Here is a 57671-nt window from a genome sequence, read left to right as displayed (position 1 = left end):
TAAGCTCGAAGAGATCCGAACGCTGTGTGACCACGCTACGATCCTGCGTCTGGGCAAGAATGTGGGCGAGTGTATTCCGGCCGAAACATCAGCACGCGACATGGCCGAGATGATGGTGGGATCAACACTGCAGACACCCGAACGCTCGGGCCGTGAGTTCGGTGAGGTTGCGTTGGATGTCAGCGGTCTATCGGTGCCATCACCTTCGGAATTCGGAACGGCGCTGAAGAACGTCCATATGACGGTCCGCAAGGGTGAGGTTCTCGGCATCGGCGGTGTCGCTGGCAACGGTCAGGATGAGTTGCTGGGCGTGCTTTCCGGTGAGATTCAAACCCCTGCCGATGCGATCAAGTTCAATGGTCAGCAGATCGGCAAACTCGGCCCCACTGCCCGCCGGAAACTGGGTGTGCTGACCGCGCCGGAGGAACGCTTAGGCCATGCCGCTGCGCCGGATATGAGCCTGACCGAGAACGCCCTCCTGACCGGGTCGGTGCGCGAAGGTTTGGAAAACAAAGGTTTCCTCAAATGGTCCGAGACCAAAAGCTTCGCCGAAAAGATTATTAGCGCGTTTGACGTCAGAACGCCCGGCCCTGAAAACGCGGCACGGTCGCTGTCAGGCGGGAACCTGCAGAAATTCGTGATTGGTCGAGAAGTCTTGCAGAGCCCTGAGGTGCTGGTGGTGAACCAACCGACCTGGGGTGTGGATGCGGCAGCGGCTGCGTCGATCCGGCAGGCCATTCTGGATCTGGCTGCTAAAGGAACGGCAGTGATCTGCATCAGTCAGGATTTGGACGAGTTGATGGAGATCTCAGACAGTTTTGCGGCCCTGAACGAAGGGCGGCTGAGCGCGCCTCGGGAAACAACAGGCCTGACCGTTGACGAGATCGGCCTGATGATGGGCGGCGCCCATGGCATGGAGGTGGCGCATGTGTGATCTGTCGCGTCGCCTTTGGCGAGAATACTTAAAAAAGATGAAGACGGGCGGAGAATAAGTACATGATTGTGTTGGAGAAACGACCGCAACCGTCGAAAGCGTGGTCCTATGCGACCCCCGTTGTGGCGGTGATTGCCACGATGGTCTTTGGCGGCATCCTGTTCGCCATTCTCGGCAAGAACCCGGTTGAGGCCATCGGCACCATCTTTTGGGAGCCCCTGTTCGGCGAGTTCGCATTTTATTACCGCCCGCAACTGCTGGTGAAAGGCGCACCATTGGTGCTGATTGCGATCGGCCTGGCGTTGGGTTTCCGTGCCGGTATTTGGAATATCGGGGCCGAAGGGCAGTACATCATGGGTGCCATCTTCGGGGCCGGGGCCGGGTTGGCCTTTTACCCTCTAGACGCGTTCTACATCTTTCCGATCATGGTGATCGCGGGCGCGTTTGGTGGTTGGCTTTGGGCAATGATCCCGGCCTTTCTGAAAGTCCGGTTTGGTACCAACGAAATCCTTGTCTCGCTGATGCTGGTTTATGTGGCCGAGCAGATGCTGGCCTCGGTGTCGCTTGGCTTGCTCAAGAACCCTGAAGGGTTTGGCTTTCCTGGGTCGCGCAACCTGCAATCCTATGACAGCGCGCATAATGCCGAGTTGATCGCGGGATCTGGCATGCACTGGGGTGTCGTGACGGCCCTGATCGCAGTGATCTTTTCCTATATCCTTCTGAACCGTCACATGCTGGGCTTTCACATCCGTCTGACGGGTGAAGCTCCGCGTGCTGCAAAGTTTGCCGGTGTGAACCCGGCCCGTCTGATCCTGTTCTGTCTGGGCCTGTCCGGTGCTCTGGCCGGTCTGGCGGGGATGTTCGAAGTCTCCGGTCCTTCGGGTGTGGTCAGCATCGACTTTAACGTGGGCTATGGCTTCACCGCGATCATTGTGGCCTTCCTTGGCCGTCTGCACCCGGTGGGTATCCTGCTGGCCGGTGGCTTGATGGCGCTGACCTATATCGGCGGTGAAATCGCGCAGTCTCAGCTCGGGCTGCCTGCCGCTGCCATTCAGGTGTTCCAGGGGATGCTCCTGTTTTTCCTGCTGGCATTCGATCTTCTGACAAACTACCGCATCCGTGCGGCACGTAGCGAGGTAGCGTAATGGACCTTGGTGAAATCAATCCCGTCCTTCTGGTCGCCTCGCTCATGGTTGCCGCGACCCCCTTGCTGCTGGCCGCGATCGGAGAACTGGTCGTCGAAAAAGCAGGCGTTCTGAACCTCGGTGTCGAGGGTATGATGATCGTCGGCGCAATCAGCGGCTTTGCGATCTCGGTCGAGACCGGTTCGCCCTGGTTGGGCTTTATCGCATCAGCGATCGGCGGGGCTGTGCTGTCACTACTGTTCGTGTTGCTGACACAGGTCGCTCTAGCCAATCAGGTGGCCAGCGGCCTTGCGCTGACATTGTTCGGCCTCGGGTTCAGTGCCCTTCTGGGCCAAAGCTATGTGGGGATCAAACCCCCCAGCATGGAGGATATTCATATCCCCCTGATCAGCGATATCCCCGTCATCGGGCCGATCTTTTTCCAGCATGACCCGATCCTCTATGTCGGCATCTCTTTGACTGCGGGTGTTTGGGCGACGCTGAAATATACGCGTGTTGGTCTGATCCTGCGCGCGGTGGGTGAAAACCACGATGCAGCGCACGCGTTGGGCTACAAAGTCATCAAGATCCGCATCATGGCGATCCTGTTCGGTGGGGCCTGCGCGGGTCTGGGCGGCGCCTATATCAGCCTGATCCGGGTCCCTCAGTGGACCGAGGGCATGACCGCCGGTGTCGGCTGGATTGCTCTGGCGCTGGTGGTGTTCGCCAGCTGGAAGCCGTGGCGTGCCTTGCTGGGTGCCTATTTGTTTGGCGGCATCACCGTGCTGCAGCTTAATTTGCAGGCAGCGGGCGTTGCCATTCCCGTCGAGTATCTGGCAATGTCGCCCTACATCATCACGATCCTTGTGCTTGTGATCCTTTCGGCCGACAAGAGCAGCGCACCTGCCTCACTGGGCCGGATTTTCCACGCCTCGCACTAGGGGCCAACTGAACCAACTTGGGGAGTAACACATGAAATTCACGACACTTCTGGCAAGCGCCGCCATGGCGCTGGGTCTGGCCTCGGGGGCCATGGCCGCCGACGACAAGACCAAGGTCGGCTTCGTCTACGTAGGACCTGTGGGCGACGGTGGCTGGACCTATGAACACAACAAAGGCCGCCTGGCCGTTGAGGAAGAGTTCGGAGACAAGGTTGAAACCGTCTTCGTCGAATCCGTTCCTGAAGGCCCGGATGCCGAGCGGGTCATGACGCAAATGGCGCTGGAAGGCGCTGACCTGATCTTCACCACCTCGTTCGGCTATATGGATCCGACCATCAACGTGGCGAAAAAATTCCCGAATGTGAAATTCGAACACGCCACCGGCTACAAAACCGCCGACAACGTCGCTGTCTATTCGGCCCGTTTCTATGAAGGTCGTGCCGTTCAGGGCCACATCGCGGGTAAGATGACCAAGTCGAACATCATCGGCTATATCGGGTCCTACCCGATCCCTGAGGTGATCCGCGGCATCAACTCGGCATATCTGCACGCCAAGAAGGTGAACCCGGATGTCGAGTTCAAGATCGTCTGGGCCTACACTTGGTTCGACCCTGCAAAAGAAGCTGACGCCGCCACCGTTCTGATCGAACAGGGCGCGGACGTGATCCTGCAGCACACCGACTCGACCGCGCCTCAGGCGGCTGCGCAAGAGGCGGGCAACGTTGTCACCTTCGGTCAGGCCTCAGACATGAGCGAATACGCCCCGTTCCCGCGCGTATCCTCGATCATCGATGATTGGGCGCCCTACTACATCGCACGGACCAAGGCTGTCATGGATGGCACCTGGGAAAGCGCCAACACATGGGACGGTATCCGTGAGGGCATGGTTGCAATCGGCGAGATCTCGGACGCGGTTCCCGCAGATGTCAAAGAAGAGGCTCTGGCGCTGAAAGCGGCCATGGCTGCAGGTGAATACCACCCCTTCACCGGCCCGATCAAAAAGCAGGATGGCAGCGACTGGCTGGCCGAAGGTGAGGTCGCAGATGACGGAACGCTGGCAGGTATGAACTTCTACATCGAAGGCCTGGAAGGCGAGATCCCGCAGTAAGCTGCAGGGCGTATCGAAAAACCAAAGGCCCGCATTTAGCGGGCCTTTTTTTTGGGGCTACATTGCCCAGATCAAGGTTTGAAACCTCAGTGCCCAGTCAGCACCAAAGTATTCACCGGCATCAAGATCAAGCGCAACCGCAGGCCGGCCGCATGAACGACACCAATCGTGTCGACCACATGCAGGAACGCCTTGTTCCAAAAGCCGAGGCTTTCATCCTCTAGCTTGTGGTGGTTGTCGGTATAGACATTGGCCAGACAGTTACTGCCCGGAGGGATATCGTCCGCCATGCCCTTATACAGCGGCTCCATATACACCAGAATTGAGCCGGGCACTTTGTTGTGCTGGACGTCCCGCAGTTCGTCCGTGGGTCGGATCTGGCCCGAGGGGATGACGTCCTGCACCTCGACCACAACCATCGGGATCACGGTGAAGGGTTTGGTCATGCAACCCAGTTCTCCGATCATTCCAGGTTTGATGACCTGAGCAGACATCTGGTTGAACGCAGCCTGAAACCGGTCATGGCCCGAGTGCGAAGGCACCAGAATACCCGCCGGGCGCAAAAGCGGGCTGACATAGTCACCGACCTGCAGGCCGAACTGTTCGATCCGACCTGTAACGCCTGCGCTGATAACCGTCTTGTCCAGCTCGGTCAGGGCCGCATCCAGCTGCGCATTGGCACTGGCCAGTTGGGCCGGGATCAGTTCTTCGATCTGCTGCACCACGGCGGCGCGTTGTGACTGGGCGGCAGTGACCTGCGCTTCGCGCTCAGCCACCAGATTCTCCAACCGCTCGATCTCGGCCAGACGCACCGCGCTGGAGCCTTCGTCGCGCAGCGTGGTGTTGCGCTCTAGGTCTTCGACAGATTGTGCCAAGGCGGCGCGCGCACCGGCAATCCCGGCATCCGCCTGCGCCAGATCCGTCTCGGCCACTTTCAATGAAGCCTGAACCTGCGCGATTTGTGCGTGGGCGGCCTGAACCTGCGCTTGCTGGGTAAAATCCTCGATCCGGAAAATCGGCTGGCCCGCTGTCACCGTATCGTTGTTGCTGACATAAACCTCAGACACCCGCCCACCCAGTTGCGGCAGGATCGTGACCGTCCGGAAATACGAGGCCGCCGTGCTGGAGGCCGGATGAAAGTAGAACAGTGTGGTGATCACGGACAGCGCCAGAATAGCGCAGGTGGTCAGGCCCCAGCGTAGCTCGTACCACACGGTGAAAAGGGTTATCTCATGCCCGATCCGCTTGCCTTGGACAAAGCGTCGGAACAGGAAATCCGGCAGCACCGTAATCAGGGCGCAGAGCATCGTTTCGATCATTGCTTACTGCTCCGGCGTGGTGGTGTTTTGTGGTGCCGGAGGGGCCGGTTCAGCAGGTGCCTGAGGTGCAAGAGACTGTCCGAGTGAGCGAATGGCATCCGCTATATTTCGCATCGGGGTCGCAAAATCGGGGAATTGGAACCCGGCAACCAGAACGGCGGCAACCCAGAAAATGCCGTTATGAGTAAACAGCGCCAACAGCGCCAAAATGCCCACCAACTGGAACTGAGGGTGATTGTTCTCATGCGCCATTTTCTCGGGCACCGAATGCAGCGTCAGATATCCGACACCAATCAATACAACCAGAACGACAAAAAACACGACCATTGCCGAAAAGAGGTAGTCGCTCCCATCGGCTGCAACGACATATTTTGGGATATGTCCCGTGGCCATAGGATGGAGGTCCGCTGCAGTCACCTTAATCTCCTTCTTTTCTATGATGCGTCTTTGGCCGGGTTGATCGCCAAATTCAAGCCTGCTTATAGTCTCCCGAAATCCAAGCATATTCTTGTAACAAGCACCAAGAGCCTTATGACATCTGCTTCATCACAATCCTTCCCGGTCACCCTGCGATGATCGACTTTTTAATCATCGGCGGCGGCATCGCTGGCCTCAGCGCGGGCGCGCGTTTGTCTGCTCACGGCTCTGTTACTGTTCTAGAGGCCGAGGACGCTCTGGGCTATCACTCATCGGGTCGCTCGGCCGCGATGTTCGAGGAAAACTACGGCCCACCCTCGGTGGTTGCGCTCAATCAGGCCGGGGTCGATTACCTGCGATCCGCGAACGGAGGCTACCTGACCCCCCGAGGCCTCATGCTGGTTGCAGGCCACGATCAGGCTGACCTGTTTGCCAAAGACGTCGAAGAATTGAACGTACGCCCCATTTCGCCGCAGCAAGCCATCGACAAAGTCCCGATCCTGAACCCGGACGTTCTGTCCCACGCCGCCATCAGCGTGGACGCCTTCGACATCGATACCGACCGCCTGATGCAGGACTTCGCGCGCGTGATCCGAGGCAATGGCGGCGCGGTCCTGACCCGCCAGGCCGTCACCGATATCCGCAAATCCGGCCATTGGGTGGTACAGGCGGGCGACGTGTTCGAGGCTAGAAACTTGGTCAACGCAGCCGGCGCCTGGGTGGACGAGGTCGCCGCGATGGCTGGCCTGCCGCCTATCGGCATCGTGCCGAAGCGCCGCTCCATGGCGCGTATTCCCGCACCTGGAGGTCATGACGTATCCAACTGGCCCATGCTGATGGGGCCGGGAGAAGGTTGGTATGCCAAGCCTGATGCGGGGAAGTATCTGGTTTCACCCTCCGAAGCCGAGCCGACAACGCCTCATGACGCCTATGCCGACGATATGGTTCTTGCAGAAGGTCTGGCGCGTTATGAGGCGATGGTGACGACACCTGTCACACGGCTCGAGGCGAACTGGGCCGGGCTGCGTAGTTTCGTGGCGGACGGCACGTTGGTGCTGGGGCCGGACCCACAAGACCGCTCATTCATCTGGTGCGCGGGTCAAGGTGGGTACGGGTTCCAGACATCGCCGGCTGCCTCGTCCCATCTGGCCAGCCTTGTGACGGGCACGCCGTCTGAACTACCTCGGGACATCGCCGTTCAGTTGCATGTGGAAAGGTTACGCTCATGACTAAACGCGTTCTGCCTTCGAATGCCAGCGTCGCGACGCAAGGCGATGGGGCCCGTATGATCGCCCCAGCCGCCAGCCGCAACTCGGACGCGCTATGCGCCTTGCTGGCAAAGATGGCACCTGCCTCGGGTCGCGCACTGGAAATAGCTAGCGGCACTGGGCAACATGTTGCCGCCTTTGCGCAGACACTGCCCAACTTGGTATGGCAACCCACAGAAATCGACCCTGAACGCCGCGCCAGCATCAACGCCTATGCGACGGAAGTCTCCAATATCCGTCCCGCCACCGATTTGGATGCAACCAGTGCAGGCTGGCATGAGACATTCCAAGAGCAGGACCTGATTGTTCTGATCAACCTGCTGCATCTAATCTCATGGCCCGAAACTGACGCGTTTCTCAGCGAGGCCTCAAAGGCTCTGAGTCCGGCAGGCCGCCTCATCATCTACGGCCCCTTCATGCGAGACGGTGCCTTGACCAGCCCAGGGGATGAAAAGTTTCACGAAGCCCTGGTCTCACAGGATCCAGAGATCGGGTACAAGAACGACAATGAGATCAAAGCGCGTTTGGAGTACTACGGTTTGCAGCTGATCCAACTGGTGGAAATGCCTGCCAATAATCTGGCATTTGTTGCTCAAAGGCCGAAAACCTGATCAGTTGTTGGGCCGATCAAAGCCTGCTGGCGCAGGCTTGCCTCCGGCGGAGGTATTTTTGAACAGAAGAAGTAACGGACGGTTAACTCTGATTTGAGACTGTGGATCTGCGGCACAGGCGGAGGCGCCGATGACCGCAACAGGAGAAGGCCCCCCTTGCCAAAAGCAGGGGGGCTGGATTTTTTACCAGCCCCCGCTTCTTCTGTTTGAAAATACCTCCGCCGGAGGCATGTGTCGCCGCAGGCGGCGCATTCTCTCGCGCCGCCGGAGTTCCCCAAGATGTCAGCCGTCCTTGCGGATGGTTTCGTTTTTCGGGTCGTAGGGGCTGTCGCAGGTGACGACAGCATCCCACAACTTGTCCTGAATCTTGACCTTCAGCTTGGTGCCTTCAACCGCGAGATCAGGCGTCACGTAGCCCATGCCTATGGATTTCTCAAACGCCACCGAGTAACCGCCCGAGGTGAGACGACCCACGCGTGTTCCTTCCGGCGTGTAGAGCGCCTCGCGGCCCCACGGGTCGGCATCGGCTGGTCCTTCAATCAACAAGGTGCAGCACTTGAAGCGCACACCGGTCTCTTCCAGCTTGGCCTTGCCGTAAAAGTCTTTCGACAGGTCGACAAAGCGCGGCAGGTCGGCTTCCAGCGGGGTCGCGTCGCGGCCCAGTTCGGTGCCGAAGGCGCGATAGGATTTCTCCTGGCGCAGCCAGTTCTGAGCGCGCGCACCGACCAGCTTCATACCGTGCTTCTCACCCGCCTTTTCCAGCAGGTCGAACAGGTAGTTCTGCATTTCGATCGGGTGGTGCAATTCCCAACCCAACTCACCGGTATAGGCCACGCGGATCGCGTTGACCGGGCACATTCCCAGTTCGATCTGGCGGGCCGACAGCCACGGGAAGCGCTTGTTGGACAGCGCGGTTTCCGGATCGGCGTCCTTGATGACTTCTTTCAGCACGTCACGCGACTTGGGTCCGGCAATAGCAAAGACGCCCCACTGAGTGGTCACGTCCTGGATTTCGATGTAGCCGAACTCCTCCATCTTGTCCTCGGCCGCCTTGCGCAGATAGTCGGCGTCGTACTCGGTCCAGGCACCGGCAGAGACGATGTAGTAGTTGTTCTCGCCGTTGCGGACGATGGTGTATTCGGTGCGGGTGGTGCCATGCGCGGTCAGCGCATAGGTCAGGTTGATACGACCGACCTTGGGCAGTTTGTTGCAGGTGAACCAGTCCAGAAACTGGCTCGCACCGGGGCCTTTGACGACATGTTTTGTGAAGGCCGATGCGTCGATCAGGCCCACGCCTTCGCGGATCGCCTTGGCCTCTTCGACGGCATACTGCCACCAGCCACCACGGCGGAACGAGCGGCTTTCCTTGTCGAAATTATCCGGCGCATCGACAGGGCCGAAATAGTTCGGACGTTCCCAACCGTTGACCCACCCGAACTGCGCGCCGCGGGCTTTCTGGCGATCATAGGCCGGAGCAGTCCGCAGCGGACGGCAGGCTTCACGCTCTTCATCCGGGTGGTGCAGGATGTAGACGTGCTCATAGCACTCTTCGTTCTTGCGCGCTGCAAACTCGGTGGTCATCCAGTTGGATGAATACCGCTTGGGGTCCAGCGAGGCCATGTCGATCTCGGCTTCGCCATCGACCATCATCTGCGCCAGATAGTAGCCGGTGCCGCCTGCAGCGGTGATCCCGAAGCTGAAGCCCTCGGCCAGCCACATGTTGCGCAGACCCGGAGCCGGACCAACCAGAGGGTTGCCATCGGGGGTATAGCAGATCGGGCCGTTGAAATCGTCTTTCAGGCCGGATTCAGCGCAGGAGGGCACGCGCTCAGCCATCGCCATGTACTGGTCTGCGATCCGGTCAATATCCAGCGGGAACAGGTCAGCCCGGAAGCTGTCCGGCACGCCGTGTTCAAAGCGCGCAGGCGCACCGTGTTCATAGATACCCAAAATCCAGCCACCGCGTTCTTCGCGCGCATACGACTCGTTGTCGGCGTCACGCACAACGGGGTGCTCGGGGTTACCCGCTTCACGCCATTTGACTAGCTCAGGGTCTTTGTCCATGACAATGAACGTGTGCTCGACCGGGATCGCGGGCATCTTGATTCCCAGCATCTTGGCGGTGCGCTGCGCGTGGTTGCCCGATGCGGTCACGACATGCTCGGCGGTGATCACAACCTGCTCATCGGAGGGAACAAGGTTGCCGCCCTGCTCGATCATCTTGGTGCAGGTGACTTCCCAATGAGTGCCGTTCCAGTGGAAGGCATCCGCCTGCATCTTGCGAACGATGTCGACCCCGCGCTGACGGGCACCTTTGGCCATCGCTTGGGTCACGTCAGCAGGGTTAATATAGCCATCTTCGGTGTGATAGATCGCACCCTTCAGGTCGCCGGTTTCGATCAGCGGCCAGCGTTCCTTGATCTGCTCGGGTGTCAGCCATTCGTAAGCCACATCGCAGGTCTCAGCTGTTGAAGCATAGAGCATGTATTCGTCCATGCGCTCTTGCGTCTGCGCCATGCGCAGGTTGCCGACCACGGCGAAGCCCGCGTTGAGGCCGGTCTCTTCTTCGAGCTGCTTGTAGAAGTCGACCGAGTACTTGTGGATGTGGGTTGTCGCGTAAGACATGTTGAACAGCGGCAGCAGGCCAGCCGCGTGCCAGGTCGAGCCCGAGGTCAGCTCGTCCCGCTCGATCAACATCACATCATCCCAGCCCGCTTTGGCCAGGTGATAGGCAATCGAGGTTCCGACGGCGCCGCCGCCAACGACCAGTGCTTTGACTTGGGTTTTCATAACCGGGTGTCTCCCCTTGGAATCTGTTGCCACCATATGGCTTGATTCCGAAATCAATCGCGGAAGCCATCCGACCAGTGATATAAGAAAAACGACCCGCACGGGAGATGCAGGTCGTTAAATGGCGACTTACAATCCAGCCATCAGCCTTCGGAGCGACACCGTTTGGTGTTTCCAACGGTCTTGCACACCAGTTTGCCAGGCGGCTCGGCGGTTTCGGATTCCTGAACTTCCGACGTGCTGTCAACGCTTGCGGGTTCAACCTCGGACCCGCCAGTGAAGGCTGCGATGTAGTCGCTTGCGCTGAGCCCGTCACCCGAGGCTTTGGCTTTCTGGTAGTAGTCCAGCCCCGCGACCGCCAAACCGGCCACCGCGACAAAGCCAACCAGATATTTTGCACTCATGTCGATCACCTGTTCGTCTTTCGCCGTAAGACACCACATCACCTAGACGTTTTGTGGGCACAAAGCGGACAAGATCGCGGAAACCGTTATGGCTGATCGGCCAGTATCTTTCCTGGATTCATGATGTTGTCGGGGTCCAGTGCCGCCTTGATCGCGGCCATGTAGTGTGTTGCCTGCCCCAGTTCTTTCTCAAGATAGGGGCGCTTGCCCTGCCCGATGCCATGCTCGCCCGTGCAGGTGCCCTCCATCGAGATGGCAAGATCGTTGAGCCAGCCAACGAACTCGTCGGCCCGGCGGACTTCTTCGGCGTCTTCCATGTCGATCAGGGGCAAAGTGTGAAAGTTCCCGTCGCCGACATGCCCAACAATAGGCGCAAGCAAATCAAGCTCGGCCGCTTTATCCTGAGCGGCCCCTACGGCCTCGGCCAGACGGGAAATCGGCACGCAAACATCGGTCGAGATCCCCTTGGCACCCGGTCGCAGCTGAAGGCTGGCCCAGTACATGTCGTGACGCGCCTGCCAGAGCTTGTTGCGTTCCTCGGTGGTTGAGGTTGCCGCAAAGTCAGTACCGCCAAACTCTTCGGCAATCTGGCCGAAAATCTCGGCCTGTTCGGCGGCGCTGGCATCCGAGCCGTGGAACTCTAACAGCAGCAGAGGCGTTTCGGGCAGGGTCAAGCCGGAATAGGCATTGGCGGCTTTGACGGATAGTTCATCCAACAATTCAATCCGCGCGACAGGTACGCCGTATTGGATCGTCATCATTACTGCCCGGCAGGCAGCATCGACGGTTGGGAAAGAGCAGCGGGCGGAACTGATCGCCTCGGGGATGCCGTGCAGGCGTAGGGTCAATTCGGTAATGATACCTAGCGTGCCTTCGGCCCCGATAAGCAGCCGCGCCAAATCATACCCCGCCGAAGATTTCTTGGCGCGATTGCCGGTCCGGATGATCTGCCCATCCGGCATCACCGCCTCAAGACTCAGCACATTGTCCCGCATTGTGCCATAGCGCACCGCATTGGTCCCGGACGCGCGGGTCGCAGCCATCCCGCCAAGCGAGGCGTTGGCACCGGGATCAATCGGAAAGAACAGGCCCTGATCGCGCAGATGGGTGTTCAGATCTTCACGCGTCACACCGGGTTGCACGACGCAATCCAGATCCTCGGCATGCACGGCCAGCACTTTGTTCATCTGGCTCAGATCGACCGACACCCCACCGGCAGGCGCGTTCACATGCCCTTCAAGCGACGTGCCCGTGCCAAATGCAATCACCGGCACCTTATGCGAAGCGCAGGTTTTGACGATCTCGGAGACCTCCTGCGTGGTGTGGGGAAACACCACCGCGTCGGGGCTTTGATTGGTGATCCAGGTCGTGGTGTGGCCATGCTGTTCGCGGATGGCCGCACCGGTTTGGAGACGATCCCCAAACTGTTGCTTCAAGATGCCGAGCGCCGTTCCAATCCCAGCCTCATTTCTCGGCAAAGCCGTCGCCTGAACCATGCTAACCCTTTCCTGCCCGCCAGTTGCACGGGCCCTTCCCAATGTGTCGAAAAGGCCCGCCCGAGCCGGGCAAGACCCAGATTTTATTCGCCCAGCGCGATCCCTTCACGCCGATGGTCCGCTCCACCGCTGAGAGTTTCGCCAATCTCAATCGCATGCAGGCCCGAGGTCAGATCGCGGGGATTCACCTCGAACCCGATTTCGATCAGCGCATCTGCATAGCCTTCGGCGGCAGTGTCCACCTCGACATCATAGGTCCCGAACCGGTTGACCAGATGCGGCAGCGAGATCGCCTGCTGCACATCCATATCCCAATCCGCCCAGGCGATGATCGACTTGGCAACGTAGCCAATGATACGACTGCCTCCCGGAGACCCGATGGCCAGAACCGGCGCGCCGTCCTGCATGACGATGGTCGGGCTCATGGACGAACGCGGGCGCTTGCCGGGTTCCAGACGGTTCGCTATGGGCACTCCGTCGCGATGGGTGCGGAACGAGAAATCGGTCAGTTCGTTGTTCAACAAAAACCCGTTCGTCATCAGACGCGAACCAAAGCCGTTTTCAATCGTCGTCGTCATTGACAAGACATTGCCGTAACTGTCGACGATCGAGATATGCGACGTCGAAGGCAGCTCCAATGACTCGTCATCAGCCCAGTTCATCGCATGATCAAACTCGGGATTGCCCGGAGCGACCTCGGTCAGTGCGCCCTCGGCGTTCAAAAGCTCCGCACGCTGCGCCAGATAGTCCGGGTCGACCAGCCCGGTGGTCGGCATCGGCACGAAATCACTATCGGCCATGTACCGCCCCCGATCCGCAAAGGCGAGGCGTGACGCTTCGCCGATCAGGCGCCATGCCTCCATGCTCTCAGGTCCCATCGCGGCCAGATCATAGCTGTTCAGCATACCCAAAATCTGCCCAACGGTCAGCGCCCCGGACGAGGGCGGCCCCATCCCGCAGACCTCAAAGGCGCGGTAGGCGGCGCAAACCGGATCACGTTCAATGACCTGATACAAGGCCAGATCGGTGCCTGACAATACGCCGGGATTACCCGGCGCGGTGCGGACGGTCCGAACGATATCTGACGCGATTTGCCCGCCGTAGAACCCGGCGGCACCGTCCTCGGCCAGTGCCCTCAAGGAGTCCGCATAGGCGGGGTTCATCAGGCGTTGACCCTGTTGCAGTGGCTCACCTTCAGGCAGGAAATATTCAGCCGTTGCAGGGAATCGCGACAGGCGCTCGGCGTCGTTGGCGACCAAACTGGCCAGACGAGGAGAGACCAGGAACCCGTCATCCGCCAGCCGGATACCATCGGTGAACAGCCCGGGCCACGGCGAACGGCCCCAACGGCGGTGCGCTTCCTCCAGCAAGGCAGGCGTTCCGGGCGTGCCAACGGACAACCCTCCGACGACGGCATCAAAGAACTGCAAAGGTTCGCCGTTTTCATCCTGAAACAGGATCGGCGTGGCGTCCAATGGGGCCGTTTCGCGCCCATCCAGTGTCGTGAGCTGTCCGGTGGCGGCATCGTACCAGACCAAAAACGCCCCGCCCCCAAGGCCCGAGGATTGCGGCTCGACCAAGCCCAGAACAACCTGCACGGCGACCATGGCGTCCGCAGCGGACCCACCCGCCCGAAGGATCTTCGCCCCGGCCTCAACTGCCAAGGGGTTGGCCGCAGCGACCATCCAATTCTCGGACTGTACGGGCACGCCATTTGTTTTGGCCTCAAGCGCCGCGATTAACTCATCGGTCAGAGCCTGCACCTGACCTTCGCTCGCGCCTTCGGGGGCCACGGAGTCCGCTGTTTCCTGGGCAAAACCCGGAACAGTAAAGGCCATGACAGACAGAAGTAGTCCTGAAACCCGGTTGATACGCATAATGTGCTCCTGGAAAAGGTTACAGCATGGATGGGACCACCTGATCCGGCGGTCTGTGCCCATCCTCGAAGGTCTTGATATTGATAATAACTTTCTCACCCATCTCGATCCGCCCCTCCAGTGTGGCCGATCCCATATGCGGAAGCAGCACCACGTTTGGCAGCTTGCGAAGGCGTGGGTTCACCTGCGTGCCGTGTTCATACACATCCAGCCCGGCACCCGCGATATCCCCGGACCGGATCAGCCGCGTCAGCGCGTTTTCGTCGATCACTTCACCACGCGACGTGTTGACGACCACAGCCGAGGGCTTCAGCAGCTTCAATCGCCGCGCGTTCAGCAGGTGGAACGTTGAAGGGGTCGATGGGCAGTGGACCGAGATCACATCCATCCGCGCCACCATCTGATCGAGGCTTTCCCAGTAGGTGGCCTCCAGATCCTGTTCAATCTCGGGGCGCAACCGGCGGCGGTTGTTATAGTGAACCTGCATCCCGAACGCGCTGGCACGGCGCGCGACAGCCTGACCGATCCGGCCCATGCCCAGAATACCCAGACGGCGCCCTCCGATCCGGCCACCAAGCAAAGCGGTCGGAGCCCAGCCGGACCAATCGCCCTGCTGCATCAGCGCAACGCCCTCAGGGAAACGACGTGTCACCGCCAGGATCAGCGCCATGGTCATGTCGGCCGTATCATCGGTTAGAACACCCGGAGTGTTTGAGACCAGAATGCCACGCTGACGCGCGGTTGAGACGTCGATATTGTCGACCCCTGCACCGTAATTGGCGATCAAGCGCAGCTTTTCACCAGCTTGCCCCAACAGACCACCGTCGATTGTGTCGGTCACCGTCGGCACCAGCACGTCGGCCTCTTGCACCGCAGCGACCAGTTCCTCACGAGTCATGGGGGTGTCATCGTCGCGCAGGCGAACATCAAACAGCTCGCTCAGTCGCGTTTCCACTACTTCTGGCAACCGTCGCGTAACAACAACACTCAGACGTTCTCTTGGCACTTCCGCCCTCCCACTGCTTTGCAAACGCGCTTGCGTCATGGCATCGTGGCGCAGGATAAGGCGGGGCACAAGAACCCCAAAGGCATTGAGTCGACCTTTTTTCGAAAGCAGATCAACAGGCACAAGAGCAGGCAGTCAGTGAGTGGTCTTCTACCGGTGAAACGCCTTTGTTTGGCGATCCTATCCGCGTATCTTATTGCGTTCGGCTCTGCGCCGGTCGCAGCCCAAGACGTGCGCGGCCCGGTCACCAACCTGCCCCTTCCGCGCTATGTCTCGATGAAGGCTGCCGAAGGCAATGTGCGCCGCGGTCCGTCCCTGACCCACCGAATCGATTGGGTCTTCAAGCGGCGCGGTATGCCGCTGCAAATCACTGCGGAATACGGCAACTGGCGCAAGGTACAGGATCGCGACGGGGCCGGAGGTTGGGTTCACTACGCCCTGCTGTCCGGCGTGCGCACGGTGCTGATCGAATCCGAGATGCTGCCCGTTTATGCCCGACCCGATCCGAACTCGACCGTCAACGCGCATTTCGAAACCGGAGTGGTCGCCCGTCTTGGCGCGTGTTCGCTGGATTGGTGTCGCATTTCGGCGGGGGGCTACAAGGGGTGGACGCTGAAAGCCAACCTCTGGGGCGTCGATCCGTCAGAAATCCGGGAATAGCCTCTTTTTCCAGTCCCTGCCCTAGTCGGATTGCAAAGCAGTTATTTCGTCAAGCGCGCTGATGATGTCTTCGGCGTGGTCCGGATCGGCAAACAAGGTTCGAAACAGCGCCGCTAAAGGGTAGCCGGGCCAGGCTTCGTCCAACAACAGGATTGTGGCCCGCGCGCGCTCATCGTCCCCTAGCCGCTGATAGCTTGCCGCAAGATAACCGATCGAGATTGCGCTGACCGGATCACCCAGCCTGACCGCCTCGTTGAACTGGTCTACGGACGCCTGATAGTCCCCCAAGTGATAGCTGGATGAAGCCAACACGCTACGATAAGGAAATCTTCCGTTGGTCGTATTGGCGCCCTGCGCCCGCTTGGCGGACGCTATTGCGCGCTGAAAATCCCCACCAAACAACGCGAACAGGGCATCAAAATTCGTGACGTGGATATCATCAGGGGCAAGCCGCGTTGCGCGCGCGGATCGCGCAAGCGCGGCCTCATGCTCGCGCGAGCAAAATGAAGCCAGGGCAAGAGCAGAATGGCTCCACCCTTCGTCTGGCGCCAGCTCCAACGCTCGCTGCGCTCGGTTTTTGGCGAGGGTCAGAAGCGCCTGTTTTTCAGCTCCGGGCGGGGTTGTTAAAGCAAGGATGCTGATCGCCTGCGCCGAACCGGCGTAGCCGCCGAAATACGTCTCATCCAGCGCCATGGCGCGCTCGAACATACCGCGCACGGCTTGCAGCCTGTCACGGTCTAGAACCGGAAACATCAGCAGGCGCGCCTCACTCGCCAGATTAACGGCTTGTAGCTTGGTCGGGTTTGTCGAGAACAGCGCCTCTCTGACAGCTTGTTCCTGGTTGGCATTTGCAGAGACCGTGACCGGGCTTGGCGGTGACTGGGGCGTACGAGAAAAGAGCATCACGCCACCCGCAACCGCCAACGCGGTCAAAACCGCCACTGAGACCCAGACCATCCTTGAGGGACGAGCCCGGTCCGACGGTATGTCTAGGTCCAAAACCTCAAACCGGGGGACATAGCCGCCCGGATCTACATGGATGCGCAGCCTCTGATCCTTGCCGGAGTTCGAATAGAAGCTCGCCAATCGCCGACGCATGCGCCCCGCATCGACCCGAACCACGGCCATTGGGTCGCTCCCGGAATCCAGCGCCCTTCCGTAGACATCCTCGGCGATCGACTTGGCGCGGATATCCTCGGACTGGCCTGCCAGAAGCTTGTCGACAACGTAACTGAGGAAAGACTGCAGTCGCTCGGCCCCATCGAATTCCGGGCTGTCCAGGACCGCCTTTAGTGCCCGCTGAATGTCTTCATCCGAGAGCGTTTTTTGGGCCGGATCTGACTTTACACTGGCGTCTGACATCGCTTTCGTTAACCGCTGGCTGGTTTCAAGCCTTTGAAAAATAACATGTTACCCCGTAACATACGTTAAGATACCTGAATATGTAAATGACTTTCAGGCAGAATGACTAGCGAAGGAGGGGAACGGACCTCATCGCGGGGGCTCAACTGGGTTCAGACACCGTGAGGCTTATGATGGCTTGCTTGTCGATACACTTTCCTGATCAGGCGAATGACATCCGACGCCTGCGCAGCGCGGACACGGTCTTTGCGCAAATCTGCGCTGACTTTGAAAGCCTGGCCGCTCTTCTACCCTGCGATGCAAGTGACCCAAGAAATTCTGATCTTATCAACAGCCTCCGAGGGCTTGAGGACGAAATCAAAACCTACCTTTCGTCCCATTCGAACCCGCCCGAGGGCTAATCAAGACGCAAAAAGGCGATTCAAATGTTGGCCAATCTTCTATTCTACGTCGGGCTTATCGTGTCGTTGACCATCGGGTTCATGTATTTCCGGGATCTCGGTGACGTCAGCCAGATGGTGCTGAAGGTCAAGCGCAATAACATGATCCGCTTTATCCGGAATGAGAACACCTATCTTGCAGCCGGATTCGCCGGGCTTGCGCTGATGCTTGCCGGGCATTTTCTTGGTGGCGGTCCCGGCTGGCTGTTTTTCCTCGGCGTGCCTGCAGTGACTCTGGTGATCGTGTTCCTATTCGTGTTTCCATGGGTTTGGGTCCATATCGGCCTGCGCAACCAGCAAAACACCGCCCGCTACTATCCAATTTCTGAGGCGCAGCGATACATCAACCCATCCGCCAGTGTTCTGGTGATTGAAAACAACGGCCACGCGCGGGCGCATTCGGACGCCCAGCTGATGCGCCCTCATCTGGCCGGCAACGATAAGGGGTTGGGCGGCGATGACATCGTCATGACCTATTGTGCCATGGCCAATCTGGGGCAGGCCTACAAACCCGAGATCCACGGCAAACGTCTGGACCTTGAGGTGATGGCCCAGCACGGCAACAACCTGATCCTGCGCGACAACACCACAGGAGAGCCGATCCAACAGATCTATGGCCGCTTCGACAGCGACGCCTCGAAAACCGCTGCGATGCAGCCGTGGCCCACCTTTCGGATGAGCTTTCGGGGATTTCAAAAGGCCTATCCAGACGGTGAGGTCTTTCTGAACAAGCCCTCCTCGAACCCGCTTCTCAGGTTGTTCGACACCTTTACTGAAACGGTTTTCTCCTCGGGCATCGCCAAGCAGCACCAAGAAGAAGCGCCGGTCATGGATAACATGAGCCACAGCGATAACCGCCTGCCCAACAAAACCTATGTCTGGGGCATCACGATCGGTGACGATGCAGTTTGCTGGACCGATGATTTCCTGGCCGAAAATAAAGGGTTGATCAACGCCACGGTTGGCGGGCGTGACGTCGTGGTGTCTTACGACCCAATCTATGAAAGCGTTGGCGTCTGGTACAATGACACCGGCGCACCCATCACCCATGTCAATTTCTTCGGACACGCGGATTGCGGCCAACTGACCCGCGTTGAAACCCTTCGATCGGGCATGTTCTGGCATGTCTGGGTCGAGTTCTTCCCCGGCACGGATATCAACCGCTCCGGCCCGCCCCACATCACACCTGACCCCCGCCAGACCCCCGCCCAAAGCGAATGAGGATTGCTGAAATGAAAACCCTATCCAGCCTGTCGGTGCTGCTCTGTCTATCGGCCACGATCTCAACTGCTCAGGACGCGCCGATCATCCATGATGCCGAGTACTACATCCTCGAAGCGCAGAATGCCGAACAATGGGCTGCGGACAATGCAGAGGTTGATCAGTTGCTCGAAGACTTCCGAAACTCGAACGACGGCAAGCCACCCAACATCATCAATATCCTGATTGACGATATCGGCTTTGGCGATCTTGGTATCCCTGAACTCAACGCGGTGCGCGGGTATTCCACGCCCCATATCAACGCTTTCTCAGACGAAGCGATGCGCATGGTGCGCATGTATACCGAACCCTCCTGTACGCCCACGCGCGTTGCGATGATGACCGGGCGGCTTCCGGTTCGGATGGGCATGGGCGACACCACCGTGGATATCGCCGGGTTCGGCCTGCCCGCCGACGAAGTCACGCTGGCCGAGATCCTGTCAGATGCGGGCTATGCGACTGTGCATGTGGGCAAGTGGCACATGGGCGATATCCCCGAGGCCTGGCCCCATAACCAAGGCTTCGATTGGGCGGGGTTCCCGGTTCACCAGCAGGGTCAGCTGACCATCTACAACGACGATGCGATTAAGGAACAGGTCTCGGTCGGGATCGCAGACTTCGATGACCGTTTCGTACTCGACGACTTCTTTCGCCCCGATCCCGCCGCGATGGTTACAGGCCTTGAAGCCGAGCGTGGTGGTCTTGCGCGCGAAGTTGACATGACGGCAGGCGAGCGCTGGACCGCCGAAAAATATGACGAAATGAACCAGCGCTACCAGGACCAGACGCTTGAAAAAATGCGCGAGCTGGCTGGCGGGGAAGCGCCGTTCTTCCTGCAATATTGGCCACTCATTCCGCTGGACAACACGCGCGCAGGTCGTTCGGGGCCGCAATCGCCGAACGGAGGGCTCTATGTCGACAAGATGCAGCAGCTCGACAGCTGGCTCGGCGATATCTTCAACGAGATGGAGGCGCTTGGCCTGGCCGACAACACCATTGTCATCGTGATGGGCGACAACGGCCATTTCACCAAGTATTCGCCGCAATCAGGGTTCACCCCGATGGTTTTCGCCGGTGGCAAAGGTGATGTGTCCGAGGGCGGCATTCGGGTCGACAGTTTCATCCGCTGGCCCGGTATGATAGAGGCCGACGGCATCGTCGGAGATATCGTCCACGTCTCGGATCTCTATACCACACTCGCCCGGTTCGCCGGAGCCGAAAGCGGCATTCCTCGGGATCGGCTGGTGGACGGGGTCGACCAATCCTCGCTGCTGCTGTTGGGCGAGACAAAAGGACGGCGCGACCACCTGATCGTCTATTCCGTCCACACCCCCCGCGCGGTCATCAAAGATCAACTAAAGCTGCGCATTCCCGGAGCCGGGGAGAGCGCGATTCTAGCCGATTTCTTCGATGTCTACCGCGACACGCATGAGAAATACCCGGTTTCAACCGAGGTTGGGGCTTGGGGCGGGCAAGAATTTGTCCGTATTCTGGGGCGCCATCTGAAACGCAAGGAAAAATACCCAGACATCGAACCTGCCCGTGGCGTGCCTTACGAAGGCATCGAAAATCTTCGCCCCGAAACTGAAGCCGCTGTCGAGGCCTTTCTGCTCAAACAGTCTTCGGTTGGCAGATGATCGTATATCCGGACACTGACGCCTTGCAGCAAGGTCGTCGCGCAATTTGAAAGTAAGGAGATTCACCAATGGCAATCAGATCCACTGCTGCGATCGCAGGCGTCACGACCCTGTCCTGTTTACTGTCGAGCGCAGCATACGCTCAGTCCCTGCCTGCACCGGGTCAGACCGAAGAGGGCTGGCGACACACTCTTGGCTTTTACCTGTTCACCCCGCTCCGTACACATGGAACGTCAACCGTCTCGGGCGTTTCAGCCGATATCGACCTCGATCTTGGCGACGTGCTGGATGTTCTCGATTTCGCAGCGGCCGGGCGCTATGAGGCCTGGAACGGAGACTTTGGGATCATCGTTGACGCCAACTATGTAGGCATCGGAGAGGACACCACTCTCCCCGGCCCCGCCGCCACTGCAGTGGATGTAGATGTGCGCCAAAAATGGTTTGCGGTCATGGGTGCCTATCGCGTGGCTGATGGAACTTATGGCGCCAACAACCAGCGCTATACCATCGATCTGCAGGGCGGCATTCGCTACAACTCGATCCGGCAGGAAATCAGGTTCACGACTCCGGGGCCGACCAATCCGCCCACTCAAGGCGGTGACGAAGGATGGATTGAGCCTGTCGTGGGTGCCCGGGGCATGTGGCGTCTCAACGACCGGTGGACCACCATCGCATCGCTGGAACTTGGCGGGTTCGGGGCCGGAGGCAACGATCTACAGGTCGGCGCAAATATCGGCTTTGACTACCAGCCGTGGGATCGGACCGCGATCACCTTTGGCTACAGATATTTCAGCGTCGACTACAGTGATTCAACGTCAACCGGCCCTTTCGCCTATGATGTCACGCAGCAAGGGCCCTATGTGGGGCTAAAGGTCTTTTTCAACTAGATCCAACCGCCTTGCCGTGCCTCGTTCTTGCCAGGCTCGATCACTCTATGCTTAGAACCAGTTTGCCGGTGGTTTCACCGGCTTCCAAACGACGGTGCGCCTCGGCGGCTTGGGCAATGGGTTGGATGGTCACTTGCGGGCGCAGAACATCCGCTTGCAACAATTCAAACACCCTGGCCATGTCTGCGCTGAACAGATCGGGGCGGTTGACGAAATAGGTGTATATGTCGCTTACCCGGACCGAGATCGACTTCTGGAAATGCTTCGCCAAATCCTCGGCAAAATTACCTGCGGGCGGACCGTCAAGGAAACCAAACAGAACTGCAGTGCCCAAAGGCGCCAGAGCGTCGAGGTCTGACTTGAGGGTTTCACCCGAGATCGGGTTGAGCGTCAGATCCACGCCGCGCCCTTCGGTGAGGTCCATCACCCGCTCGGTGACATCCTCGGTGCGATAGTCGATGACGTGATCGGCACCTTGATCCTTCGCATACCCAACCTTGTCGGTGCTGGTCGAAGCGATCACTGTCATGCCCAGATGCTTAGCAATGTGTAGCGCCATGGTGCCAACACCCCCGGCCGCGGCGTGAACCAGTACAGATTTGCCAGCTGCCGCGCCGCCCAGATTGACTAGCATGTGGTAGGCAGTCATCCCATTGACGGGGATCGCGGCTGCGGTTTCGAACTCGACAGTATCGGCCAACCGGGAGACATAGGGCGCAGCGATCACCGAATGGGTGCCATATCCACCGACACCAATCGGCCCCATCCACGCCACGCGGTCCCCGACAGAGAATCCTTCGACCCCCTCGCCCAGCGCCTCAACCACTCCGGCCCCCTCAACCCCGGGTACATGAGGTAGCTCGGGCATCATCCCCTCGGGCATTCCACCGCGACGGATGATCGTGTCGATGAAATTGACTGCCGCGGCTTTGTTGCGGATCAGAATTTCCTCGGCATTGGGGGTCGGGGTCGCACGGTTGGTTTCGCGCAAAACATCTGGTTTGCCGGTCTGGGTGATTTCAATAGCGAAAGGCATGAGCTGTCTCCTTCTGTTGCGCAGAAGGTAGAGGCCATGTCGTTGGATGATAATAGTTGATACCAGGAGAAATAATCCCAAAAATAGAATAATGATCTACAACGACCTTGCCCTGTTTACTGTCGTCGCAAACCATCTCAGCTTTTCCAAAGCTGCGGAGCGGCTGGGCATACCTCTCAGCCGGGTCAGTCGAAGGATTGCAGAGTTGGAAGACCATCTGGGGACCAAACTGTTCGAGCGGACAACCCGCCAGGTTCGCCTGACGGAAGAAGGCCGCCGCCTTTTGGACCGATGTCAGGACCCGATTGAGGCGTTGCAAGGTGTCGCGGGTTTTACCGACGACACGAGACGCCAGAGCATCCGCATCACGGCGCCTCCGCTGGCCGCGCGCACGACCATTGGACCTCGGTTGTTGGATTTCGCGAAACAGAATCCGGATGTTGCGTTTGAGATGACCACAACCAACGTCATGCTGGACTTCTTTCGCGACAATATCGATCTGGCCTTCCGCCTCGGCCCCTTGACGGATTCCAGCCTTGTCGCGAAACGGCTTTGGTCCGTTCCCTAATGCTTTTGCGCAGGACAGGGCTTCATTCGAGCGCGCGGGTTGGACGGGTCGATTTCCAGACCAGACTTTCTTGCTTTGCCCGCCCTGAATGCTGGCCAACCCTGGGCGCTTGAGAGCGGGGAAACACTGCACCCGAAGCACATCGCCCACAGTTTGACCGACCTTGATGTCATTGCGCAGGCCGCCCGTCGCAACCTGGGTGTCGCGATGCTGCCTTCAGATATGGTAAACGGCGAACTGCAACGGCTTGAGGTCACGGATGCCCAACCAATGACGCGGGACATGTTCGCCGTCTATCCCAGCCGCCGCCTGTTGCCCGCGCGGGTCAGGAAGCTGATTGATTTCATGACGCCCGGCTGAACCTACCAATCAATTGCGACGCCATCGCGAAAGAACCCTCCGGTCGGGCCACCTTTCGGTAAGGTCGCTGCCCAGACAACGCCCCTGGCACCCTCGGAAATCGGACGCCCCCCGCCCCCCATATCCGTCGCAACCCAGCCGGGACACACGGCGTTGACGAGAATGCCCTGCGGTTTCAATGCGGCAGCGGTCTTGAGCGTCAGCGCGTTCAGAGCAGCTTTGGATACGCCATAGCCAGGCGTTCCGGCGGACATGCTGGTCAGCGACCCCGCCCCAGAGGACACGTTGACGATCCGGGCATCCGTGCCTCGTTTTAACAGTGGCACCGCCGCAATCGTGGTCTCCCAAGGGCCGAAAAGGTTCGTATCAAACGCGCGACGCACCCGGTCCAAATCGGCGAGGTGGACCTGTTGGTCGGTGTCGTAGTCCACACCCGCGTTATTCACCAAAACATCAAGGCGGCCATAGGCCGATTCAACCATCAAGAAGAAGGCCGCCGCGACAGAATCCGGACTAGAAACATCCAGTTGCAACGCTTCAGCCCCATATCCGATCTCATCCGCAGCAGCCTGCCCTTTTGCCAGATCGCGCGCACCCATCAGAACCTTCATCCCATAGTCTCGGGCCAATTGGTGGGACACTTCTTTGCCAATACCTCGGTTGGCTCCGGTCACGAGTGCGATACGCTGACTGGTCATGATCCCTCCTTCAATTCGCCTCGGCAGCGCGCTGGCCGGCAAGAGCCACAAGCCCACGGTCACCGGATTCCCAGATTGCCGTCATGGTCATTGATGTGACAAGCCAGCGATCGTCTGATTTCTCAAGCTCATAGTCATAGCGGCCACCAAGCACCCACAGGCCATCATCAAGACGATGGGTTGCTGTGAAATCAGCCTGTGCCGTGGCGGATGTTTCGGAAAGAGAGGTGATGGTGTGATTGGTCACCATATGGTGTGTCGCGTCGAAACCGGGAAGAAAGGCGGACCATCCAGCCACGAGCTCGTCGGCGGATTGTGTGACCGGGTCTCCACCCCAGAGGCTGGTGTAGTCCGTTGTGACAGTATCGGAAAACGCGCCGCGCACGCGGGTCCAGTCTTGGCGGTCAGCACCGGCCGCGATATCGGTGATTGCGGTCGAGATATCGGCCTGTTGTTCAGCAAAAGCTGCGGATCCGATCATAGAGACGGCCGCAAGGGTCGATGTGAGTTTTCTACGCATGTGGATACTCCGAATAGATGAGGGGGGAGGCCGAACGATTGCTCGGCGTCCAAACAGGGCTTAGTTGCTCGAACCGGCGCGGAAGTGGTCAGCGACGGTATCGGCCGCGCGGGTGACATCCTCGGGGTTGTCGTAGAAGTCGAACTGCGTGACATCCTCCAGCCATTGCGCGGTCGCCTCGCCTGCGAAACCGGCAAGGAAGGTCTGCACGCCCTGTGGGATCGCTGCGCTTTCCGAGTGCACAATTGCCAGTGGCTTATCCAAACGCTGCGGATTGTCGGCGGGATGATAGGTCAGCCAGCCTTCCCAGCCCGCATTGTTCCACTTGTCGTCATATTCCGGGATACCGCCACGGTCGGCCTCATAGTAGTATCCACCGATTGGCATCAGAACGCCCTCGGCACCCTCGGGTCCTGCCGCAGGAATGATCTGGCCACCAGCGGCCTCGGCAGCGTGGGACACCTCAATCAGCCCGGCGACACCTTCTGCGCCGCCATAGACCGCCTCGACGATCTCTTCGTTCTGCAACCACGGTGCAACCAGACCCAGCCGCTGAACCAGCGGATTGCCAGAGACCGCATCGACCATGTACCCGGCCGAGGCGCAGATCCCCAGACCGTTGATGTGGTCGGCATCTACTTCGGGTAGGGTCGCAACGAATGCGATGGCCGCTTTGATGTCCGATGTCTTGGCCTCGGGGCTTTCAACGAAGCGCACGTTGTTCGGCAGATCGCCCGATTTGCCCCAACCGCGGAAATCAAAGGTGAAGGCGGCAAAGCCGCGCTCGGCCATTTCTCGGGCATAGTTTGCGGGCATCTGTTCCTGAACAGAGGTCCAGGCCCCGGTCACGACGACAGTCGGCAGAGGCTCGGCTCCGCGCTCTTCCGGCAGGTACAGCGTGCCGGACAGCATAGCGCCTTCGTTCTCGAAGGTAACGGTGCGGGTTTCGACCTGCGCAACAGCGGCTGTCGAAGCCATAAGCGCTGCGGCGGTGTTCAGAGCGAGGGTATTCATAGCGATATCTCCCAAAATCTGTCTGGATGGGCACAAGCCCGATGACACCTGAGATATGCTGCGGTCAGCAGGGATACTTGCACCGGACTGCCGCGTTTTTGAAAGATCCTGCTTTAGACGGCATTTGCTGCGCGGAACGCGCGCGGGGTCTGCCCTACCACCTGTTTGAAACTGCGCGTGAAATGCGCCTGATCCGAAAATCCACAGGCCAAAGCGATATTACCCAGAGGGCGCGTGGGGTCCTCGATCATCTTCATCGCCTGCTCGACCCGGTAGGCCATGACATATTGCATGGGGGTCGAGCCCAGCGTTTCCTTGAAAACCCGCGCAAAATGCGAGGGGCTCATGCCCGCCTCAGAGGCCAGTTGATCGACCGTGATCGTTTGGTCCAAACGGTCCTGCACATAGGCCAGCACCCGTTGATAATGCTGAGAGGAAAAGCGTGCGGACAGCTCGACCTCTTCGGCGCGGCGTTTGCCGTATTTTTGCAGCAGTTTGACCAGAAACACCCGGCTCATGGCTTCGAACATCACGGCTGAGGACATGTCGTCGGTTGCCAGCGCATCGCGCAAAATGACACCTGCAGCACATAGATCAGGATCGGAAAACTGCGGTTGGTCGTGAAACTGCTCCGGCGCCAGAAGCATACCGAGTTCCGACTGCGCAAAGCGCTGGACCTTGTCCGGATGCAAGGTGATCACAATCACATCGGACTGCCCGTACCACCGCCATCCCGACCGCATACCTGCTGGGGTCACGATGACTTCATCTTTGCAAAAGGTGAAATCCCGCAGCGTGCCGTCCCGCCAGTTTTGCACGCGATGTCCCTTCTCCTGCAGGTTCAGAAGGACGTGGTGTTCCGAAAACACCTCTTCCGGCATTCGATCAGGTTCGGCCCGAAAATACCGCACGGACATCAAACCAGCCGCCGAAGGGCGCTGCATCTCATCACTGTTCAGCAACGGTTCTGACGGGTAGATATCAGCGTATCTTAGGGGCAAGGAGCAGCTCCGGCTTGCAATGCTCGATATGTGGGTTCTGCGCGCGCAGGGTCAAACGCTTTGTTGGCGCTTTATGTGGTCGATGAACAGCCTCAGGGGCATCATGGATTTATACTCGCGTGGGAAATACATGAAAATACCTGGGGTGAGGCCCAAGTGGTCCTCAAGAACTGGTGTCAAAACTCCGGTATCAATCAGTGGGGCAACATAAGCCCTGAAGGTATAGGCCAACCCTAACCCTCTTTTCGCCAGATCCACCGTTGCAGGAAGGGCGTTCGCGATCAGGTTACCTTGCACATCTACGGCATATTCCTCCTCGCTCGATTGAAAGCTCCATGGGGCAATCTGGCCCGAGGATTGGAACCTGTAGCGGATACAGGTATGCCCCAGCAGGTCAGGCGGTGTTTCCGGTATGCCACGTGCCGTCAGGTAATCCGGGCTGGCGACGACGGTCACTGGAAGCGGCGGCGTCAACCGCACAGCCACCATGTCCTGTGCCACACGATCCCCAAGACGGAATCCAGCATGCAGCTCTTCCCCGAGTATGTCTGAAAGCGCATCCGTCAACGACAGTTCCAGTTCGATCTCGGGATACGCGGCACAAAAACTCTTGAGGATCGGACCCACGTAAAGGTGGTAGGCAAACTCCGGCATCGCCAGTTTCAACGTGCCCCGCGCGGCGTGACCGGTGCTGCGCGCGCTTTCGACCGCCTCGGAGAGTTGATCAAAGGCAGGCCCCGCGCCGCGGATCAGGGCGCGCCCGGCCTCGGTCAGGCTGATTGAGCGCGTTGTCCGAATGAAGAGCGCGGTGCCCAACTGGTCTTCCAACGATTTCAATTGATGGCTAACGGTCGATGGCTTGATACCCAGCGCCTCGGCCGCAGCACGCAGCGATCCGTGGCGCGCGATGGCGGTAAAGATTTCAAGCGTGGCAAGTGGCAGGCGCATAGAAGTCCCGAACAAACTTATTATTCGATATCATACATGAAAGAAGTGCCAACAGGGTGAATTATCACGCCCTATCGGGATTATTATCTTCGTGTCATCGTATTCAGGAGGACACAAGATGAACACTCTGACCAAAGTTGCTGCCCTCACCGCTGCTCTGATCACAGGAGAGGCCGCCATGGCCGCATCCCCCGAAGACAATATCAAAATCGTACAGGACTTCTTCGCCGCCTATGGCGCCCGTGATCTGGACGGCATCGCAGCCGTGATGGACGACAACGTCAAATGGCACATCCCAGGCCGCCACCCCTTGTCTGGAACCAAGACCGGCCGGGACGAGGTTCTGGCCTTTTTCGAACAATTGGGCACCGCTGGTTTTCAGGCAGAACCCATCTATTTCGGAGCCGACGAAACCCATGTGGTTGATATCCATCGCGGCTGGTCGAACGCCGATGGCAAACCGAATGTCGATACGACTTGGGCCCTCGTCTATCGGATCGAGAATGGCAAGATCGTCGAGGCGACCAACCTGTCCGCCGATCAGGATGCGGCAAACACGTTTTTCTGGTCCCAGTACTCGCTGGCTCCGGTCCCTGAGCGACTTGCCAAGTAAACCATCAACAGGAGATTCAAGTGACCGATTACCCCGAAATCCGCGGCTTCATCGCCGACTGGTTTGCCCGGTTCGACAGGCTGGATCCGATCGACGCGTTCCTGCCTGACCTCCACCCAGATGTTGACTGGGACATGCCTGACGTCGATACCACTCTCAACGGGCATGATCGCGTGCGTGCTTGGTATCGTGGCGTGCTTGAAACCTTGCAGCGTCCAACCGAGCATCACGTCAGCAAGATCGCAATCAAGCCCGGTGCCGCACAATTCGAAGTTCTGTTTCGCGCCACGACCTTTGCGGGGGACCACATTGAAGCCCGCGTTCAGGAAAACTGGCGCTTTGAAACCCGACCCGATGGTCGCCCGCTAATCACCCATTATTCCGCAACATTCCTGCAAGAGGCAGATACATGAAAACCCTTGTCCTCACCGCGCATCCGGACCTGAGCAAATCGCGCGTCAACCGCGCCTGGTTTGACGCACTTTCAGAAGCCGCCGACGCGACAACCCGCGATCTGACCGCCATTGGCGGCAGTGAGATGCGCTTTGACATCAAAGCCGAACAGACCCTCTTGCTGGCCCATGACCGGATCGTGTTCCAGTTTCCATTCTACTGGTATTCCGCACCTCCGGTCATGAAAGCCTGGATGGATCAGGTGCTGAACTATGGTTTCGCCTACGGGCCGGGCGGTGACCAACTGAAAGGGCGTGAGTTCCTCATCCTTGTCTCGACCGGAGGTCCCGAGCACAGCTATCACGCGGGCGGATACAACAACTTTACAATGGCCGAGTTTCTGAAACCGTTCCAACAGACGGCGAACTTGGCCGGAATGACGTATCTAAGGCCTTTCGTGGCCCATGGCATGGCGGTGGCAACTCGAGAGCAGATTGAAGAGAACGTGCCCCATATGCTGGCCTATTTGAGCGATCCCGAATTGGACCCCAAGGTGAGACAGGCCCGTTTGCTCAAACAATTGGAAGACGACCCCTCACTGGCAGCGGCGGTAAGCTGAGACCGACCGATCCTGCGCTGGACAGAAAACACAGGTTTTTCAGCCGGCGCGGGTTCTCCGATGCCCAATGAAAGGTAGACTATCAGCGCGGAACAAGAGTGTGAGACAACGATGGCCGAGACTGATCACCTGAACCACTGGTTGATTTCTGATGGTCGCCTGTTGGGCGACGAGAGGCTTATCGTCAAAGGCTATTGCGAAGGATTGACCGCGCTTGGCGTCCCTCTCGCCCGCGCAAGGATCGCGCAGAATTATTCGAACCCTTTGCTCAGCGCATGGGGGATCATCTGGACACCCGAGGAAACCCGCCGCTACACCGTACCGTCCACGGTTTTGTCGACCAGTGCGTGGCACGGCAGCCCGTTCGAATATGTTGTCACCCAGCGGCGCCCATTGCGCAAACGCCTGACCGACCTCAACGTTCTGGCAGAGCATCCGGTCTATGCCGAGCTGGCCGAAGCAGGCGCCACCGATTTTCTGGCGATCCCGCTGGAGCATGGCAACGGCTCGGTTCAGGGCACCAGCTTTACTTCAAACGCAGATACTGGGTTTTCGGACGCGCATATCCGCTACATCGAAGACACGCGATACGGACTTGCCGCGGCTTTGGAACCCATTGCGATGCGCCAGTCGCAAAAGAGCCTTCTTCGGACCTATCTGGGGCACGGCCCCGCCGAAGAAATTGATCAGGGGCACATAAAGCGCGGAGAACACAGAACAGTTTCTGCCGCAATCCCGTTTGCGGACCTGCGGGGCTTTACCCAAAAGGCCTCAACCTGGTCCGAGGGCGATTTGCTTGCCATGATGGGTAAGTATTTCGAGATGGTTGTGTCGCCCATCCAGGAAGAGGGCGGTGACGTTCTCAAATTCATGGGGGACGGCATACTAGCCGTTTTCAACACTGATGATGACGCAGAAGCCTCGTGCCGATCTGCGGTGCGGGCGGCAGAACACGCCCTGACCAACCTGCGCGACCACAACGAGACAGCCGCCGAAAAGGGAAACGAGCCCATCGAATTCGTCGTCGGCATTGATTTCGGTCGCGTCACCTTTGGCAACATCGGCAGCCCTGATCGCTTGGATTTTACGGTGGTTGGTCAGGCTGTGAACGTGGCCAGTCGCGTTCAGGAACTGTGCAAAAAACTGGACGAAAAGATACTGGTGACTCAGAGCGTCGCAGAACATGTGACAGGCTACAAACACGCAGCTGGCTATCATGCTATCCGCGGCTTGCCGAAGAAAATCGAGGCTTTTGCGATCCGCGCATAGCTCTTCGAAGTCAACCTTTCGCCGAATAAAGTTGCTTGCGTCGAACCTATCGCAAGGATTTATCGTTTACACAGCGCAGATGGGGCACATGCCTATTGGCTTGGACAAAACGGGAATAGTTGTTGGTGAGGAATATGGCTGGGGCGGTAGAAGTTTTTGTCAACATGTTGAAAATCAACAAAATAAAGGAAATGAGGTCAATGGGCAGTGTTCGGAAATTGGTTTGAGTCCAGTATTATGCCTCACTTTTCTGCTTTTGACATTGTGTTTGCACTTTGTATGTCCGGAACGGACCGAGCGTGTAGCCTTACATTGGAGGTACGGCACGTACGGTGACCGACTGTCTGGCCGCCACCCTTTCGCGATGTATCATATACAGCCCCGCACTGATGATGATGGCAATGCCAAGCAGACTAAGCGTGTTCGGAAAGTCGTTGAAGACAAGATAGCCGAACAAGGTCGCGACCGGCAGCTCAAAATACTGCAGCGGTGCCAGCGTGACGGAAGGCGCAAAAGGCAGCGCATAGGTCATCATCATGTGGCTCACCGTCGCAAAAAAGCCAGCGCCCAAAAGCCACAACAACGCGATGTCTGTCGGCCAAACGGGATCAAACAAATCAGAGCCGGAACCTTGCGCAACAATTAGAGCTGGAATGCAAAACAGGCTGGCGATCAGGCCTGTGTGGAATTGCAGGGTCACAGGGTGCACCCGACGCGACAACCCTCGGGTCAAAAGAATGTAAAAAGCGAAGGCAACTGCAGTGCCAAGCGGAATAACGGCAACCGCGCCGAAAGCTGCGAAACTTGGCTGGATGACGAACAACACCCCGACAAACCCCACAAGCGCTGCGCCAACGCGACGCGGGCCGACGGCTTCTCCAAGATAGAACTTGCCGACCAACAAGACGATGAACGGGGCCACGAACACGATTGCCAGCGCATCGGCAAGGGGCATCACCCGGATCGCGGCAATGAAGCAAAATGTTGCGAACACCAGCAGCAATGAGCGTAAAACCAGCACCATCACCTGACCTTTCGCCACGCGCAACGACAGTCCCATTATCCAGATGAAAGGCGCCATCAATCCGCATTGCACCACAAACCGAGCAGCCGTAATCTGCCCAACCGGCACGCTGGTCGACGCGAGTTTCGCAGACACATCCAGCAAATGAGCGGTTAGGCAAAATCCCAGCATCAGCACAACGCCGACAAGGGTGCGATCCGGAGATTGAGGTATGGGTTCAGCAGAGGTCATCGTTTCATTTAGAGATGTCGCCAAATGCGTGTCTATTCTCAATACGACGACAGGCAAAAATCCCGCAATCCAAGAGTTCGAGTTGAATTGGAAATAGCGTTCGCGGCGAATGTCTCCTCCAACGGGCCGCACAGCCGCTTCAGGTGGCGTTGGCTGAAAGAAATACAGAAAGAAAACCTGAGGCGAACCTCTTCATTGAACATGTCTATTCAAATTCAAAAAAAGCATCGTGATTTGCTGATCCAGCGCACATGCACTGGATCAGTAAGTGCACTGTTATGCCAGTTGGGCAAGGTTGCCTGACCGGAAGGCAAAGGTTCAGGGCGCGATTGACGGAGCACGGTTCAAGCACTTCGACCCAATAGACGACATGCTGGGATCCGAACTCGAGGTTTTCGTGCCGTTAAAAGACAGATGAGAGGTGCTTACTCGTCACCGATCAAAATTCATTCTTTGTTCGATAATAGGTCTTCGAGATTGTCATATGGCGCGGTGTCTCTAAACTGTTTCACGAGTTCAGCGTCGTTTGAACGATCCCGCGCGCAAGTTTTCAGTAGCTGCCATAGATGAAGAAGAAGAAAGGTTGTCGCTCCCGCGGCCGCAATATTGAAGGCGATTTCCCACACTGTCACTTTGATATTCCCACAATTGATAAGTTACATCCCCGCAACCTTAGAACCTACCATAGCACTTGACGAGAACCGGAACCTGTGGCTCTGAGCCCAACTTGCCACTGAAAGATCATGTCTCAGGATGACCTGGAAAACCTATTGAACTCAATCAGCAGGCCGACGCCGGAAGAAGAAGCATTTTTTTGCCAAACGTCGCTCCCTTGGTCTCGGTGTCGGGCTCGATGAGCATAGGAAAATAGTCTATCCGAAAAAGCTCGTATTCATCGACTTCGAGGCATCCTCGTTGAACCCCGAAAGCTGGCCGATCTAAGTTGCCTATAGACTCTGAATGACCGCTTTCAGAGATCGGAACAGTTGCTCTCGCACCCACGGCGAAGGTCTGTTTCCCGCCCTACTTGCCGTTCTGACGCTTCCCGAAAACCCTTTCAGCCCCCTTGACCTCTTCGAAAATAAGTTCAGGCACAACCACTTCCCAACTGGCCCGTTTCATCAGGTGATGAAAACTCTCATCGGCATCTTCCTTACGCCAGTGTATGATGGCCGCGATCTCGCCGGTTACAAATTTCGTGCCCATCGGGGGCGCGAATGCTTTTGCCATCCGCCCGAGGGCCCGTCCCTGAAGATCCTCGATCTGCCAGCGATCTCCGACATTGGCGAGCTTGATTGGCGCGCCGACCTGCGCTTCAGAGATCGCCTGGTGAACAATGTGCCGATCACCTTGGCGGCCTGCAAATGACAGGTCGACCATCCTCATTTCGGGCGATTGAAAGAACCGGCGTGGGCCAGGGACTGTCGCCAAGTCGGGCACCATGTGCCGCGTGACGACGGAAGGCGACTCGCTGGGAAGGTACTCGTGATTGTCGTTACTCATGACGATCAAATTGCGCCGTGCACGTGTCATGGCGACATAGAATAAGCGCCTCGGGGCGTCCTGATCTTCGTTTCGCGAGGGCCGTTCCCAACCGCCATCCAGGATCACGACATCGTCAAATTCGAGACCTTTCGCTCTGTGCGCCGTCAACAATTTTAGGCCACGCTGCTCGCCCCATGAATCCTTCGACCATTCAGCAAACCATTCGATCACGTCAGGGATTGGGAGTGTTTTGCCATCAACTTCACGCGCAAGTTGGCCAAGTCCCTCGCCGATCCTGTCTGTCCAACGGCTTGAGGGTATCGTGTTCAGGATTTCGGTAAGGTCGGTCAAGCTGACCAAGGCTGCGCGCCACTCGCGTAGGCCGTCGATGAACGTCCGCATCTCACGGGTACGCCAAACACTTGGCAAGTTTTCGTTCGCCATTTCGACGGGAATATCATGCGCCTCGGCAAAGTCGCGAACCGGTAGAAGCTTGCGCCAATCACGAGAAATGATTGCCGCCCCCTTCCAGCTCCAATCAGGAATCAGTTTTGACAGGCGAATCAATTCGTTGATCGCCGCAAGGGCCTGAGCGTCATTTCCGGCCGGGCAGCCAAGGATTTGGACTCTGCCCTGTGCGACCGGATCGAGGCTTTCCATGATACCACCGGCCGGTTCCTTTTGCCTGGATTTGTCGACTGAAATACCATGCCCTGCTTTCATACGTTCCCGAGATCCTTCGATCACGGCGTTCGCTGCGCCAATGATGTTTTTCGACGAGCGGTAATTGTCCGTCAGAAAGACCGGTTTTGCTGAATATTCTTGTTCGAATTGCCGGATGTGGCGCACCGATGCACCGGCGAACGCATAGATATTTTGGTCGTCATCGCCAACTGCGAACAGGCTGATGCGTTGATCTGGGTCATCGATACTGCGACCGGCCACCGCTGCGATCAACGCATATTCCTCGGGCCCCACGTCTTGATATTCGTCCACAAGGATCCAGCGGAACCCCTGGATCAACGTCTCTCGCAAGGCTTCGGCCTCGATTTTGTCCAACCCGTCGCCACGCAAGAGACGCGCAGCATCGACCAGAAGCGTCTCGAAATCTGGTTCATCGGCTGCTGCTCGTCCAGCGAAACTCGCGCCGATCAACCGCATGGCTAAAGCATGGATGGTCAAGACCGTCACGAAGCGAGCATCTTCGCCGATGAGCAGACGCAAGCGTTCCCGGATCTCGGCCGCCGCGTGGCGATTGTACGCGAGCACCAGTATTCCGTTTGGATCTTCGCGTTTGATCCTGACAAGGTAGGCGACACGATGGACCAGCACGCGTGTCTTGCCTGATCCCGGCCCCGCGAGCACAAGCACATTTGTCTGCTCGCGGTCGTCACGCACGATCTGCTCTTGTGTCGAATTCCCCAGATTGTCGACGATCTCTGCAAAAGACTGTGGAGTTGCCTGCCGCCTGAATTCCGAAATTTTCCCCGGCATCCAAGCTTTCATGAAGTCGGACTGTTCCATTGCAAAATAATCATGCGCGAGTCGCTGGGCCTGATTGATGTCTTCGATGCCTTTGTTCGCATAAGCCGCCATTACGTGGGTCTGAACGGTCTGTTCGGTGTAATGATCTTCAAGTGGCGCAAAATGCTGGATCGTGAAAGCACCGCCTTTCCGGTTGATGTGCAACGTCATGGCCGAGCGGAACACGGACAATCCCTTGCCCAGTGTCACCACTTGCTGTTCGTGCAGCCACAGAAGCGCCCGATCCATAAGCTTTGCTGGATCATTTACAGCCCCCCGTAAGAGCGCATCGCTGTTGATCGCAGCAAGTAGATCACCAAGGGTGGTCTCGACAGGAACATCCTTGCCGCGCAGGCCAGCCTGAACCCTGTTGATCAAGTATGAAACCAAACGCTCTGCCGCCTGTCTGCGAAGATTAGCAGTTTGTTCGATTACCGCCCATGACCTTTGCATTCGCACCATGACACTGCCTTTGGACACCTTGCGCAGGCCGATATTGCCTTTTCCGCCATCCATGTCGCGGCCATCCTGCGCAATCCCGCGAAGCAATCCCTCGACAATATCGGGCCGCACGGAGACGTGTCCCCGCTCCCGCAGTGCCTGCGCTACTGAGGCCAGATGGCAGGGCAAAGCCTCATTGATGTCCGCGTCCGGCGCTTGCTCTCCAAGGATTGCAATCAGGTCTGCTTCTAATCGCGATGCCGCTTCGAACCGCTTCGACGAGGCATTCTCGACACCTACGTGCACGAAGATGGTGATGTTTGTGTCGTCCTTTGCGATCCCCATGGCCTCGAGGTCCGCCAAGGCTTTACGCAGGCTCGACATTGTAAGCCCGTTGACGCCGCAGAGCTCGTCCGTGGTGATGCCCTCTTCCTGCGGCGCGTTGATGATATGCTGCACGATTGCGGCGAGATCCTTGCGCCGCCGCTCGGTGATCTCTGCGGATTCCAGGATTTCACGGACCTCCCGCATGCTCTTTATTCGGAGCGAGGCGGGAAACACCTGCACCCGGTTTTCTTCGCGATTCAGAAGGTGTGCTTCTTCCAGCCAGGCGACGGCTGTCTTCACCCGCGTATCGTCGGTATTGCTGTCCCGCTGGAAATCTCGCTCTTTCTCCTCATGAACGATCTCACCGGGTGTAGCAACAATTTCACCGCCTTTTCCAGTCCGAGCATCAAGGCGTCGGAGCGCCTTCAGGATCGCGCCGATTTCGTGCCGCGCGAGTCGAGAGCGCGCGCTGAGGCTGAACTGACGATCAACGTCTTCGGTATTGAACAACAGGACGCAGTTCGCAGGCTCGCGGTCCCGCCCGGCGCGACCCGCCTCTTGTAGGTAGTTTTCCAGCGACCCCGGCACGTCCCCGTGAACGACCAGACGGATGTCCGGCTTGTCGACCCCCATCCCAAAGGCATTGGTGGCTGCGATCACGCGGAGGTTGCCGACGCGGAAGTCCTCCTGGATCTCACGCTTTTCATCGGGGCTGAGGCCTGCGTGATACCGTTCAGCGGCAATGCCCTGTTGTTTTAAGAACTCCGCCACGCGCTCGGTAGCGTTTTGGGTCGCGCAATAGACGACCGCTCCCGACACGCCCTCACGTGGAAGCTTGGCCTCGATCGTGTCGAGGATATCGGCCATCTTGGTTGCACGCTGCGTTGGTAGCACCTGGAAGCTCAGGTTCGATCGCGATGCGCCACCGTCGATCAACACCAGCTCGGAACCCAGCCGCTCTTTGAAATGACTGCGGATGTCCTGCACGACGTCCGGCTTTGCTGTCGCGGTCAAGCAAAGCACCGGAGCCGGTTCTTCGTCTGAGCTTTCCTTGATAAACCGCGAAACGTAGCGATAGTCGGGTCGGAAATCGTGCCCCCATTTAGACACGCAGTGCGCCTCGTCCAGCACCCACAGCCCCACCTCGCGCTGTATCAGAGCGGACCGAACTGTTGTACTGCGCAGTTGTTCGGGCGAAATCAAAAGGATCGCAGCATCCCCGAGCCGTACCTTGTCAAGCGCATCCTGACGCTCGGGCAAAGACAATAGCCCGTTTATCGTAACCGCCGAGGAAATTCCGGCCCGAACCAAGCCCTGAACCTGGTCTGCCATCAGCGCCACTAGCGGCGATATAACGACGGTCAATGCCCCGGTCTTGTCGAACCGAGACAGCGCGGGAATCTGATAGCAGATAGACTTACCCGTGCCCGTTGGAAGGATACCCAAGAGGTTGTCGCCTTCCATGGCCGTCGCCACGATCTTTTCTTGAAGCGGGCGTCCGTCCTCGTCGACTGGTTCTGGGCGGAAACTTGGGAAGCCGAACCAACGCTCGAGTGCACGGGTGGGATCGTTGTGCTCTGCGCAATAGGCACAGTGCGGATCACGACAATTCGTATCTCTCAGGTCTTTGACGAGCCTTGCTGCGTCACGGAATTGCGCTCGCACCCAAGGCGGCATAACAGAATCCCCACCAGCGACCGAAATCCAGGCAAGAGCATATGCCATCGGCCAGCCCAGCTCAGCGTCCGACAGCCGCTCGAGCAAGCCGTCCACCTGCGCGTCGCAGGCCAAGTCTTTAAGCAACTTCTGAATGGCCTTGTGCGCTTCTGCTTCTGTCGGGATAGGCGCCAGGCGCACGTCGCTGAACAACCGATCAAATCCGTCGCTACCGGGACCTCGGCAGCACAACCAGTGATAGGCCATCATCGTTTCTGGCGACAATGTGTTCAGCGATACGAAGGCGTCGATCTGGTTGCGAAGAACCTCGAACACAAGACGCGCGTCGAGCTCGGGATCATTGACGTGACCGCTTTGAAGCCGCCCATCACGGTAGTGCTTGACCAGATGATGGTAGGGATTGCGCGGGAACGCCAAGGGGTTGAGCCACAGCGTGTCAATCGGACCGTCCGCGAGCTTTGCGAAGCGCGGCGAGACCGCCATGAGATGCGGCAGGTCATGGCGCAGAATATTGTGTCCAATGACATGTGCGAAACCGGCGCAAAACAAGTCAAGCTTTTCAAGCGCGGCCTTCGGATCACCTTTCCGATGAACAATCCCATCTCCATCGTCTTCCGGCACGGCTGCAAAGGCGAACACCTTGGCTTCCTTGGGATCGATCTCCAGATCAATCGACAGACAGCGCGACAAAACTTTGGAATGTTCCCGCGGCATTTGAATACTCTTAATTCCCGGCGGAATAGCCTCTGGCTTTTCAAGCGGCTTTGGTCTGCCACGGCCAAGGGCCTTTGATATGCCACGGGAAATTAAGTTTTTCATATTGGCAGGCTAATAATTTTTTCTTAGGAGCGGAACCTTCCGTGGCCATTTGGCAAAAAGTGTTCTCTCTATGCCATGTCAGTTCTTTGGGGCGAGGCTAGTTTCTTTTTCATTTGGCTTTCAAATCTTTCCATCCAGAACCAACAGCAGGTCGACAATATCACTCGCATCCCGTTGCGAGACCGGGGCTGTCAGGATCCAGGCAGGCCGGTTGATCAAAGTCCGCTTGTTCCCCGGCTCGTCGGTTTATTGAAAATACAGCGAACTACCGGTCTTCCGCCCAAGTAGTAACTGGCGCGAGTGTTCGCGCCAGGTCTGAAAGCCACTCTCATGACTGTTAAGCGAGCGCCAGCAAGTGTTCAAATGCCGCGCGCTTCAGTTTTTATTTCGGCAATTTCAGGGGCCATTCGGTCACCTCACGAAGCTTGATGGCCACTTTCTTGAGCGCTTCGTCAGAGAGACACCCGATCTCTTGTATTTGAAAAAGCGGATTCTCTAATTGCGGGTCTTTTACGGTCACGCTTTCGGCCTGGCTGCTTTCGTCAAGGGTTACTTCAATTTCCAGTGTGGAGCTTTCGGCGAGGTTGCAAGCCAGGATAACTGGGAAGCCATAGCGGTACTTTTTGCCGATCATCAGCTTGAAATCCGCCTTGTCCACCGCCTTTTTAAGATCTTGGACATGATGCGCCGTATAGAAGACGTTCAGGACATTGCCATTCTTGTGCCCAGCGATTGCCTGCCGTTCGCCGTCAACCACCATCTCGCGTTTCAACATGCTCGAGAAAGTCTTGCGAAGCGCATAGAAATCCTCGTCGAAATCACCGATGCCAAGATGTCCGAAAATGCGACGTAGATGCTTGCCGTAGGCACTGGTCACATCTCCTGTTGACGAACGACGCACGGCCTCGGGAAAGAGAAGCGGACCATGATCGTCCCGAAGTGCCTGAAACCATTCGACGAACCCCAAGTCCAACAAAATCTGTGGTATGGGGATAAGCCGCTTGCTGTCCTCTGTCTTACCTGTGGCTTCTGGTCCAGACGCGATTGCCAAGAGATAGGTCCCGTCGCGATACCTGACATCGCTGCGTTTCAGCAACAGAACTTCCTCAATGCGAGAACCGATGGATAAAACGATCAAGGGCACCCAATAATCGGCATCCCGTACGATCACATTGCCTCGTTGCCAGCGGCGATGCTCAGACGCCGCTCCCGAATAGATCGGCGACGTCAAGAGCCGCGCGATCCGCTCAGTGGTCCAAGGCATCCGATTTTTCGGTTTCGTGACTCGTACATGCAGCTCATCGTCGGTTGCAAGTGACTGGATGTGCCGTTGCATTTCTTTGTAGGAAATAGCTTTGGGGATTTCCGGACCGAGTTCTGAAGCCGATTTGAACATCCTGTTCATCGCATCCCGATACTTCTTGAGTGTACACAGGGTTACGCGCGGTACCAGACGTTCTGCGAGCAGGGCACGCTTTTCGGGGTTGGATAGTCCCTCAATAGCGCGGACCTCCTCCATAACCAGGAAATCGGCGGCGTCCGCCTGAGAAATCTCAAATTCCTTGGTTATGTTTTTCCCGTCGCTCTCGAAGCGGTTTCGGCCGTGCGACTTGCCGTGGGTGCGGGGCAGCCGGGATGCCCATCCTAAAAATTCTTTCTGTCTCTCTTTCGTGAGGGAAGATACCGGGATGTCGCCAAGAAATTCTTCCGTCAGCTGGTAAACGGAAGCCGTTATCTTCTTCATGGCCTTGCTGGAATGGTTTTCGTCGGTCCTTGCCCGTGCTTGGGAGAGTAGAACGGGTGCCTGAACGAACTTGTCGAAGTCATCCAGCCCGTGTTCAGCCAAGAGATCAGAACTGGCATAACGCACGTCGTCACCTTCGTGCATGGCAACTTCCACGTCATTGAGCCGACGTTGCAAAGCCGTCGCACGTTTGCCCAGGTCGTTTGAGATCGGTGTGGGGAGATTTAGGGCGACCCGGCCACCGGCGGCGCGCAGCAACGGTTCGACGTCGGCCCATTGTCTGGTTCTTGCGGACTGCCGAAGACGGCGGTTTTCTCCCTGCAGTGCTTCGATCCTTCGGTCGACCTCGCCAGCGCTCAAGGCAGTGTCTTGGTTTTGCTCTTGTAGCATACCCTCAAGTGCTGAGCGTAGCATTTCGGTCAAGACGGCTTTGGCGGTCTCGGGATTAGGCGAATCTTTGGTCAGTGCGTCCACGTGTGTTTTCTCCATCTGCTCGAGGACGGTGAGCAACGCGGCTGCGCGCTTCACGGCGTCGAGCGGGAGGTCGGTTCGCAGCGACAGGCAAAGAAACTGGTTTGGGACCTGGTTTGACAGTTTTTTTGGCAGACGTTTTCGGAAATAGAAAATACGGCCGCGGCGCATGAGGTAGGGGCCGGCATGATAACGGGGTTTGCGCGACCGCGCGCCGGGTCGATTTCTTGCTGGCTGTGTCACAGCATGTGTCACAGTTTCCGAATGCTGTGACACATCGGATTTTCCGGAGGCTCTGTCGCCCCTTATTTTCCTGGCTTTTCTTGTGGAGTCCGGCCTGAAACCGAGTCTTTTCTATTCTCAACACACTGATAATACGACACTTTTCCGAAACTGTCCGTATAGAACCCCAACTTCATCCGGGTTAGATGCGAGTCTTGTGGGCGTGAAGGCAAACAAAAGGCCGCAGGAAGCGGCCGGAAACAGCATAGAAATTTTGACTTAAGATTAGAGGCTTAGCAGTTCGGATGCCGGATATACCGGCAGGCCACCAGCATCTGGAGATGGATAAATCCCTATTTCATTGATGCGTTTCTGGAGATCGCTTTCCTCAATCTGCAACACACTCGCTGCACTGCGTACCGTTTGAAAACGCCCCAGAAACTGATCGAGAATTATGACGCTCACACTGTTCCGAATTCTCCGCCGGCAGCCGGATGGAGTTGGATAGCATGGCAGGAGGTTGAGTTTATTCAACTGTTTGAGTTCAGCGTACTCTAAGCCAAGCTGCTTGGTCAGATCATATGGTGTGATGTGTTCACTGGTGAAGATGGGAAGCTTGGCAACAAGTGCAGACCTGAGAACACGAATGCCAGAAATGCCAACTTCGGTTTCATGTTGATACGAACCAGCCAATTGGTCGGTCAGGATGAGCCGAATGACTTGCGGCGTGGTGCATCCGTAAGCAAAGCACGCTTGATGGATGCTGCAATAATCAGCGTTGTCAGTAGGGCTGTTGCCAGCAACATGCTCCTGGATACGAGCCGAAAAGCCCTCAATATCTTCTCGCCGAAACCGCCATTTCTTGTGGGCAGTGCTTCTGATCGGCCGGAGTAGACCGTCATTCACCAGCGCTTCAAACCCTTTTGTGCCAATGCCAAGAAGCTTAGCACCCTTGGTCTTATCCAGGCTTTTCACTAAGTCTTGGATGTGGGCCAAGCATTTTTGCATCTGAACCTTTAGGTTCTGTTGCTGAGGGTTCCCACCTTCGGGCAGTAATCCGTCACGTACCAGTGCCATCCTGACCCAGCTGTGGTGCCGATTTGCTGCCTTGGCAATGGCAACAATGTTGGCGTCGACATATCGTTCAACACTGACCTTTTGCGAGATACTGTTCAGACAAAAGTGGCCCTGGTCGGCGCATAGTTGCCTCATCAACTCTCGAAAGAACGAGCGTTCCTTTGGCTTGACGGACAGCAAAGCCCAGTTGTGCAGCCAGGTTTTGCTCAGCCGAAGACGATGCTTGCAGAGGGCCTTATCGACAGCTTCAAATACTGAGGACGCGCCCTGTTCAGTAATTGCAAAGCCAGCGTTGATCGCATTCCGCTGCTGTTCACGAGTTAGGTCAGCTGGATGACCGGTGCCCATTTTGACGAACTGCCCTAGACCGAGGCACCAACGCTCCACAACGTCGATCTGAACGTCACCGATCCAATTGCACATTGGTGTATCACTATCGATTTGACAGATAGCGGCGCGCTCGAACGGACTTTGACGCATGGGCAGAACATATCGCGGCAGCTGGTCGAGCCAGCCGCGCTCAAAGCGGGCACGCAAAATATGGTCGTAGCAAGAGGTGTAGTCCGCATACGGCAACGGTATCAAAGCAACGTTGTGAATCGGACAGGTCTGTATTGGGCGAGGAAGCCAGTTTCGACGGAGATGTAGCTGCGATTTGTCGGATGTTCCCGTCTCCAGCCAGCAAACCGGACAGATCGCGAGGTCTTGCTTACGCAACGACCGCGTCAGGAACTGCTGACCGTGCAGGCGTGAGTAGGTTCGTGACAGCTGTTCTGGGCTGTTTTGCGTCAAGCTTGATCGCTCAGAAGCCGTAAGATCGGCCAAGCGATCAAGCTCGGTCTGACGACCAGTGCAGACCTTCGCCTTTGACAGGCCTGTCGCTGTGCAGAATTCTTGTGTGGTGCCGGATGCGTTGATGGCGGTGTTCCGGGCAAGTAGTGAGAATCCGGGTTCGTCGGCTAGCGCCGATGTCTTTAATGGTAGAACTGTGATCATTTTTCTGCTCGTTGTTGGGCCGTCTTGTGCGACAGCTATTCTTGGGGTTTGATTTTTATGGTTTCGAAGTCGTCGGCGATAAACGGATTGAGTGCGGGAACGCAGTCTTCTTCTTCTCGGTAGCAGTCTTGGAAATGTGCGATGACAAGCTCATCTGCATCGCTCCGATATGCTTTTGATGCGGCACGCTGACACCAGACGCAGATTTCGCCAAAGGCATACATACCTGCGTGCATGAGACGTGCTGCGAAGTTCTGGGTCATGACGCTGGCACCCAAGGCGATACCGGTATTTTCAGCTACTATCTTCAATACTCGTATCGTCCGCGCGAGGTCTGACGCCGGGTCAAAACTCGACATTCTGACCTTTCTGTAACGTCGATCCAACTGACCGTCTGATGCGAGGACATCGTTAAATTCGGGCATGCCAATCAGGATTGGAATGATCTGACCAACGCGCGGCTTTACCAGTGATTTGAGAAAGTCCTGCAGATCCTCTCGATCTTGTTTTCCCGTCGATCTGATGTGTTGGATTTCGTCGATCACCAAAATCTTGGTGTTAAGCTTAGCCATGTAATTGCGGCTCGAGCGCAGCATGGCTTCGGCGCTATCTTTCTGGCGGGCCGGCCAACCGAGCTCTTCTAACAGCGCCGCGCTGAGCGATTTCAATGTCGCTCTCGCTCCAAGGTCGAGTTTCAGAAATGGTCTTTCTGGGTCCCCTGCGTTGGTTTCGGCCATCCCGAGCGCCTCTAGTGCCTGCATAGTTCCCTCAGATTTTCCGGTTCCGGTCAGACCCAGAATGGCAATCCCGCGCGCCTCGAAACGTCGGCCGGATCTGGTTGCCATTACAAAGTCCTCGTACGTCTCTGTAATCCGCTCCCTGATCCGTTTGGCGTCGCGGCTGTCTATGAATAGTGGACCGGCATTGGTCATAGTGGAAACATGATCAGACATCGTCGTCGTCCCCCTGCCACCAATCAGTGTCGTAATCGACACCGCTATCCCCAGCGTCGGGCTCCGCTATTGGCGTGTCATCAACGTAAGTCGGGGTGGCTTTCTCTGCGGCAACGTCTTTTTCGATGCCGGGTGCTGGCTCGCCTATTATGAAACCCAACCCGTCGTCAGCGCTCGGAAGCCCATCTAATTGGTCAACAGTATCATCGAAGATCGACAGGCCATGCCACAGATTGTTCGCAAGTCGATTGAAATCTGCTGAAGTTGGCGCCTGCGGCAACGTGCCTACAATCTTTTGCTGATCCGTCACGCGTGATCTGATGTTGTTGAGAGCTGCCAAAATGACGGAGAAGTTTACCTTGGCCTCGGCGGCGTAACGCTGCCTTAGGATCGCACCGACTGCGTTCCATTCGACGACAGAGATGCCATCGAAGTTTTCAATGCTGTTTGGAACCTCGATCCATTTTCCTTTGACATAGACGCTGATCGCTCCAAGCGAGTCTGGGTCAACATAAACGGGGCACTTAGGGCTGCCATATTGTTTGCGTGCTTCAACGATTTCCTCGCTGTTGAAATCAATACCAAGAACTCGAACACCTCGCCGTGTAAGTGTGCGTTCGATCCTAATACCAAAGGCATGTCGACGGATGTGTTTTGGTAAGTCAGGTGGCTTGCCTACCGTCCCGACAAGGCGATTGAGCGCGTTTTGTGGCGTCTCGTCAAACAGGCCGAAATGGCTGGACTGATGATATACGTCGACGATGTATCGGATAAAAATCAATGCCAGTTGATCATCCGTTAGCGTAACCCGGTCCTCAGTCTTGTAGTCGCCTCGCTCCTGCGGGTTGCTAAAGGTCCGCGCCGGGATCAAAGGCATGGCACAGTCGGTAAAGGTGCCAAACACCCGTTCAATAATCCCGCGTAGTTGAGGTTCGCCAAGCGTCGGATAGAAGTAAGTCGCAAAAGCTGTGTTGACGGCGCGTTGCGTGAACTCGGAAAAGAACGCTGAGCCGGTGTCGGACTGCAGGCTTTCAAATTGCATGCCAGCCCAGCCGTTCTTGGCACCAGCCGCTTTCGCAAGATGATCCTTATTCTGCGTCGCCATCCGCAAGGCGCGTACGGCAGCCTCTGGGGTTTGGGACGCGGACAGAGCAAAGCCAACGATATACCGTGTGGCCACGTCAATGACGATGTACATCCAACGTCGTCCACGCGGTAAAGCTGCAAGGGTCTTCTTGTCTAGACCTTCACGCAATGGTCCAGCCATCATGAACGTGCGAGCATCTACCTCCCATTCGTCAATTTGAAAGCATTCACCGGGACGCGTTGCGCGCTCTGTCTTTCCTATGCCTCCATACTCGTGTTTGGCTGCGGTCAGTCCGTCTCGCCCCGCCTTGATGGCAAAGGGGCCGAATTTCTGAAGCCACTCATGCAGAACGGATCTACATCGTGTTTGTATCTTCGGTTCACCAGTGGCCAGTCGTCGCTCGTTCTCTCTTTCGATATCCATCAGGGTTTCACGAATGACCCCGTTTCCAGAGTATTCCTGATCATTGAGGTACTTCCGGAGCCTTGCATTGATGAACGCAAAGCTCTCCTGATCGATGTCGATTGATGAGAATTTTCCGCGGCGGTCCACAAGTGCCTCAATCCGGCGACCTGAGTTCCGATACTTACGTTTCCAAAGCAAAATAGTGCAGGCGTTTGGCCAGGGCGGAACCTTTTCGGTTTTTGAACTGAAGTACTGTTTGCCAAATTCTCCCTCGAATGCGCGACGCGCAATGCTTGCTTCCTTGAACAGAATGCCCTCATTTTCTTGGACACTCTTTGGGGTAAACTTGAGTTTCTTTTGCGCGTAGAGCTTCTCGACAGCGCTCACGATGAACCATCGGTTCAGCACCAGTGTTCTTTGAGTATCCGGCAACTCCCAAACGAACATGTAGGGATCTTGCGAATAAGTCGCTTCGATGATGTTTGCGGGTCGACGCTTGATGTCCCATTCCTTGCTCGCCACGGCTTCGTGGATATCTGGCCAGGAGAAGCGTTCAATGGCATCGGAACCATCAGCGCGCTTCATGTAAGCGAATTTTTCGTCGCTCATCATGAACTGGTACGAGACGCCGCCCCAACAGTAGAGGTCAACGGTGTTGAAATGGAATTTTTGGGTCATCAAACTGCCCTCACCATCGTGAAGAAGTTAATGCGACCGGGGCTGACCTTTGCTAGCACTCCTTCATACATGCCTCGGACGATGCACCGAAACCCGCGACCTCCTGCACGGCATAGACGCGTCAGGTCACAAATCGAGATTTCTCCATGGACGCTTTCCAAGACTTCGGCCAATCGTGCATCGACGTCATGATCGGGGCAGAGGGCAAAACGCTGATACATGATCGCGTTGAAGGCTTGGACGCGTGAAATGCAGTGTTCGGTAACAAGACGAAGTTCATCTGCAATCTTGGGAACAATGCTTTCTCTGAGGCACTCAAGCTCCCTAATGAAACGACCTGACGCCAGCCGCTCCGTTGGTTTAACCGCGACAGCGATGCGGCGGCCGTCCCGATTTTGGATCACCAGGTCAATGAAATGCTTGGCAACCTTTCCGTCCTCGTCAATGAAAGGCAGCGGGCCAACCTGTTCACGGACTTGCACGACCGAAGGATTTACAAGCGTCAGAGCTAGGTGATGAAATTCAAGTTGGCTATCCAGTCCGTAGCGCCTTGGTTGTCCTGTTTCCAGATCTACAAGAATCGCGAGGATCCTGCATGACCCACGAGATCGTACATTGATTGGACGGTTGCCACGATACGGGAGCGGTGTAACGTCCAGCATTTCAATAGGGCCAAAATCATCTGGAAATGGCTCTGTAGGCCCAAAGGCGCGCTGGAACGCCCCCGGCAACCCTGACAAATCGATAGGTGGAGTCGATGCGATCACCATCACCGCGTGATCGAGTAGCATATTCATAGCAAAGCATCCCTGTTTCCGAACACGACCGCGTCGGATTTTTGAGCGCAAGTGATCAGCCGCTTGCGCGAGTCTGTTGACTTTCAAATTGTGAGGTGGGATGAATGTAGTCAGTCACGACAGGGGTCTGGTTGCGAAAGCATCCGGGCCTTTGTTCATTCAGCACTTACCTCTGGCTGATGGTTTTTGGTGGCTAGATCATGCTGCGTCCTCTTGGTCGTTGGAGGGCTGTTTCGGCACAGAGCGTACGGCTTCCAATGTTTCGAAAATCTTTGCCATAATCGGACTACTAGTCCGCCTGCGATGGATAACCATGCTGACGGTCGATGGGTGTCGATTTATGGAATCTGCGAATTGAGCAAGGGACATTCCAGCTTCAGTCTTGAGGCGAAATTTTATCTCTTCAGCACACATTTCACATTGCATGGATTGACGTCCACTTTCCTATACGATGTACCATCACAATGAATCTTTTGCGGTCTCGTTGCAATCCCCAATCAGGCCCAATTAATACCCATATGGGTACTATATTACCTCAAAAATCTTCTTAAGTTAATAATAGATTCAATATGTTACGTGATTTCACGTAACGAGATGATCATTGGTCCGAATAGCTCAATTGGGATTTACTGCCTCAGCTAAATCGACAAAGGTGGTGAGAAATTCGGGAGCCGGAAAATGGCCAATTGGTACACTGCAGATACGCATTTCTCGCATGAGAATGTAATCGCTCATTGTGATCGTCCATTCCGGTCGGCAGCCGAAATGGATGCCCTCCTCATCGAAAACATGTGGAAGGTCGTGAAGCCGGATGACGAACTATGGATAATTGGTGATTTTGCCTTTGGTCCAAAAGCGAAAGAGGCACCATATTTGGCGGGTGTTTTCAGCCAGCTGCCCGGAGCGAAAAAGCACCTTGTTGTTGGGAACCATGACCTCAGTCCTACTTTAGAACTGCCGTGGGACAGCATACATTATTTGGTCGAGGTCAAAGATGGGCCTCAAAACCAGGCTCATACACTTTGCCACTATCCAATGATGACTTGGAACCATGCAAGGCGCCAAGCGCTTCATCTTTTTGGTCATGTTCATAACAACTGGAAAGGAGCAAGGAACGCCGTCAATGTTGGCGTCGATGTGTGGGACTTCACGCCGGTTTCATTTCGGCAAATTGCAAAACGGGCGAAGTCGTTGCCTGTTAATAAACACTGGTCTGATGTTGAGCCAAGGTCTTCCCTACTCTAGTTCGGTTCGTCAACCACTACGAAACAGCCTGGTAATTTTGGAGTAAAAATGTGGCGCAATTCTTGGTATGGAGCGATTTGCATGACGAGTTCTGGGATGGTTTTGAGCTACCCGACCTAGCCTCTCCGATAGACGGAGTGTTGATCGCAGGCGATACCAACACGATGGGACGCCACTTGGATATCCCGGCTCGGGCCGCGCGCAAATACGGGTGCCCGGTTGTTACCATTTGGGGAAATCATGAACCTTATGGGTCAATCTGGTCGGAACTACTGGCCGACGAAGAGCGACAGCTAACTGATCTTTGCGCAGAAGGCCTCGATATTCGGGTCCTACATGGTGCGGTAACGGAAATTGCTGGTGTTCGTATCATCGGAGCTACACTTTGGACTGATCTCCAGCTGTTTCCAGGATCGGACACGCAAACGCAGATTATGCTGTCTGCATACCTTCAGGACTATCGAGAAATACGAACCGCGCCTGATACAAGGTTTACAGTTGAGGACATGCTGGAACGTCATAGAACCGACAAAGTTGCGCTGTTTGAAGCGCTGCACCGGCCTCATTCTGGCCCAACGGTTGTAATGACACATCACTTGCCAGTACGGGAGCTACTCACGCCTTGGCGCACCCACCAAAGCAACCCGGAGCGTTTGCTGAGCAACGGTTTTGCAAGTGATTTGTGGGATGAAGTGCGAAAGCTCAAAGTCCACACCTGGATATGTGGGCACAGCCATGAGCAATTTTGCTGGGTGGGAAAAGGCGATCATGGATCGATGCGCTTTGTTTCCAACCAAAGAGGTTATCCAGGAGAGAGAACAGCATTTGATCCTTCGGGTTTGATGGCAGTTTGACCCATTCGATCGCCAAACGTATCAATTGTACATGCTTTGCAGAGAAGCTTGGTGGTAACCATAGAGCCACAGTCGTGTTGCTGTTTGGACACGACTTGCGGTCAGCCAAGTTCAAAACTGTTGAGGGAATCAACAATCCCGCTTATCCGACGTTCTCCAATTGGTCCATCGGACCCAAATCGTAACCCCCAACAAGGAAAGGGACATACATGCTTATTCGTCATTTCGCCCTTTCGGGGCCGATCAACACCTAAACTGAAATCAGATCAGGTTTGATCCAGTTCGCCGGCTCGTAGCTGGCACATCTATATACGTTTATTGGGTACTATCTTATGGGCAATTCTGTCTTGGATGGTCGCGCGTCAGCTGTGTCCAGCGACGGCGTCATCACGAAATTCTATACATCTGCGGCCTGGATTGAAGGATGGGCCGAAGCGCAACTCGAAGAAATCGCCGGCTGGATCGGCGTGCAAAAAATCGCGGCCTTTCCCGATTTGCATCCGGGCAAATACGGGCCGGTGGGATGTGCCGTTCTGGCGGACCGTATTTTTCCGCAGCTGATCGGTAACGACATCGGCTGCGGCATGTCGCTGTTCCAGCTTGATCTGCCTGTGCGAAAGCTGAAACTGGAGAAAGCGCTGCGCCGGATGCGTGTTCTTGGAGAGCCTGCATTTGAAGATCAGCGCTGGCGACTGGAAGATGCTGGCCTGCCGACCGACCTGTTTGCCACATCTCTGGGCACTGTGGGCGGTGGCAATCATTTTTGCGAGTTGCAAACTTTGGCCGAGGTCGATGACGGCACCGGCCTCGATGCATCACGCCTGTATCTGCTGGTTCATTCCGGATCGCGCGGATTTGGCAATGCGGTTCTTGGTTCGGTGCCGGATGGTGCCTTCGCGGGTCTTGATCCCGAAAGTGACACCGCGTTGGCCTACCTGCAGGATCATGACCGGGCCGTTCGCTGGGCCAGCCTGAACCGCCAGATCATCGCTGAGCGCGCGGCGGAGGCCTTGCGGGCGGATCTGAAACTGCTGGTCAATGCACCACATAACTTGCTTGCGCGACATAGCGATGGCTGGCTGCACCGCAAAGGCGCGGCAGTCGCTGAGCAGGGACTTGTTCCGCTTGCCGGGTCGCGGGCCAGTGCCAGCTACCTGATGGCTCCGACCGGTCATGACGACGTGCTAGGCAGCCTCGCTCATGGTGCCGGGCGACGCTACGACCGATCCTCGATGCATGGTCGTGTACGAGCGAAGAAATCTGACATCCTGGCCATGCTGCGTACATCCTTCGGTGGCCGTATTCTGTGTGAAGATCGCGACCTTCTGATTGAAGAAGCGCCCTTGGCCTATAAATCGGCCAAATCTGTCGCCGAAGATCTGGAGCGAACAGGTGCTGCGCATTATGTGGCGAAGTTCCATCCGCTCCTGACCTTCAAGAAAACGCGTGACGGGAGGCGGTCATGACTGCATCCCGACATATCTCACTTCTGGTTACGAGCGGCAGAGGTCCGGCGGAATGCCAGCAAGCCGTCGCCGGAGTGCTGGATGTCATGCGCGAAGAGGCCGAGCTCCTCGCCGTGGACTTCGATACCAGTGGGGTTCGAACAAAACTTGGCTATAAATCTGCAGTGGTTCTGATCAGCGGCGCCGATGCCGAGGCCTTTGCCAAGAATTGGCGCGGTACGATCCAGTGGCGGGCACAAAGCAATCTGCGCCCGACGCACAAACGGACCAATTGGTTCATTGGGGTGTTCGACTTGCCCAAACTCGCACGAACACCCGAACGTATTCAAGCGAGCGACGTCACTTTTGCAACCTTCCGGGCGGGCGGACCTGGCGGGCAGCACCAGAACACGACCGATAGCGCAGTGCGGGCGACGCTCAGGCAAACCGGGCTTGCAGCGGTGGCGCGCGAAGAACGGTCGCAACACCGCAACAAGGCGCTGGCATTGGAACGTCTTCAGCATCTGATGGCCGCGCAAGCCACTGCGGAAGAAGCCGCACAAAATGCAAGCCGCAATGAGCTGCACCATGCGCTCGAACGCGGCAATCCGGTGCGGCGTTTCAAAGGTCACGACTTTCGCGAAGTGAAAGGGGGCTAAGATGGAAGCATTTGATCAATTCCTGACCAGCGCCCTGACCAGCGATTTTTTCGCGGGCGGCTTGGCGCTCGGGGCCTTCGGGGTCGCGGCGGCCTTTCTGCGCATTGCGTTTATGGCCATGTACGGTGTGATTGTTCGGCGCGTTTGGGTCAGCCTAACGCTCGACAACAGAAGCGCGGCCTATCGCCATTTCTGTATCTGGATGGAGCAGAACAACGTCCTGTCCCATTCGCGTCATGTGCGTATGACGGATGGCAAATGGGCTCGGGGAACAAAGGGCTATGCACCTGCTCCAGGGCGGCACTGGTTTTTCTGGCGCGGAAAGCTCTGCCGTCTGGAGCGCGACATCAATGAAAAGTCAAAAGTGGGCGCATCACACAACCAGCGCCCGATGGAGGTGTTGAATGTCACCGTCCTGTTCGGAAAGGTCGAAACGATATTGGGCTGGATAGCTGAGGGACGTACGCTTTCCCAAACCAGGGACCGTATCGGCCCTGGCCTTCATATTCTGAAAGGGGACTGGTGGGATCATGTCGGTGATGTCCCGCGCCGTTCCGTCAATACAGTACTGGTGGATGACGATCGCATCGAGAAAGTGCTGGAGGACATGCGTTGGTTCTATGGGGCCAGCGATTGGTACGCGGAACGTGGTGTTCCGTGGCGGCGAGGGTATCTGTTTTACGGCCCTCCGGGCACGGGCAAGTCGAGCCTCATTCGCGCGCTGGCGTCAGACCTGTCATTGGATATCGCGTCGCTGGATATCGGGCGCGTCACGCTGACGGATGATGATCTGCGTGAAGCGATGATGTGTGCCCCCAAGGGGTCGCTGATCGCAATCGAGGATGTGGACGCCGTGTTTACGCAGCGCGAAGGTGGTGAGAAACGCTCGGGCGTCAGCTTCTCGGGCTTGCTCAACGCCATCGATGGTGTGGCCGCTCAGGAAGGGCGTGCGCTGGTCATGACCACAAACCACAAAGAAAGGTTGGACCCGGCCTTGATCCGTCCGGGCCGCGCCGATGTGCACACCGAGCTTGGATTGGTGGGTGCACCAACAGCCCGCCGACTGTATGAGCGCTTTTTCCCCGGTGAACGCGTTTTGGCCGGGGTGTTCGAACAGCGGTTAGGAGGTCAACAACACAGCCCTGCCCAGATTCAGGGTTGGCTTTTGGCCAACAGCGCCGACCCAATGGTGGCTGCGCATGCGTCGGGGCTAGAAGACCGCATGCAAGATATAGCCGCCGAATGAACAAGCATGGGCGCCCGGATATCTCGCGCCCGCCTGGCTAGATTGTACCCCACTCCAAATCAAACCTACCAACATACTTCCGCAGCCGATATGCACCGCTCTAGGTTTTGCGTTTGCCGCTCGATAAGGCAAACAAGGCGCGCCCGGCCGCACTTAGCCAATTTGATGGTTCGTTTTATTTCTAGATCTTGCAGAGTCGCTTTGGCTGATGGCAAATATCGAAAGCTCTGGCGGCGCCGCAAAGCATACCGCACTTGGCGAAATTTCCCGAAGAGGCGAACCCATAAACCCGCCTCCCGTAGCACACGTAAGAATTGACTAGATTGCGCGGAAATCTCTCACAAAAGTGGTAATTTTCCACATTACTGAGAACAACCCAGCCGGGGCTAAACTCCCTCTGGGCGCGCCGCCTGCAACTCTTCGAGCGCGCTTTGGTGCTGCACGACGAAGAACTTCATGTCATCCTGCGCGGCTGTGAAATTGCCTCGCGCGTGTGCGATCGCCTTGCCCGCCGCCATCCGCTCTTTTTTCACGCCGTCAAGTTTTCCAAACTGCCCATACGTGTTTGTTAGTTCTCTGAGAAGCTTCGGCAGCGCGCCTTTTATGTTTTTTCCATGGGTGGTGATGTTGTATTTCTTGCTCACCGCGCGCAGTGCGGCATCTGCCTTTGTCTCAATTTGAGCCCGGTCCACGCCTTCCTTCTTGTGGTGGGTTTTCCAGACAGTGCGAATCTTATCCTGCTCTTGTTGCGCCGCTTTCACATCCTTGATGATTTGTTTGCATGCCGCCGAGATGCGATCGGCGCGGATGCCGACGGACTGGATTTCCTTGCGGACGATCGCGTCCTTGTTTTCTTTGTCCTTTTTGAACTTAGCGTAAGTCTCTTTTGACTTTTTGTTGGCCTTCTCATTGGCCATTTCATTGGCCACATCCTTCTGCTTCAGCTTTTCGATGTTCTGCGCCAGCTTTGTGGCGACCGCTTCCTGCTTACGGATATGCGCGCGATAGGCTTTACAGAACTCCTTGGTCTGGCTTTGCAGTATACCGCATTTGCCTTCCGCCTTGAGCATCGCGTTCGACAAACTGGAAAACGCCTGAACGATCTCGGGCAGATTGTCGTATTCTCTGACTTTCGTGGAATCACCTGAGGCCGGAAGGCCGAGGTTTTCCATTGCATCCATTATCTTACCAACGCCGCTAGCCTTAGCTGCAGACGAGCGGTACTCGCGCCAGAATTTAGTGCGATATCCCTTCTTAGGAATGTCCGCAAAAACGGATTTCTTGTTTTTGTCCGTGAGTGTAGTTGACATGTGAAAATCTCCTCGAACCTCGTTTAGTTGGAAACACCTCGGGCATCGCAACGTGTTGCCTAGAAAGGCGCTCATTGAAGGTTGCATCGGCCTATTCCATCTGAGGTAGACCATCCCCGTTCCTACCCGCCTTGCAGCTACAAAAACCTAGGTGCGCCTTCAGGCGACAGGGCGCGTGCTATAATCACGAGCCTATTGTTACGCCGGCTTTGAAGCAGTAACATAGACGGGACAAGTTTGGACGCCTTTTACGCTAGCACCTCGTTGGAATAGATGGCCGTCTAGAGCGCATACATTATTTCGTACTTGTGACGGACAAAACAAAAACGCAAGACAGGCACGAAGCTCAGTTGAGAGCGTCCTAGAGTCATGCAGATTACATAGGACCAAATTGAAAAAACCCCAGTCTCTTGCACTGCGCATGCTAAACACAACCTGCCTGCCCACCGCAGTCATCTCCATCGCTACCCCCTTTTGAACCAATGTACTGGAAACGTCCCATAGTGATTTAGCACGGCTCCAGTCCAAGCGCTAAAATCGCACAAGGGTCGATGATTTGGCGATTTCCAGACGTCTCAATTGGCAGATTGATTGTCTCAAAGACGCTTAGTAATTGCGCATTAGGGCATTAGCCTCAAACAAATGTTTTTCAAGAAATTATGTTTTGCTGGGATTTGAATCGTTTCTGCACCCATCTCTTAGTATTCCATCGCTGAAAGCCTAAGGAACACAAAAATTGGCAGCCTCCGAGGCACCGTAGAGCATACCTAGAGAGTAGTTGGGGCGATTTGAGTGGCCCCGAGACGCTGGTGGTGTGCCGCTTCTTTGCAGAGACTTGGCCACTACCGTCATACATGAATCGGCAGCGTATTGTGAGAGGATGCTATAGTATCTTTCCGGTTTCCAAGAGGTAGCGATCCGCCTCTTTTGCACGTATTTTCCCAGCCAATTGACCGTAGCTGCAGTTTTCTTCTCGGAGGCGCCGACCAAGTGTACTTACGCTCATTCCAAGCGCCGTCGCAGCGGCGTCGATAGTAAATGCCCGGCATCATGGGGAACGCCTCGCGCATCATGGGCATCACTAGAAATAAATAGCGAAAAACCTCTGAGGCATTAATCCAGAGAAAATTGGCAATTAGTGCAAAGGAGAGTGGTCCCAAACGGCGTGTCAATTCTGGGAATTCGGTGATTGTGTTCATTTTAGAGTTTCCTTTGTGAGGGAGAGCAAGCTCTGGACAGCTTTGCGCAGAACATCGCCGTCGCTGACACCCCGCGACTTTGTCCAAAGTCCATGGGTAAAAATGACCACTACGTCGGCAAGGTCATGGATTACTTGCGGTTCAATGTGAGGGGCGGCGTTTTTGAGTGCTACCGCAAACCCTTGGCGTAGCCGGTCATTGTGTCGGGTGACCTCTGCCATCACATCGGGATCGCTCGGTGCAACTTCCGTTGCCGAATTGGCCACAAAACATCCCGGTCCGGGCAGGCCTAAGCTTTCCCCCAATCAGATTTGCCGTTCAAAGTAGTCTGATACGTTTTGCAAGGTCGCATCGGGGTCTTCAACTTCCTCAAAAGCGGGGGTCACAATACTGCTCTGATACCTGTCAAAGCAAGCCAGAAACAAAGCCTTCTTGCCACCAAAACTACTATTGACTCCGTGTCGGCTGACCCCTGTTGCTTTCACCAGATCATCCATTGATGAGGCATGGAAACCGTTGACCCAGAAATGCTGGAGCGCGCGATCGGCGAGTTGTTCGGATGTGAATGACATCGTACGTGGCATATTTAATGCACACCAGAACGATCGTTCTGGAACAAGCGGGCATTCCCGCAATAGAATCGAAGGAACGGAAACTTACAAGGATGTACCTTTTTCGGGCCGTCGACAAAGCCGGAAACACCCCTGATTTCGTGCTGTTTGAGCGAAGGAACGATCCAGCGGTAGCCACGCTCTTTACTAACCGCTGTCTTCCAATGAAATTTTAGAAAAGATCGCTGTAGACAAAGTAGAGTTAATTCTGCGGGACTTCGTAAAGTGAAAAAATCCTTCATCTGTTTGGCTACTTAGCTAAAAATCTAAACGGTTGAGTCCAAGTACTCGAACAACTTGATCGAACAGGATCGTAGGTCATCTTACGTTGCATACGGCACATCTACGGGTGCGAGTCGTTCAGATCCGCATCCGCTTCTCTGTACGGCGGTGAGGTTGCCAACATGATCCGAAAGCAGCAATTCTCCAATAGGACCAGGTCGGTCTTTCGTCTGTTTGCCGAGTTCGCAGAATAGGTTTGTCCGGTAGTTTGCAAGCACTGGCCGTTCAAAACGTTTGCGACAAATCCGGAACAGGACAATGCGGTAAGTCTCTTCTACCTACCCCCGTCACAACGGGAGCGAATTCTAAGATCGATGGAGCCTGAAACTAGGCGCTTTTTGGTCTTTTCTGGCCAAGGCCAGGACGCTATTGGTTCAAATAGTAGTGAACATCTTTGTGATTGCAGTCACTATACGATGATGGGAAAGGTGCCTCGACACTGCACGAATGGCTGATGTGTTCGCCATCAAAACTTGCTTCATATTTGAACTCTACGGCCTGAGGGGCGTCATCATAGATCTGATATGTGACGTTCATTTTCGCTTTGTTGGCTGTATCCTTGTATTGAAACTCTATTTCACCAGACCCATGAGGTTCGATATACGGTTGCACACCTTTAATATTGACTTCGTTGTGGTTCGAGGTGGGATTGACCAGAAGAGCTGATGTATTGTTTTCAATATGCATCTTTATGTGCCTTGTGCCCTCGGCATTGACGACGGAAGTGAGGGCAACAAAGAGACCCAGAGCAGTCAAATTTTGCTTCATTTTCTCATCCTTAAGTTGATTTTGTTTTGGGCTGGTAGCTTATAACTATCACTTCCTCTCGCAACCACAGCTTCAAGAATGTGGGCTTGTCTCAGCCAATATGATCCCAGTAGCAACTTTTTTGAGACGAGCAGCCACTAATGTGTGATCCGAGATCAATTTACTGTCTGAATTAGCGTGAGGCAGAGGCTGCGATACTCTCGCGCACAACGGCTCGAAACCTCAAGCCATTGCAAATAGAAGTATGGGTTTGCCATTCAATCTCTTTCAAGAGAGTGACGCGCGGGGTTTGGTATGGCTTACCGTGACTAGGCAAGGTGAATTGGCGGCGCACCTCCCCCGCCTTTGGCAGAGGTTCATTTATCCGAACCCTGAGCCGGAGGGTGGCGTCTAGCACCGCGTCATCGACTTCAGTCTCCGGTACTTCGGCGACTTTGGGCGCTTGCTTGCCATCCTCGGTACTTTTTTTCCTAACCTAACAGTGAACAAGTTCAGTTGGGGAGGCTCAATGGGTGAATGGCAAAACCTGCAATCCCGCTAAAATTGCGACACCGCAACACTATTTGAGACATAGTGACAATGACAGCCCGCCCCTCAATTCAATACCATGAATGAAACCTGGGGTTGTGCGTCCAACGTCAAAACTCAGGTTTGCCCCGAGGGATCGATGCAGAGTCAAGATGTTAGCCCGTATGCCAACTAGCGACTTCGATACGTTTGCCGTTTTGATGTCGAGCATGACAACTTTAAGGACAAAGCATCTAAAATCACTAGTAGATAATCAGCATTCTCCACCTTCGGTTTTGTTCACCTTTACGGCGAGTTTTGTACGTCGGATCAACCAAAATTGAGAAAGCTGAAAAGGCAAGTAGTTGGCGAGTGCAACGTTCCCTCATAGTCATTAATCGAAAGGTTTTATCGTATGAACAAAAATGTACCTTTGGCGTTCTCAGCGTCGCTTCTTCTTGCTTTCGCGACCAGCGTATACGCGTCAGACAATATCAGCTTCCCGGTTCCTACTGGCGTTCCCCAGGTAAAGGGCGGCTTTAAGAACACGTCGAGTGGTGTGGTCACCAAGGTCAAGGTCAACCAGCAAGACGAAAACGGCTGCGAGCAAGACAATCAGGAGCATGACGCCAACGTAGCTGACGGAGGCGGCTTCTATATTTACTACAATCCGCAATGCAACTACGAGTTCCACGTCGAAATCGCGAGCTGCAATAATCAAGAGATGCACATGTCATCATCCGATATCCAAGCGGGCGAGACAGAAGCGCATTTGAAGGGCGAATGCCCCAATCCCAATCTCACACGCGAAGTCCCCTGAATACGGACTTTCAATCGCCGAGAACCGGTCGCGTTGAGAATTGAAAACCATTGGGAGCGGATCGATCCGCTCCCTTCTAACTCGGCATTCGGAATCAACCCATGTCTGCGGCATGTTTTCTTTTCGTTTTCGGCAGAACCACTTCCTGCCAGGGAATAACCTAGCGTGAAAAAGACGGGCGCGAGTT

The 57671-nt window shown here is 56.3% G+C and carries 45 protein-coding genes and 1 pseudogene (1 of these 46 only partly in view); 21 read left to right on the top strand and 25 right to left on the bottom strand.

Annotated features, from left to right (window positions below):
• From ACR0C3_RS11570 to ACR0C3_RS11555, 4 genes are all read left to right on the top strand, one after another.
• Positions 1-934, top strand: partial view of an ABC transporter ATP-binding protein gene (locus ACR0C3_RS11570; protein ID WP_480758554.1) — the 3' portion only. The gene continues 584 nt to the left of window position 1, outside the view; the window shows 934 of its 1518 coding nt (coding positions 585-1518); its start codon lies beyond the left edge, outside the window; it ends in the stop codon at positions 932-934.
• Between the two features lie 62 nt (positions 935-996).
• A complete protein-coding gene (locus ACR0C3_RS11565; RefSeq protein WP_480758552.1) occupies positions 997-2079 on the top strand; it encodes an ABC transporter permease in 1083 nt (360 codons plus the stop codon).
• A complete protein-coding gene (locus ACR0C3_RS11560; protein ID WP_480758551.1) occupies positions 2079-2999 on the top strand; it encodes an ABC transporter permease in 921 nt (306 codons plus the stop codon). The genes ACR0C3_RS11565 and ACR0C3_RS11560 overlap by 1 nt, the downstream gene beginning before the upstream one ends.
• Positions 3000-3030: 31 nt before the next feature.
• Positions 3031-4107: a BMP family ABC transporter substrate-binding protein gene (locus tag ACR0C3_RS11555; protein ID WP_170374472.1), complete on the top strand. Its 1077-nt coding sequence runs from the start codon at positions 3031-3033 to the stop codon at positions 4105-4107.
• A gap of 86 nt (positions 4108-4193) precedes the next feature.
• On the opposite strand, the gene ACR0C3_RS11550 is transcribed toward ACR0C3_RS11555, so the two are convergent.
• Both ACR0C3_RS11550 and ACR0C3_RS11545 read right to left on the bottom strand, forming a co-directional pair.
• Positions 4194-5426, bottom strand: coding sequence for an HlyD family secretion protein (locus tag ACR0C3_RS11550; protein WP_480758549.1), 1233 nt, complete (start codon positions 5424-5426; stop codon positions 4194-4196).
• A 3-nt stretch (positions 5427-5429) separates the two neighbouring features.
• Entirely contained in the window at positions 5430-5843 is a 414-nt protein-coding gene (locus tag ACR0C3_RS11545; protein ID WP_480527170.1) for a hypothetical protein, read from the bottom strand.
• Positions 5844-5998: 155 nt separating this feature from the next.
• On the opposite strand from ACR0C3_RS11545, the gene ACR0C3_RS11540 reads away from it, so the two are divergent.
• Both ACR0C3_RS11540 and ACR0C3_RS11535 read left to right on the top strand, forming a co-directional pair.
• Positions 5999-7072, top strand: coding sequence for an NAD(P)/FAD-dependent oxidoreductase (locus ACR0C3_RS11540; RefSeq protein WP_480758548.1), 1074 nt, complete (start codon positions 5999-6001; stop codon positions 7070-7072).
• Positions 7069-7722 carry a DUF938 domain-containing protein gene (locus ACR0C3_RS11535; RefSeq protein WP_480758547.1) on the top strand — a complete coding sequence of 218 codons (654 nt, stop codon included), beginning with the start codon at positions 7069-7071 and terminating at the stop codon, positions 7720-7722. Before ACR0C3_RS11540 ends, ACR0C3_RS11535 begins: the two co-directional genes overlap by 4 nt.
• A 282-nt stretch (positions 7723-8004) precedes the next feature.
• Here ACR0C3_RS11535 and ACR0C3_RS11530 read toward each other — a convergent pair whose 3' ends face one another.
• The 5 genes from ACR0C3_RS11530 to ACR0C3_RS11510 all read right to left on the bottom strand — a co-directional run bounded on the left by ACR0C3_RS11530 (position 8005) and on the right by ACR0C3_RS11510 (position 15295).
• On the bottom strand, positions 8005-10512 hold the full coding sequence (locus ACR0C3_RS11530; protein WP_480758545.1) for a GcvT family protein: 2508 nt from the start codon (positions 10510-10512) through the stop codon (positions 8005-8007).
• A gap of 143 nt (positions 10513-10655) precedes the next feature.
• Complete coding sequence (locus ACR0C3_RS11525) at positions 10656-10916, bottom strand: hypothetical protein (protein ID WP_480527177.1); 261 nt, start codon at positions 10914-10916, stop codon at positions 10656-10658.
• An 86-nt stretch (positions 10917-11002) separates the two neighbouring features.
• Entirely contained in the window at positions 11003-12412 is a 1410-nt protein-coding gene (locus tag ACR0C3_RS11520) for an FAD-binding oxidoreductase (protein ID WP_480758544.1), read from the bottom strand.
• Positions 12413-12495: 83 nt separating this feature from the next.
• Positions 12496-14289 carry a gamma-glutamyltransferase gene (ggt, locus tag ACR0C3_RS11515; protein ID WP_480758543.1) on the bottom strand — a complete coding sequence of 598 codons (1794 nt, stop codon included), beginning with the start codon at positions 14287-14289 and terminating at the stop codon, positions 12496-12498.
• A gap of 19 nt (positions 14290-14308) precedes the next feature.
• A complete protein-coding gene (locus ACR0C3_RS11510) occupies positions 14309-15295 on the bottom strand; it encodes a 2-hydroxyacid dehydrogenase (RefSeq protein WP_170468445.1) in 987 nt (328 codons plus the stop codon).
• A gap of 171 nt (positions 15296-15466) precedes the next feature.
• Between ACR0C3_RS11510 and ACR0C3_RS11505 the strand changes: the two genes are divergently transcribed.
• A complete protein-coding gene (locus ACR0C3_RS11505) occupies positions 15467-15955 on the top strand; it encodes an SH3 domain-containing protein (RefSeq protein ID WP_425085188.1) in 489 nt (162 codons plus the stop codon).
• A 21-nt stretch (positions 15956-15976) separates the two neighbouring features.
• Here the strand turns inward: ACR0C3_RS11505 and ACR0C3_RS11500 are convergent, their stop codons facing one another.
• A complete protein-coding gene (locus ACR0C3_RS11500) occupies positions 15977-17317 on the bottom strand; it encodes a tetratricopeptide repeat protein (protein WP_480758541.1) in 1341 nt (446 codons plus the stop codon).
• A gap of 425 nt (positions 17318-17742) precedes the next feature.
• Here ACR0C3_RS11500 and ACR0C3_RS11495 point away from each other — a divergent pair, with 425 nt between their 5' ends.
• The 3 genes from ACR0C3_RS11495 (at position 17743) to ACR0C3_RS11485 (ending at position 21541) form a co-directional block, all read left to right on the top strand.
• On the top strand, positions 17743-18978 hold the full coding sequence (locus tag ACR0C3_RS11495) for a DUF3179 domain-containing (seleno)protein (protein ID WP_480758540.1): 1236 nt from the start codon (positions 17743-17745) through the stop codon (positions 18976-18978).
• An 11-nt stretch (positions 18979-18989) separates the two neighbouring features.
• A complete protein-coding gene (locus tag ACR0C3_RS11490) occupies positions 18990-20654 on the top strand; it encodes a sulfatase-like hydrolase/transferase (RefSeq protein ID WP_480758538.1) in 1665 nt (554 codons plus the stop codon).
• Between the two features lie 68 nt (positions 20655-20722).
• Entirely contained in the window at positions 20723-21541 is an 819-nt protein-coding gene (locus tag ACR0C3_RS11485) for a hypothetical protein (protein WP_480758536.1), read from the top strand.
• A gap of 40 nt (positions 21542-21581) precedes the next feature.
• Here the strand turns inward: ACR0C3_RS11485 and ACR0C3_RS11480 are convergent, their stop codons facing one another.
• Positions 21582-22577: a quinone oxidoreductase family protein gene (locus tag ACR0C3_RS11480; protein WP_480758535.1), complete on the bottom strand. Its 996-nt coding sequence runs from the start codon at positions 22575-22577 to the stop codon at positions 21582-21584.
• 46 nt (positions 22578-22623) lie between these two features.
• On the opposite strand from ACR0C3_RS11480, the pseudogene ACR0C3_RS11475 reads away from it, so the two are divergent.
• Positions 22624-23505 (top strand): annotated as a pseudogene (locus tag ACR0C3_RS11475) (LysR family transcriptional regulator).
• A gap of 2 nt (positions 23506-23507) precedes the next feature.
• Here the strand turns inward: ACR0C3_RS11475 and ACR0C3_RS11470 are convergent.
• The 5 genes from ACR0C3_RS11470 to ACR0C3_RS11450 all read right to left on the bottom strand — a co-directional run bounded on the left by ACR0C3_RS11470 (position 23508) and on the right by ACR0C3_RS11450 (position 27686).
• Entirely contained in the window at positions 23508-24203 is a 696-nt protein-coding gene (locus tag ACR0C3_RS11470; RefSeq protein WP_480758534.1) for an SDR family oxidoreductase, read from the bottom strand.
• 10 nt (positions 24204-24213) lie between these two features.
• Entirely contained in the window at positions 24214-24723 is a 510-nt protein-coding gene (locus ACR0C3_RS11465; protein ID WP_480758533.1) for a nuclear transport factor 2 family protein, read from the bottom strand.
• A 60-nt stretch (positions 24724-24783) separates the two neighbouring features.
• Complete coding sequence (locus ACR0C3_RS11460; protein ID WP_480758531.1) at positions 24784-25737, bottom strand: alpha/beta hydrolase; 954 nt, start codon at positions 25735-25737, stop codon at positions 24784-24786.
• Positions 25738-25850: 113 nt separating this feature from the next.
• Positions 25851-26738, bottom strand: a complete 888-nt coding sequence (locus ACR0C3_RS11455) for a helix-turn-helix domain-containing protein (protein ID WP_480758529.1) — start codon at positions 26736-26738, stop codon at positions 25851-25853.
• 51 nt (positions 26739-26789) lie between these two features.
• Positions 26790-27686, bottom strand: a complete 897-nt coding sequence (locus ACR0C3_RS11450; protein WP_480758528.1) for a LysR family transcriptional regulator — start codon at positions 27684-27686, stop codon at positions 26790-26792.
• A 118-nt stretch (positions 27687-27804) separates the two neighbouring features.
• On the opposite strand from ACR0C3_RS11450, the gene ACR0C3_RS11445 reads away from it, so the two are divergent.
• From ACR0C3_RS11445 to ACR0C3_RS11430, 4 genes are all read left to right on the top strand, one after another.
• Positions 27805-28299, top strand: coding sequence for a nuclear transport factor 2 family protein (locus ACR0C3_RS11445; RefSeq protein ID WP_480758527.1), 495 nt, complete (start codon positions 27805-27807; stop codon positions 28297-28299).
• Between the two features lie 20 nt (positions 28300-28319).
• Entirely contained in the window at positions 28320-28712 is a 393-nt protein-coding gene (locus ACR0C3_RS11440; RefSeq protein ID WP_480758525.1) for a nuclear transport factor 2 family protein, read from the top strand.
• Positions 28709-29311 carry an NAD(P)H-dependent oxidoreductase gene (locus ACR0C3_RS11435; protein ID WP_480758523.1) on the top strand — a complete coding sequence of 201 codons (603 nt, stop codon included), beginning with the start codon at positions 28709-28711 and terminating at the stop codon, positions 29309-29311. The genes ACR0C3_RS11440 and ACR0C3_RS11435 overlap by 4 nt, the downstream gene beginning before the upstream one ends.
• Positions 29312-29422: 111 nt before the next feature.
• Positions 29423-30580: an adenylate/guanylate cyclase domain-containing protein gene (locus ACR0C3_RS11430; RefSeq protein WP_480758522.1), complete on the top strand. Its 1158-nt coding sequence runs from the start codon at positions 29423-29425 to the stop codon at positions 30578-30580.
• Positions 30581-30887: 307 nt separating this feature from the next.
• Here ACR0C3_RS11430 and ACR0C3_RS11425 read toward each other — a convergent pair whose 3' ends face one another.
• From ACR0C3_RS11425 to ACR0C3_RS11395, 7 genes are all read right to left on the bottom strand, one after another.
• Positions 30888-31835 (bottom strand): DMT family transporter, encoded by a 948-nt coding sequence (locus ACR0C3_RS11425; RefSeq protein ID WP_480758521.1) that lies wholly within the window; start codon positions 31833-31835, stop codon positions 30888-30890.
• A 1023-nt stretch (positions 31836-32858) separates the two neighbouring features.
• The gene (locus ACR0C3_RS11420; RefSeq protein WP_480758520.1) at positions 32859-38003 is read right to left on the bottom strand and encodes a RecQ family ATP-dependent DNA helicase; all 5145 of its coding nucleotides are present in this window, start codon (positions 38001-38003) and stop codon (positions 32859-32861) included.
• A 487-nt stretch (positions 38004-38490) separates the two neighbouring features.
• Positions 38491-40494, bottom strand: coding sequence for a DUF6538 domain-containing protein (locus tag ACR0C3_RS11415; RefSeq protein WP_480758518.1), 2004 nt, complete (start codon positions 40492-40494; stop codon positions 38491-38493).
• A 336-nt stretch (positions 40495-40830) separates the two neighbouring features.
• Positions 40831-42618 (bottom strand): TniQ family protein, encoded by a 1788-nt coding sequence (locus tag ACR0C3_RS11410; RefSeq protein ID WP_480564051.1) that lies wholly within the window; start codon positions 42616-42618, stop codon positions 40831-40833.
• A gap of 35 nt (positions 42619-42653) precedes the next feature.
• Positions 42654-43571: a TniB family NTP-binding protein gene (locus ACR0C3_RS11405; protein WP_480564049.1), complete on the bottom strand. Its 918-nt coding sequence runs from the start codon at positions 43569-43571 to the stop codon at positions 42654-42656.
• Positions 43564-45741 carry a hypothetical protein gene (locus tag ACR0C3_RS11400; protein ID WP_480564047.1) on the bottom strand — a complete coding sequence of 726 codons (2178 nt, stop codon included), beginning with the start codon at positions 45739-45741 and terminating at the stop codon, positions 43564-43566. The genes ACR0C3_RS11405 and ACR0C3_RS11400 overlap by 8 nt, the downstream gene beginning before the upstream one ends.
• Positions 45741-46538, bottom strand: a complete 798-nt coding sequence (locus ACR0C3_RS11395) for a PDDEXK family nuclease (RefSeq protein ID WP_480564045.1) — start codon at positions 46536-46538, stop codon at positions 45741-45743. The genes ACR0C3_RS11400 and ACR0C3_RS11395 overlap by 1 nt, the downstream gene beginning before the upstream one ends.
• A gap of 678 nt (positions 46539-47216) precedes the next feature.
• On the opposite strand from ACR0C3_RS11395, the gene ACR0C3_RS11390 reads away from it, so the two are divergent.
• The 5 genes from ACR0C3_RS11390 (at position 47217) to ACR0C3_RS11370 (ending at position 51987) form a co-directional block, all read left to right on the top strand.
• The gene (locus ACR0C3_RS11390) at positions 47217-47783 is read left to right on the top strand and encodes a metallophosphoesterase (protein WP_155148022.1); all 567 of its coding nucleotides are present in this window, start codon (positions 47217-47219) and stop codon (positions 47781-47783) included.
• A gap of 50 nt (positions 47784-47833) precedes the next feature.
• On the top strand, positions 47834-48637 hold the full coding sequence (locus tag ACR0C3_RS11385; protein ID WP_480564043.1) for a metallophosphoesterase: 804 nt from the start codon (positions 47834-47836) through the stop codon (positions 48635-48637).
• A gap of 332 nt (positions 48638-48969) precedes the next feature.
• Complete coding sequence (locus ACR0C3_RS11380; RefSeq protein WP_480758517.1) at positions 48970-50103, top strand: RNA ligase RtcB family protein; 1134 nt, start codon at positions 48970-48972, stop codon at positions 50101-50103.
• Positions 50100-50741 (top strand): peptide chain release factor H, encoded by a 642-nt coding sequence (gene prfH, locus ACR0C3_RS11375; protein WP_480564039.1) that lies wholly within the window; start codon positions 50100-50102, stop codon positions 50739-50741. The genes ACR0C3_RS11380 and prfH overlap by 4 nt, the downstream gene beginning before the upstream one ends.
• A 1-nt stretch (position 50742) precedes the next feature.
• Complete coding sequence (locus ACR0C3_RS11370; RefSeq protein ID WP_480564037.1) at positions 50743-51987, top strand: AAA family ATPase; 1245 nt, start codon at positions 50743-50745, stop codon at positions 51985-51987.
• Between the two features lie 386 nt (positions 51988-52373).
• Here ACR0C3_RS11370 and ACR0C3_RS11365 read toward each other — a convergent pair whose 3' ends face one another.
• The 4 genes from ACR0C3_RS11365 to ACR0C3_RS11350 form a co-directional block, all read right to left on the bottom strand.
• Positions 52374-53297, bottom strand: a complete 924-nt coding sequence (locus ACR0C3_RS11365; RefSeq protein WP_480564035.1) for a hypothetical protein — start codon at positions 53295-53297, stop codon at positions 52374-52376.
• Positions 53298-54492: 1195 nt separating this feature from the next.
• A complete protein-coding gene (locus tag ACR0C3_RS11360) occupies positions 54493-54762 on the bottom strand; it encodes a hypothetical protein (RefSeq protein WP_480564033.1) in 270 nt (89 codons plus the stop codon).
• Positions 54763-54801: 39 nt separating this feature from the next.
• Entirely contained in the window at positions 54802-55068 is a 267-nt protein-coding gene (locus ACR0C3_RS11355) for a TetR/AcrR family transcriptional regulator (RefSeq protein WP_480758515.1), read from the bottom strand.
• A gap of 687 nt (positions 55069-55755) precedes the next feature.
• On the bottom strand, positions 55756-56157 hold the full coding sequence (locus ACR0C3_RS11350) for a hypothetical protein (RefSeq protein WP_480564030.1): 402 nt from the start codon (positions 56155-56157) through the stop codon (positions 55756-55758).
• A 922-nt stretch (positions 56158-57079) separates the two neighbouring features.
• On the opposite strand from ACR0C3_RS11350, the gene ACR0C3_RS11345 reads away from it, so the two are divergent.
• Positions 57080-57484 carry a hypothetical protein gene (locus ACR0C3_RS11345; protein WP_480564028.1) on the top strand — a complete coding sequence of 135 codons (405 nt, stop codon included), beginning with the start codon at positions 57080-57082 and terminating at the stop codon, positions 57482-57484.
• Positions 57485-57671 lie beyond the last annotated feature (187 nt).

It is taken from the genome of Ruegeria sp. CK3, from assembly GCF_056536565.1.
Note: the sequence above shows the minus strand (reverse complement) of the source record. Positions and strands in the feature narration are given on the sequence as shown.

Excerpts from the sequence above, each read along its gene's own strand:
- ACR0C3_RS11565 (WP_480758552.1), top strand. The coding sequence starts at position 997 with ATGATTGTGTTGGAGAAACGACCGCAACCGTCGAAAGCGTGGTCCTAT.
- ACR0C3_RS11560 (WP_480758551.1), top strand. The coding sequence starts at position 2,079 with ATGGACCTTGGTGAAATCAATCCCGTCCTTCTGGTCGCCTCGCTCATG.
- ACR0C3_RS11555 (WP_170374472.1), top strand. The coding sequence starts at position 3,031 with ATGAAATTCACGACACTTCTGGCAAGCGCCGCCATGGCGCTGGGTCTG.
- ACR0C3_RS11550 (WP_480758549.1), bottom strand. The coding sequence starts at position 5,426 with ATGATCGAAACGATGCTCTGCGCCCTGATTACGGTGCTGCCGGATTTC.
- ACR0C3_RS11540 (WP_480758548.1), top strand. The coding sequence starts at position 5,999 with ATGATCGACTTTTTAATCATCGGCGGCGGCATCGCTGGCCTCAGCGCG.
- ACR0C3_RS11535 (WP_480758547.1), top strand. The coding sequence starts at position 7,069 with ATGACTAAACGCGTTCTGCCTTCGAATGCCAGCGTCGCGACGCAAGGC.
- ACR0C3_RS11530 (WP_480758545.1), bottom strand. The coding sequence starts at position 10,512 with ATGAAAACCCAAGTCAAAGCACTGGTCGTTGGCGGCGGCGCCGTCGGA.
- ACR0C3_RS11525 (WP_480527177.1), bottom strand. The coding sequence starts at position 10,916 with ATGAGTGCAAAATATCTGGTTGGCTTTGTCGCGGTGGCCGGTTTGGCG.
- ACR0C3_RS11520 (WP_480758544.1), bottom strand. The coding sequence starts at position 12,412 with ATGGTTCAGGCGACGGCTTTGCCGAGAAATGAGGCTGGGATTGGAACG.
- ggt (WP_480758543.1), bottom strand. The coding sequence starts at position 14,289 with ATGCGTATCAACCGGGTTTCAGGACTACTTCTGTCTGTCATGGCCTTT.
- ACR0C3_RS11500 (WP_480758541.1), bottom strand. The coding sequence starts at position 17,317 with ATGTCAGACGCCAGTGTAAAGTCAGATCCGGCCCAAAAAACGCTCTCG.
- ACR0C3_RS11495 (WP_480758540.1), top strand. The coding sequence starts at position 17,743 with ATGTTGGCCAATCTTCTATTCTACGTCGGGCTTATCGTGTCGTTGACC.
- ACR0C3_RS11490 (WP_480758538.1), top strand. The coding sequence starts at position 18,990 with ATGAAAACCCTATCCAGCCTGTCGGTGCTGCTCTGTCTATCGGCCACG.
- ACR0C3_RS11485 (WP_480758536.1), top strand. The coding sequence starts at position 20,723 with ATGGCAATCAGATCCACTGCTGCGATCGCAGGCGTCACGACCCTGTCC.
- ACR0C3_RS11480 (WP_480758535.1), bottom strand. The coding sequence starts at position 22,577 with ATGCCTTTCGCTATTGAAATCACCCAGACCGGCAAACCAGATGTTTTG.
- ACR0C3_RS11470 (WP_480758534.1), bottom strand. The coding sequence starts at position 24,203 with ATGACCAGTCAGCGTATCGCACTCGTGACCGGAGCCAACCGAGGTATT.
- ACR0C3_RS11465 (WP_480758533.1), bottom strand. The coding sequence starts at position 24,723 with ATGCGTAGAAAACTCACATCGACCCTTGCGGCCGTCTCTATGATCGGA.
- ACR0C3_RS11460 (WP_480758531.1), bottom strand. The coding sequence starts at position 25,737 with ATGAATACCCTCGCTCTGAACACCGCCGCAGCGCTTATGGCTTCGACA.
- ACR0C3_RS11450 (WP_480758528.1), bottom strand. The coding sequence starts at position 27,686 with ATGCGCCTGCCACTTGCCACGCTTGAAATCTTTACCGCCATCGCGCGC.
- ACR0C3_RS11445 (WP_480758527.1), top strand. The coding sequence starts at position 27,805 with ATGAACACTCTGACCAAAGTTGCTGCCCTCACCGCTGCTCTGATCACA.
- ACR0C3_RS11435 (WP_480758523.1), top strand. The coding sequence starts at position 28,709 with ATGAAAACCCTTGTCCTCACCGCGCATCCGGACCTGAGCAAATCGCGC.
- ACR0C3_RS11430 (WP_480758522.1), top strand. The coding sequence starts at position 29,423 with ATGGCCGAGACTGATCACCTGAACCACTGGTTGATTTCTGATGGTCGC.
- ACR0C3_RS11425 (WP_480758521.1), bottom strand. The coding sequence starts at position 31,835 with ATGACCTCTGCTGAACCCATACCTCAATCTCCGGATCGCACCCTTGTC.
- ACR0C3_RS11420 (WP_480758520.1), bottom strand. The coding sequence starts at position 38,003 with ATGCCGCGGGAACATTCCAAAGTTTTGTCGCGCTGTCTGTCGATTGAT.
- ACR0C3_RS11415 (WP_480758518.1), bottom strand. The coding sequence starts at position 40,494 with ATGCGCCGCGGCCGTATTTTCTATTTCCGAAAACGTCTGCCAAAAAAA.
- ACR0C3_RS11410 (WP_480564051.1), bottom strand. The coding sequence starts at position 42,618 with ATGATCACAGTTCTACCATTAAAGACATCGGCGCTAGCCGACGAACCC.
- ACR0C3_RS11405 (WP_480564049.1), bottom strand. The coding sequence starts at position 43,571 with ATGTCTGATCATGTTTCCACTATGACCAATGCCGGTCCACTATTCATA.
- ACR0C3_RS11400 (WP_480564047.1), bottom strand. The coding sequence starts at position 45,741 with ATGACCCAAAAATTCCATTTCAACACCGTTGACCTCTACTGTTGGGGC.
- ACR0C3_RS11395 (WP_480564045.1), bottom strand. The coding sequence starts at position 46,538 with ATGAATATGCTACTCGATCACGCGGTGATGGTGATCGCATCGACTCCA.
- ACR0C3_RS11390 (WP_155148022.1), top strand. The coding sequence starts at position 47,217 with ATGGCCAATTGGTACACTGCAGATACGCATTTCTCGCATGAGAATGTA.
- ACR0C3_RS11380 (WP_480758517.1), top strand. The coding sequence starts at position 48,970 with ATGGGCAATTCTGTCTTGGATGGTCGCGCGTCAGCTGTGTCCAGCGAC.
- prfH (WP_480564039.1), top strand. The coding sequence starts at position 50,100 with ATGACTGCATCCCGACATATCTCACTTCTGGTTACGAGCGGCAGAGGT.
- ACR0C3_RS11370 (WP_480564037.1), top strand. The coding sequence starts at position 50,743 with ATGGAAGCATTTGATCAATTCCTGACCAGCGCCCTGACCAGCGATTTT.
- ACR0C3_RS11365 (WP_480564035.1), bottom strand. The coding sequence starts at position 53,297 with ATGTCAACTACACTCACGGACAAAAACAAGAAATCCGTTTTTGCGGAC.
- ACR0C3_RS11355 (WP_480758515.1), bottom strand. The coding sequence starts at position 55,068 with ATGTCATTCACATCCGAACAACTCGCCGATCGCGCGCTCCAGCATTTC.
- ACR0C3_RS11350 (WP_480564030.1), bottom strand. The coding sequence starts at position 56,157 with ATGAAGCAAAATTTGACTGCTCTGGGTCTCTTTGTTGCCCTCACTTCC.
- ACR0C3_RS11345 (WP_480564028.1), top strand. The coding sequence starts at position 57,080 with ATGAACAAAAATGTACCTTTGGCGTTCTCAGCGTCGCTTCTTCTTGCT.